Below are 57671 nucleotides of genomic sequence, written 5' to 3'. Positions count from 1 at the left end.
GCCAATCGTTTGAGGACGCAGGTGGCAAGTTAATGACGATTGTAGATGATAGTCGGGTGTTTGCCACAGCAAATATTTATGAAAAAGATTTAGGCAAGGTAAGAACAGGTCAACCCTTAAGGATGAAGGTTGCTAGCGTACCTAATCAAACCTTTACAGGCAGAATTACACGAATTGGCTCAGTAGTGGCAGGAGAAACACGAGTAGTACCAGTACAAACCGAAATCAATAATGCCAGAGGACAGCTCAAACCCGGAATGTTTGCCGAACTTGAAGTTTTAACCGACCAAAAATCTTTAGCTACTTTAGTAATTCCCGCTTCTGCTGTAGTCGATGCCAATAATAAGAAATTGGTTTATGTCCAAAACGGTAATGCCTTTCAATCTGTGGAAGTTGAGTTAGGACAAATCTCTGGAGATTTAATTGAGATTAAAAGTGGTTTATTTGAGGGAGATTCAGTAGTTACTCAACGTGCGCCACAACTTTATGCACAATCGTTGAAGGGTGGTAGTAAAGAAGAAAATCACGAAGAAGGTGATTCGCACTCAGAAGAAATTGATGCTCAAACTAACAGCTTCCCTCTACCTTTATGGTTGCTAGGTGCAGGGGGAGGATTAGGCATTGCTATCGTAGCTTTCATGGGGGGTAGCTTCTGGTCTAGCCGTCGTATCCGTTCCGGTCTAGTACCAGTAAATGATGGTTTTAATTATGAAACCGAGGTTTATATCGATAACCACAAACAACCAACTGCCTCTATGTCTGCCGAAGAATATGAAAAATCACATCGTTCAGATAGTCATTAACATTTCATGAAAACAAAACCAAAAATTAGCAATCAACAATTTAATAAATAATGATTAGTGCAGTCGCTAAATGGGTAATTGCTCGACGCTGGTTAGTAGTAATTGCAGCATTTATTTCCACAGCAATCATATTATTTAATACCATCCCGCAAATGCCGCTGGATGTTTTTCCCAACTTCGCACCTCCCCAGATCGAAATTGAAACAGAAGCTCCTGGACTCGCTCCTGAAGAAATAGAATCTTTGGTGACATTACCAATTGAAAGCTCAATCAACGGTACACCAGGGATTAACTCAGTTCGTTCTTCCTCCTCAGCAGGACTATCTGTAGTCAGAGTCGTTTTTGGCTGGGGAACAGATATCTATCAAGCCCGCCAGTTGATACAAGAACGACTGCAACAAGCAGCGAATAAGCTACCCGAAGGAATTGAAACACCTAGACTTGCTCCGATTAGTTCGCCTATCGGCACTGTATTAAAATATGCTTTCACAGTAGAAAATGAGGGAGAAAACCAAAACCTCAAATCCACAATCGATTTGATGGAAGTACGCCGCATCATTGATTGGCAAGTGACAAACCGCCTTTTAGGAGTCCCTGGCGTTAGTCAAGTGTTAGTGTATGGCGGTGATGTGCGTCAGTATCAAGTATTAGTAGATCCGAACAAACTCAGAGCTTTTAATGTATCCTTACAGCAAGTATCTGAAGCAGTACAGGGAGCAAATGTCAATGCTCCTGGTGGCTTTTTAATCACACCTGATAAGCAAACTTTGATTCGGGGAATAGGGCGAATTGAATCCCTGAACGATCTAAAACAATCTGTAATTGTTGCCCGTCAAGGAACGCCTGTGCGGTTGGGAGATGTTGCCGACATTCAAATTGGCAGTGCGATTAAAATTGGCGATGGTAGCTTAAATGGCAAAGATGCTGTAGTGGTGATGGTAAATAAACAACCCCTAGCTGATACTCCTACCGTTACCCATGCCATTGAAACTGCAATGACAGAGTTGCAAGCAGGTTTACCGAAAGGAGTAAAGGTAACACAAACCTTCCGTCAAGCAGATTATATTGATGCTTCAGTAGAAAATGTCAGATCCGCCTTGATGGAAGGTAGTATTATTGCCGCAATTATCCTCATTCCTTTTTTGATGAATTGGCGGACTCTGGGAGTTGTGCTGTTGAATTTTGCCCTAACTTTTATATTTTCATTGCAAGTATTATCTTTTTTGGGTTTAGGGCTAAATACAATGACTTTGGGAGGATTAGCCGTAGCTATTGGGACAGCGATTGATGATGCGATTGTCTATGCGGAAAATATTGTTCGTCTATTGCGACAAAATAAGTCCTCTTCCAAACCTCGTCCAGTATTAGAAATTGTTTTTGCAGGAGTACAGGAAGTCCAGGAATCTCTAATTGGGGCAACTTTAATTACGATTGTTGTTTTTTCTCCAGTATTTGCCCTCGCAGGTGTAGAAGGTCGAATTTTTGGCCCAATGGGCATAACTTATCTAGTAGTGGTCATGGTTTCCAGTTTAGAATCATTACTGATAAGTCCGGCATTGTGTGCGATTTTACTTCCACAGGAAAAAATGCCGTTAAAAGAACCATTAATACCCCGAATTTTCAAGCAGTTATATTATCCTTGTTTAGATTTTGCTATCCACAGTCCCGTGATGATTATCTCTGTGGCTGTGGCGGGAATGGTAGCGGCAATAGTGATTTTTCCAGCTTTAGGACGGGCTTTTTTACCAGAGTTTCAAGAAACAACTTTGGTCAATACTTTAGCTCTTTATCCAGGCTCATCTTTAGAAGCTACTAACAGTGCCGCCTTTGTATTGGAGACTAAACTAAAAGATGATTCCAGATTAAAATATGTGCAATTACGGGCAGGACGCGCCCCTAATGACCCAGATGCGGCACCCGTAAATCTCGCTCACCTCGATATTGGCTTGAGCGACCAAGGAATGGAGAAACGTCAAGAAACAGTAGAATGGTTGCGAGAAGAATTTAATCAAGTACCGGGTGCAGCTGCCAATATTGGTGGATTTATTTCCCACAGAATTGATGAAATATTATCCGGGGTCAGAAGTCAAATCGCTGTGAAAATATTTGGCTCAGATTTAGAAGAACTCCGCCGAATTGGTAAACAAGTTGAAGGTGTAATGTCATCTGTTTCTGGACTGGTGGATTTACAATTAGAACCGCAAGTTCCCATCGAACAGATGCAAATAAAATTTGACCGCGTTGCTGCATCACGTTATGGTTTAACTGTTGGGAAACTATCTGAAATAATTGAAACTGCGCTCAATGGCAAAGTGGTATCGCAAGTTTTGGAGCAGCAACAAAGTTTTGATTTAGTGGTGTGGTTACAACCACAATACCGGAATAATTTACAAACAATTGAAAATTTATTAGTTGATATCCCTTCTGTTGGGGGAGATGCAGAGGCAAATAAAATTCCTTTAGCTAAGGTGGCTAAAGTTACTTATGGTACTGGCCCTAATACTATTAACCGAGAAAATGTCTCTCGTCTAATTGTAGTATCTGCGAATGCTCAAGGTAGAGATTTGCGAGCGCTAGTCAATGAAATTCAAAACAAAGTCAAGGCACAAGTGCAATTGCCCTCTGGTTACTTTATTCAATATGGGGGTCAATTTGAAGCCGAAGAAAGAGCATCACAAAATATTTTGATTTTCAGTGGCATTTCCTTCGTAGTAATTACGGTATTAATGTATCTTTCTGTCAAATCTATTGCTTCTACAGCAATGATTATGATTAACTTGCCCATCGCTTTAGTCGGAGGTGTAATTGCTGTAGCATTAACAGGAGGCGTTGTCTCAGTTGCTTCCTTAGTAGGTTTTGTGACTTTATTTGGTGTAGCTACTCGCAACGGACTGCTTTTAGTAGACAATTACATAACTAAATTTGATAGCGGAATGTCGTTAAAAGAAATCCTTCTAGCCGGGTCAATGGAGCGACTCAATGCTATTTTGATGACATCATTTACTTCGGCTTTGGGATTAGTACCATTAGTCATTGCAGTAGGGCCAGGTAAAGAAGTTTTGCAACCACTTTCGATAGTAGTTTTGGGTGGTTTATTTACTTCTACAGCTTTAACCTTGATAGTTTTACCGGCTTTATATTCTAAATTTGGCAAATTTTTATTGCCTCAGAAAAATCCAGCCTTTGTGGAGGATGGAAAAGTTACTAATTCTGTTTTAGAAAATTAATTTTCTCTATTCAAGTCCTTTTAAAATTTTTACATTACCATTCTGTACTTTCTGAAAAAGCAGCAGGTGAGTATAAAGTTGCTATTCTGTCTGATATCAATGCTGAAAAGGTGAACGGTCGCTTTACCTTTAAACGATAATTAACAGCAAGTGGTAGCAATAATCTTTAGTTATTGATACTGTCCCAGTGGTCATGGATACAGTTTTTAAATATTGGATATTCCGCTACCTCAATCGCAGTTCTCCTTCATCTGTTGCCACTTACCATAACATGAATGAATAATTTTTATAAATATATCTAATTTTCTACAAATACAAAAAATACTATATTTATGTCGATTTGTAACATAATGACAACAACTTTAAATACTAATATTTTGCTTCTTCAACTGTTTGTCAATATCGTTATATTCTAAAAATGAAGTTAGAGAGAGCTTTGAATCTATAACCAGACTATAAAAAAGTATACGTTTACGAAACCGTTACGGCTCCATCAAAAATCCTTATTTATTTTTATTTTTAAAAAATTCCTTTAACTAGCTAAAATTTCACCCAAATTTCATCTCACTTTGTCAAGCTATTAAGAGGTAACATCTTTCCTCGAAGATGATTCTGATAATTGATGGATATAGTGAGGTAATCATAAGATGGTAATGAATAGAAAATTGATACACACTTCGATTTTAGCCTTAAGTATGGCAGTTTTAGTTCCAGCTACTTATGCAAATTCTACACCACAATCTAGTAACTTTCCTCACGTTATTAGCTTAGGGGAATCTCCTCAAGGTATTCGCCACTGGAGAATTCTCAGACATACTTTAAAAATAGCAGTTCCCCAAAACAGCAAGGCTATTTCTCAGCTAATAATCGAAGCTCCAGCTAACATTGTTCTTAGAGAAAGTATTGATGTGTCCGAGGAATCTGGTAAAGAAATTGCGGCAAAAGTTTCTATTCAAGGCAAAAAAGCTACGCTAGAATTTTCTGAGTCAGTCGCTCCTGGAACTATCATCATCGTAGAAATGAAGAATGTTAAAAAAACAGCAATGGCCACTGGTGATAAGTTCTACAAGATATCTACAATTCTCACTGGTATGAATGTAGAGTTACCAATTGGTGTCGCTCAATTGCGTGTAATTTAATGAACAAATTGCTAAGATACATCTCTTGATTATGAAAGTTTTGCTAGTGGAAGATGAGCCAGATTTGGGTGCATCGATTCAGCGAAAGTTGAGTAAAGAAAGATATATTGTTGACTGGGTTTTGGATGGAAATGAAGCCTGGATTTATCTAGAACATGATTGGACTCAATATACACTGGCAATTTTTGATTGGTTGCTGCCGGGAATGTCAGGTTTAGAACTGTGCAAGCGTTTAAGGGATCGGGGCAACGCTTTACCAGTGCTAATGTTAACTGCTAAAGATAGCATGGCAGATAAGGTTGCTGGACTAGACGCAGGGGCTGATGACTATCTGATCAAGCCGTTTGGCATGGCAGAACTACTGGCACGGTTGCGGGCTTTGCAAAGGCGAGCTTCCTTTGGAGGTGCAACACTTACACCCCAGTTCCAGCCTTTACAATTGCACGTTGGTGGCCTTATCCTAGATTGCGGTAATTGTACAGTTTCTCGTCAGTATCCTAATGGGGAAAATAAGGTAATTTATTTAACAAAAAAGGAATTTCAATTATTAGAGTACTTGATGAAACGTCCTAATACAGTTATTACTCGCGACCAGATTTTGAATCATCTGTATGCTTTTAGTGCAGAACGCGTTAGTAATGTAGTAGCAGCTCAAATCCGACTTTTGCGACGTAAATTATCGGAGTATGGTTGTGATGGGCTAATCGAAACAATCCCTAGTATGGGCTATCGTTTCAATCCTGGCAATGCAAATTCGACTATTTCGTAAGACTCGCTGGCAATTGGCTACCTGGTATGCGGTAGTTATGGCTTTAATTCTGTCCTTATGCGGTTTCGTGGTTTATGAGGTAATTATTGATGCTTATGTGGTTTCTATCAACCGGGAACTGGAATCGGTAGCGGGTACACTTCATGATGTAATTGAACCAAATTTGAAACAACCTGGTATTACAGAGCCAGTTTTTCGGCAGGTTTTACCGAATATTTGTTTAGCCCAGTCCAGTTGTTCTACCCAAAAGATCCTTCGGCACGGTAAAACCACCCCTGATGAACACGGTATTTTTAGTCCTGTATACAAAGATAAGCAATATTACATCCGTTTTGTCGATGGTTCAGGACGGTTAATTGCAGTGGCAGGTTTCCAAGCGGATGAATTGCCATCGGCTGTGCTTCCCCAAGTTTGGCAAACACTCAAAGACTTACAGGGTAATCGTTACAGTCAAAAGTCTTTACTGCTGCACACTCAAGATAATCAATATTGGGGCTATATTCAGGTAGGGCGCAGTTTAAATGACCTTGATAATCGTCTCGCGGCTTTGAAAGTAATTTTGGCGCTAGGATTGCCAATTACGGTATTGTTAGTTGGTGGTTCTAGTTGGTGGCTGGCAGGGTTAGCAATGCGACCAATTGACTCTTCGTATAAACAAATGCAACAGTTTACGTCTGATGCCTCTCATGAGTTGCGTACTCCTCTAGCAGCGATTAATGCAACGGTAGAAACTTTATTTGATATGGAGTATCTATCTGAGGAAGCGCGAGATATTTTGGCATCTATTCAACGTCAAAATTATCGACTAGCTGAATTAGTTCAGGATATGCTGTTACTGTCTCGATTGGAACAGCAAACGCAGGCGACACAACAAATACATTGCTGTTTGAATATTTTGATTAATGACCTCTTGGAAGAATTTTCAGCGTTAGCGGCTGCGGCTTCTTTGCAGCTAACATCTTTGGTGTTATGTCAAGAGCTTTTATACGTAATGGGAGATGAAGACCAACTGTTACGTGTACTTTCTAATCTAATTGCTAATGCTATTCAATACACCCCTGCTGGCGGTTATGTAACTGTCATCCTCAAACGCACCAACGGTCATGCTGTAATTGAAGTTCAAGATACAGGTATTGGCATTGCATCGCACGAGCAAAAGTGGATTTTTGACCGTTTTTATCGAGTGAACAGCGATCGCTCACGTCGTACTGGTGGATCTGGATTAGGATTAGCGATCGCGCAAGCAATTGTTCAGGCTCATGGAGGTAGTATACAGGTGCAAAGCCAAGTTGGTAAAGGTAGCTCCTTTATCGTTCACTTACCCTTGACAGAAAAACAGAAGCAACTGACCTGTCTATCAACAGATGAAAATTGAATACCCTCCTAAAAAAAGTTAAGTTTGACAACTTGTCTTTTGACGTAGGCTATAGCTTGTGTGAAAGTTCCAAATAAAATGCCATATCTATTAAAAATCTTTAATATTTAGATGCGTTCGCCCTGTAATGATAGCAGACACTAATTTTATCCTTAGTGATGCTAAATTTTCATCATCTTATTAATCCTTCAGACTTAAATTATTAGATTTCTCGTTACTTAAATCGCAGTTTTTTTCAGGCTTGGTTACTTAATGCTGTAATTAAAGTTCAAGATACAGGTATTGAAATTCCAGAACACGAACTTAAGCGAATTTTCGATCGTTTTTATCGGGTGAGTAGTGTCAGGAGCGATCGCCTCATACCAACCACAAGATTTTCTCTGGGCTGGGTGTTGGGGGTAGGGTGTCGGGTGTCGGGAAAAATCAAGAAAAGTAAATATGAGTGGGGATACAAATAAATTTCTGACTCATTACACCCACTCAGCCACACCCCACACCTAAAAGCCTGATATATAATGGGTTTGCCGTTATCAAGCGTGCCATTCGACTCTTATCCAGTCCGCTTTATAACTTTTTTGTCACCCCTTCAACCCATTTCCACACCTTTAAGTCTTTGTCATAGTGGCAGGTCAAGCCGTCCCTAGTAGTGATAGACTCACCTTTACTTGCCTTACTTCTAATCGTCTTAATGGAATAGAAGGTTAAGTCAGTCATTTCTTTATGAGAAAGTCCTATACTTTTAGCTTTTTGAGTCAATATTTCTGATTGATTTTGGGATTCATTGTTAGGCAAACTGTCTATAGTAATGCGAGTATTTTCAGTAGAGTTCTGGATAATTGTTTTTTGATTTTGATAATCTTGCACCGTCAAAAGTTGCCAACTGGAATCTTGTGAAAGTTCCAGAACCCAATGATGATAATTAAATAGACTTTCTCTATGCCCAACGCTAATAAACGTTGTTTTTGTTGCTTGTAATTGTTGATATAAACTTCCTTCATTTTTTAAATCCAAAGCACTTGTTGCTTCATCTAATATGGTGAACCTTGGATGAGTCACTAACAGGCGTGCGAAAGCAAGGCGTTGTTGCTCTCCCAGCGATAATATATTTTCCCAAGGAACTTCAGTATCAAAACCTTCAACTCGACTTAACAAGTTTTGCAGGTTTACTTGTTGCAAAACTTCTTTGAGTTCTGCGTCGGTCATTTGACGATTAGTTTTAGGATAGAGTAACTGTTGGCGCAAAGTTCCCAAAATGATATAAGGACGCTGGGGTAGGAATAAGACTTCTTTTAGGGAAGGACGCACTAGACGACCAGTTCCTGCGTTCCATAAACCTGCGATCGCTCTCAACAGAGAACTCTTTCCTCGACCACTCGGCCCTACAATTAATAAACCTTCTCCAGGCTGAACGTTTAATGACAAGTCTTCGACGATTACCTGCTCATAGTTTGGTGTTTGTAAGGTGACATGCTCAAAAGCGAAATGATTCTCTTCTATTGTTTTAATAGTACTGACATTCTCTGGTTCTTTAGTTACTGCTTCTAACGCATCTGAGAACTCAGATAAACGCTCAACATAACTAGAAAATCGCCCAGAAACGCCAAATTCAGCGATTAATTCTTCCACAGCACTAGCAAACATATAGCAAGCTGTAGTAGCTTGTCCAATTTCTCCAAAATCCATATCACCTCTAATAAATAAAGGTGCGAGTACTAAAAGCGTAAAAAATTCAATTCCAGCACGGTATCCTCTGTTAAAAATTGCTTGATTTCTCTCCCAATTAATTTTTTTTTAGCATTTTTTATCAGATTAATAAATCGGCGTTGAATTATATTCAGTTCCTGTTCTTCTCCTTGAAAAAAAGCTATCGACTCAGCATGATTGCGGACATGAGTTAGACAATAATTATAATTAGCTTTAGATTCGATTTCCGCTTGATTAATATTAATCAATTCTTGATTTAAGTAAACACCAATTAAATTGCCTATAACTGTATAAATAATTAAAACAACAGCTATTTGTTGAGAAATTGTCCAGACGATTATTAGAAAAGTCGTCATTTCCAGTATTTTTTCTAGAAAAATAGCTGAAAAACTGAGGGCACTACTGGTAATTGGTTCAATTTCTTGAGCTAAACGTTGATCTGGATTATCAATATCGACTTTAAAGTTAATTTTGTAATAAGCACGATTGTGCAAATATTTATTTAAAATATGCTGATTAAGCCATTGATACCAATCAATAGCAATTTGGTTTCTAATAAATTTAGAAAATCCTATTGAAAGCGTTATCAATACAAGTCCAACAGAATAGATTAATATAACATCAACAAATTTAGAATAGTCTCGTTCTTGAATAATAACATCAAGTAAATAGCGGTTAATAAAACTATTAAAAGTATTTGCACCTACAACGGCAATTATTAGTAATATGAGGAGAATGAGCATTCCCCAGGCACGAATAACATCTGAAAAAGCTCTTTCTCCTGGCTTTGTTGGATACCAGTAAGGGCCAGCGATCGCTTTTACATCTTCCCAAAATTGAATAAAATCTGAGAAAGCATTTTTTGAGGGTTTAGCTTGAATAACTTGGGGTGCCATATTTTATAAATAAGCTGCAATCTTTAAGTTAACTTTAATGCTTTTTAGTGTTGAATAATCAGTAATCACTACCGTAGAAAATCTCCTTCATAATTATTTGAGTAGTTTCCACCCTTTGGTGGGCTAGAGGGGATCGTAAGACTTTGAAAACATCCTCTAGCCTCTCGTCTTGTAGGTTAAATCAGAACTTTGTCGCTTGAAGCTTTAGTGGCGTGTGGTCGCGGCTTACCAAAAATTCTGGTCTGGGTTGCCCTTTGAAGGTTGGTATATTGTTGATACTGTTATAGGTAATAATCAACAGCCTGCGATCGTAGGGAGAAATATTAGGTGCTGATCCGTGGACTAAATTGCAGTGAAAGAAGAGGACAGAACCTGAAGGGCCTTTTGGTGCGACGATACCTTTTTCATCAGCTAGCTTGGCGATCGTTTCTTTATCGAGGGAATACTTGAGAGCCGCACTCACATTAGATTTCCAGTCTTTTTCTTGACCATTAACTCCAGATGATTTTATTTGTCCCAAGTGGAAAAGGCTCTCTTTATGAGAACCTGGAATGAAATAGATAGGGCCATTAAACTCATTACATTCATCTAAGAAAACTGCAACATTCAAGGCTTTTGGAGATGGCATTCCATCTTCTTGATCCCAAAATACAAAGTCTTGATGCCACGGCCATAAATCTCCGCCAAAAGCTGCTTTAAAGTTGATTTTAAATTGGTAAACATATACATCGTTATCGAGAATTTTACAAGCAGATGTTAAAAGGCTAGGGTGACGAGTTAAGGCATCAAAAGTCTTTGAGTCGAGGTGGCATCCATGAAGGGCGCGCACTGTTTTGTTGTCTTTTTCTAACATCCGCCCTGGCGTATCTTTTACTATCAAATTCTCAACAGCAGCGTGCATTGCCTCAACTTCTTTTTGAGAGAAAAGCTTTGGGATAAATAGTAGCCCATTCTCTCTATAATCCTTTATTTGCTCTGCTGTTAATGTTACGGTTTTTTCGATTGGATTGGTGTATAACATAACTATTGTTTTAATGGTGTAAATTAACTAAGTAAATTGAAGTAATATTGCCAAGCTTGGGCAAGCTTATACCTCATCATCTGTAGCTTTCTGTGCTTGTTCAATACAAGCTTTCAACCGTTCTGCTAATATCTGAACGTGGGGCTGATTTATCATCGTTACATGATTGCCTGGAATAAAATGGACATCTACTGGTTCGTCAGAAAAATTTCCCCAACCCCAAGTTAAATCCTGCAAAATCTCAGCAGGTACTTCACTATTAGATTCATCAACAGCAGCAGTTTCACTAGCACGCAAGAGGGTAATTCGGCTGGAATAAAACTGTTGTGGTACATAACTAACTAAGCAGTTAGTTTTGAGAAATTGCACCTTATTATTAAGCTTTGTAATTTCATCATCGGGGGGCAGAATATCAGCATCTTTTAGTCGTTCTAGAACGTATTTCAGCTGATCTTCCCAAACCAAAGATTCAAGAGTATCAATAGAAATATTCAAGTTCTTGGCGTAAACAACTTCGATCGCACGCGCAAATTCAAACAACCATTTACCGTTATCCCAATCAAAACCCATTGGCTTTTCCTGATAAAACGGTGCTTTGGTATCAAGAATGGCAACTAAAGCAACCTTATGACCTTTGTCAAGTAACTGCTGCGCTATTTCAAAAGCTAATTTACCGCCAAAAGAATGCCCTGCCAAAAAATACGGCCCCTGCGGTTGGATAGCCAAGAGTGCTTGAATATACTGGGTGGCTACATCCTCAACGGAGGTAATTGGTTCATCGCCTTTACAAAGAGCATCTGCTTGAAAACTGTAAAATGGTTGGTCTGAACCCAGACAACGGGCTAAGTTGTACAGGTAAAAGGGATCGCCAGCCGCCCCTGGAAGACAAAACAGAGGTGGTTTAGAACCGTGGGACTGAATTGCTACTAAGGGAGATTTAGTTAAGAAGTTGGAATCCGCTTGTATAACAGTTGCCAATTGTTCAACAGTGGGATTTTGGTATAAGCTAGCGATCGCAATATCCTTACCAAACTGCTGTTTAATTTGCGCCATTAAGTAAGGCGTTAAAAGCGAGTGACCACCAAGGTCAAAGAAGTTATCTTGTACTCCCACCCTGTCAACTTTCAAAATCCTTGACCAGATTTGTGTTAGTTGCAGTTCTACTTGGCTACGTGGCGCAACAAATTTGTCTGCGTCACTGCTGTCAGAAGGTTCTTGCAATGCACGCCGATCTACCTTACCGTTGGGTGTTAGGGGCAAGGAATCCAGAATAACTATTACTGGGATCATGTAAGCTGGCAGTTTTGCTTTTAAGAACTGACGCAGTTGGCTAAGTGTCGGTACACATTGTTCATGGGGTACTACATAGGCGACTAAACGTTTATCACCTGGGGTATCTTCCCGGACAATGGCGACAGTTGTTTGAATTTCTGGATGTTGATTGAGTACAGTTTCAATTTCTCCGGGTTCAACCCGAAATCCCCGAATTTTCACCTGATGGTCAATACGACCCAAAAATTCAATATTGCCATCTGGTAAATAACGGGCTAAATCCCCAGTTTTATACAAGAATTCAGAATGAGAAAATTGGCCTTCTCTATCTCCCCTGCTTCGACCAAAGGGATTGGGGATAAATTTTTGCTTCGTTAATTCAGGACGGTTAAAGTAACCGTTAGCCAATCCAACGCCGCCTATGTACAGTTCACCAGTAACGCCGATGGGGACAGGTTGGAAATTACTATCGACAATGTACATTTGTGTATTGTCAATAGGTTTTCCTATAGGAGGATAAGCAGGCCAAGTATTTGGTGTACCTGAGAAAGTAAAAGCTGTTACCACATGGGTTTCCGAAGGGCCGTAATGGTTATGAAGCGAACAATTTTCTAAGTTATTAAATAAATTAACAATTGGTCGATTTACTTGCAGTTGTTCGCCAGTAGTGATAATTTCTGTGAGATTTTTGAACAAATGTTTTTGCTGTGCGTATACCTCTGCCAATTGCTGAAGCACAACAACTGGAAGAATCACCTTCTGTATAGGTTTGCTTGCCAGGAAGTGAATTAAACTGTCCAAATCCAAACGCACAGCTTCGGTAACTATAAATAGCGTTCCACCAGAACACCAAGCGGCGAACATTTCGTGAATGCTGGCATCAAAACTTAATGATGCAAATTGAAGAACTCCAACTCCTGTTTGTAGTGTAGCTAAATGCCATTGAATCAAATTAGTGATTGCTCGATTGGGCAAAGCTACACCTTTTGGTTTACCTGTAGAACCAGAGGTAAATATTACGTAAACTAAGTTACTAGCTTCTACATGAGTAACGAGATTTTCTTGGCTCCATTGAGAAATTACTGCCCAGTCAGTATCTAAACAAACCTTGTACTGAGCGACTTGTGCCGAGCGGAGCCGAGGTAAGCCGAAGTGAAGCTTTCCTTGATGTTCAGGTAGTTTGCTAATAAGTTGCTTTTGGGTAAGCAGTACCTTTACCTGGGTATCTTCGAGCATAAAGTGCAAACGCTCAATCGGATAGTCTGGGTCAAGTGGCACATAAGCACCACCAGCCTTCAGAATCCCCAAAAGCCCCACGACCATTTCTAATGAGCGTTCAACACACAATCCAACTAGCACATCTGGTTTTACGCCCAAGGACTTCAGGTAGTGTGCTAACTGATTTGCCCGACAATTCAATTCGTGGTAAGTAAGTTGTTGATTCTCAAACTCTACCGCTACTGCATCTGGAGTACGTTCTACTTGTTCCTCAAACAACTGATGGATACATTTATCAATTGGGTCATCCGTCTGAGTATCGTTCCATTCAGCTAATAACTGATGCTGTTCCCTTGGTGTTATCAGTGGCAAATGGGCGATTTGTTGCTGTGGGTTAGCTATAATTCCCTCAAGCAATGTTTGGAAATGACATAACAAACGAGCGATCGCACCATCATCAAATCGGCTCGTATCATAGTTAATCTTCATCAACAATTGCTTACCAGGAGCAGCAATTACAGTTAGAGGATAATTGGTTTGTTCAATGCTGTGAATACTTTCAATAGAGAAACTGTGATTGTGCGATTGTACTGCCTCATCCACAGGATAATTCTCGAAGACAACAATGCTCTCAAACAAAGGCGTTCCTCTAGAAACTTCGCTCCACCCTTGAATATCTACTAATGAATTATATGAGTATTGCTCAGACTCTACTTGTTGTGTTTGTAAATCCTTCAACAAAGTCCAGACTTGGGTATCATCTCCAACTTGAACTCGCACTGGCAAGGTGTTAATAAATATTCCTACCATTGACTCAATACCAATGAGAGACGGCGGACGACCAGAAACAGTAGCACCAAAAACTACATCTTTTTCTTGGTTGTAGCGACTTAGTAGTAATGCCCAAGTCGCTTGCACTAAATTATTTATCGTTAGTTGATGCTGCCGTGCAAAAGTCTGTAGGGCAGCTGTCGCTTGCTCTGTCAGTTGGATTTGTTGTTCGCTGTAACTAGAATTTAACTGCTGTCGTTTTGACGATGGTTTATCAACTGTCAAAGAAGTAGGTGAGGTAAAACCTTGAAGTTTTTCTCTCCAGAATTGTTCAGCTTGGGTTAAATCTTGTTTCTGTAGCCAAGCAATATAGTTGCGGTAGTTTTGGGCTGGTTGAACGGCTACAGTTTCACCCTGAGAAATTGCTTGATAAAAATACAATAAGTCTTTGAAAACCAAAGGCATTGACCAGCCATCAAGCAATAAATGATGAGAACTCCAAACGAATTGATAACTATCTGCACTCAATTGAATCAGACCCAGGTACATCAATGGTGCTTGATTCAGTTGGAAACCCTGTTGTCGCTGTGACTGTAAGAAAAGCTCTAATTGCTGTTGCTGCTCTTGGCTAGATAGCTGTTGCCAATCATGCCTGTTAAGGTTAATCTCCAACTGCCGATACACTACTTGAAGTGGCTGGGCTAATTGCTGCCAAACAAAAGCAGTCCGCAAGATGGAATGCCGTGCTACCACTTGCTGCCAAGCTTGCTCAAAAGCTGCTACGTTCAACTCACTTTTTAAAGTGAAACTTAACTGCTCAAAATATACTCCTGTATTTGGAGCATACAAACTTTCAAATAGCATCCCCTGTTGCATAGGAGAAAGCGGGTAAATATCTTCAATATTTTTGGAGTTAGTCTTGCCTAAACTTGCTAACAGTTGGTCAAGTTCTAGCTGTTTGAGCTTGGTTAACGGAAAATCTGAAGGTGTATAACCTCCACTCTCACCAGATGAACAATGAGCAATTAACCCTTGCAATGTCTCGACAAATTCTTGCGCCAGACTTGCGATCGTGGTTTGCTGGTGAACATTCGTGCTATAAATCCACTCAATTTGCAACCGATCTCCAGTAATAATGCTGTTAATGTCTAATAAATGAGCGCGGTTGTTCTGCAAACTTTGGCTGTGTCCGGCAGCTTCGCTAGCTGGCTGTATCCAAGAAGATGTATTGAGAAGTTGATCGAATTGACCTAAATAATTGAAACTGATTTCTGCGTGCGGTAATGCCTGTAGTTGAGCAGCGATTTCTACATCTTGACTTAGATAGCGTAATAAGCCATAGCCAATTCCTTTGTTGGAAATAACCCGTAGTTGTTCTTTGACAGACTTTAAGGCATCGGCTAGATTTTCTGTAACTCCCAGTTCTAAAACTACAGGGAAAATGGTTGTAAACCAGCCGATAGTGCGTGATAAATCCACACCATCAATAATATCTTCCCGGCCATGACCTTCTAAGTTGAACAGCACACAGTTAGAGTTAGTCCATCTGCTCAAAACCAGCACTAAGGCAGTTAATAACACATCGTTAATCTGAGTGTTGTAAGCCTTCGGTACATCTTGTAGTAAGGCACGAGTTTGTGCCTCACTTAACGAAACCGATACTGTACTGGCTCCTTCAACAGTATTTGCTCTTTGTGTATAGTCTACTGGGATGGAAGGAACTGCGATACGAGATTCATTCAGCCAATAAGCCACTTCAGATTTGAGGACTTGTGACTGTGCATATTCGGTTAATTTATTAGACCAATCTTTGAAAGAAGTTGTTTTAGTAGGAAGTTTAATGGCTTTACCTTGAGCAAGTTGCTGGTAAGCTGTAATATATACAGTCCTGTTAGGTAGAGGACGACCAATAGGAATTTTTTTCAGATTAATGTCTTGACTCAACTGGGGAAGAATTTCAAATAGGGTTGCCGTGATAGTCGTCTCTGTAGGGCCATAAGCGTTGATTAGACGAACACCAGACATTGGGCTTTGTTGCCAAATGGCAACATATTCGGGCAACATTACATCTCCGCCAACAATCACAAGTCTGAGTTTGCTGTTGGTATCTAACACTTGTGTTTTGACCCACTCTTGAGTCAATTGTTGCCAATAGGCTGTTGGGAGATTAACGACAGTAAGTTCAAAATCCGAAACTATTTTTTGGAAGTTTGTCGGAGTCCATACATCCGAGCCTCGGAGTACTAAGGTAGCGCCAACTATTAGTGTAGGTAATATCTGTTCTAATGAGGCATCGAAGTTGATTGAGGCAAACTGGAGTACGCGATCGCTCTTTCTAAGTGCATAAGCTTGTTGAATAATACAGCAGTGGTTGGCGATCGCGCCATGTGGAATCATAACCCCTTTGGGCTTTCCAGTCGAACCGGAAGTGTAAATTACATAAGCCAAGTTAGTTGCTTGCACAGAGGCGATATCTACGGTAAGCTGCGCGATCGCATTATCTTGACTTGATTGTGAAATAAATTCCCACTCAGTATCTAAACATACCACCTGCGCTTGATGCTGGGGCAACTTTTCAACGACTTGCTGTTGCGTTAGCAGTACCTTAACTTGAGCATCTTCTAGCATAAAGCTCAAGCGTTCTTGGGGATAGTCTGGGTCAAGCGGCACATAAGCCCCACCCGCTTTGAGAATACCCAGTAGTCCCACGACCATTTCTAAAGAACGCTCTACACAAATACCCACCAGCGTATCTGCTGTTACACCCAAAGACTGCAAGTAATGTGCCAACTGGTTAGCGCGACAATTCAATTGCTGGTAAGTCAGTTGTTGATTGTCAAAGATAACTGCTACAGCATTGGGGGTACGCTCTACTTGCTCCTCAAACAACTGATGGATACACTTATCAAAAGGATAATCTACTTGAGTATCATTCCATTCAACTAATAATTGTTGTTGCTCAACTTGTGTAAGCATTGGTAATTGCGAAATTCGCTCCTTTGAATTAGCTACAATCCCTGAAAGCAAATTCACAAAATGCCCAGTTATCCGCTCGATTGTGCTGGCATCAAACAAGTCAGTGCTATACTCCCAGACACCCACTAATCCAGCACCTGAGTTGTACATTGATAAACTCAAGTCAAACTTAGTAGTTGTGCTTTGTGCTGTTAAAGGACTGATAGTTAAGCCTGCAAGCTCTAGTTCCGACATTGGCGCATTTTGGAGTGCAAACATCACTTGGAACAGTGGTGTATGACTGAGATTCCGTTCTGGCTGCAATGCCTCAACTAACATTTCAAAAGGCAAATCCTGATGATTATATGCTCCTAGAGCTATTTCCCGAACGCGTCCAAGTAATTCGCTAAAAGTGGGGTTGTCTGCCAAGCTGGTACGCATGACTAAAGTATTGACAAAAAAGCCAATCAACCCTTCAATTTCAGAGCGATCGCGGTTGGCGATCGGTGTTCCGACCAAGATATCTGATTGTCCAGTGTAGCGGTAAAGTAGGATATCAAAGGCTGTTAACAAAGTCATGAAGAGAGTACAACCTCTCTCCTGGCTCAGTTTTGTCAGTCTATTAGTCAACTCAACTGAAAGCGTAAATTCTTGAGTTGCGCCTGTGAAAGTCTGCACAGCAGGTCTTGGTCGGTCTGTAGGTAACGGCAATAAAGCTGGTGCATCTTTTAGTTGTTGTTGCCAGTAATTCAGTTGAGTTTGCAGTACATCCCCTTGCAACCAATCTTTCTGCCATAAGGCGAAATCTGCGTACTGAATCGGTAGAGGTGCTAAAGGTGACGGCTGACCTTGAGAATAAGCCTTATACAGTGTTGCTAGTTCAGAGACAAACACACCCATTGACCAGCCATCAGAAACCACATGGTGCATACACACTAACAAGATGTTTTCTGTCTGAGACAGGACTACTAATGTCGCTCTGATTAATGCTCCCTTTGCTAAATCAAACGGTTGAATAGCTTGTTGTTGCACCAATTGCTGTGTAGCAATTTCTTGTTCGCTTGGTGATAGATTTTGCCACTCAAGAACTGAGACTTTCCAATTCGTTTGTGTGTGAATGATTTGTATTGGTTGTTCATCAACAGTTACGAAGTTGGTGCGTAACGCTTCATGGCGATCGATAATTTCTTGTAAGCTTTGTTCTAAGGCAGCCCGATTGAGATTTCCGGCTAGACGCAAAGCTAAGGGGATGTTGTATGTAGAACTGTTCGGCTCTAACTGGTCTAAAAACCACAAACGCTGTTGAGCATAAGATAGGGGTAATTCTTCAGTAATCATCTCTTGCTCCTTGGTAGAATGCGTGGAACAGTTAAGTCTAAGTTTTGTTGCTGTAACTTCCCGATAGATTGCGCTAGTTCAGCTATGGTTGCAACATTGAACAATTCGCTTAAAGAGAGTTGGACTTTAAAGCGATCGCGGATGCGTGAAACCAGTTGAGTTGCAAGTAGCGAGTGTCCGCCAAGTTCAAAGAAGTTATCATAAATTCCTACTTGCTCTAATCCCAGCACTTGCGACCACATTTGTGCCAGTGTTTCTTCTATTGTTGTGCGCGGGGCAACATATTTATCTGAAATTTCGCTTTGTAAATCCGGTATGGGCAAAGCACGGCGATCTACCTTGCCGTTAGGAGTTAACGGCAATGACTCCAAGATGACAACAGCATTTGGCATCATGTAGTCTGGTAATTTTGTTTTCAAGAATTGCCGCAGTTCGCTGCCTAAAGTGGGTCTACAGTCCTGATGCGCTACCACATAGGCAACTAAGCGTTTATCACCTCTATTATCTTCACGGAGGATGACGCAAGATGCTTGCACATCACCATGTTGGTTCAGGACTGTTTCGATTTCTGACAATTCGATGCGGAAACCGCGCATTTTTACTTGGTTGTCAATACGTCCCAAGTATTCAATATTGCCATCAGGCAAATAGCGTGCTTTATCACCAGTTTTGTAGAGGCACGAATAGGAGTCAGAACTAAAAGGGTTGGGAATAAATTTCTGTTGTGTTAACTCTGGTCGATTAAGATATTCCCTTGCTTGACCATCACCTCCAATATAAATTTCTCCTGGTACACCAACGCCCACGGGATGTAGTTGGGAATTTAACAAATAGATTTGCGTGTTGGAAATTGGTTGACCGATGGGAATAGTTTTAGCGTTTTCGGGTACATCCTGCACCAAATACCAAGAAGTAAATGTTGTATTCTCTGTTGGCCCATAAACGTGGAGTAGTCGCTGCGGCGCACCATTTTTCAATACTTCTTTGACCCATTTCGGCTCGACAGCTTCACCGCCGAATAGAAGATGCCGCAGTGAATGGAAAGCACAAGGGACTTCTTGAGCAATTTGATTGAACAAGGCAGTTGTCAAAAATAACACGCTAATACCTTGTGCTTGAATAAAGGTTGCAAAGTCTTGTGGCGAAAGTGCCAAATCTTTGCTCACCCCCACCAATCGCGCTCCGTTAAGTAGTGCGCCCCAAATTTCAAAAGTAGCAGCATCGAAAGCGTAATTTGAGGCTTGTGCAATTATATCTTGAGCAGAAATGCTCACATAGTTGGTTTGTTTGATTAATCGAACTACACCTCGATGGAGAACACTAACACCTTTGGGTTGACCTGTAGAACCGCTTGTGTACATTACATAAGCTAAGTTATCAGCTTTGACGCTGGTAGTTGGGTTGTGTTGTGTTTGTTGGCTGATGATATCCCAGTGTGAGTCTAAGCAAACTACATTAGCTTGGCTGCCTAGCTTATCAACTAGCTTTTCTTGAGTCAATACGACTGATAGCTGAGTGTCTTCGATCATGAAGCTTAATCGCTCTTGGGGATATTCTGGATCGAGTGGCACATAAGCACCACCCGCCTTGAGAATTCCCAACATTGACACTACCATTTCTAATGAACGTTCAACGCACAACCCAACCAATACTTCTGGTTTGATCCCAAGGGTTTGGAGATAATGGGCAAGTTGATTTGCTCTGGTGTTTAACTCGGCATAAGTCAGCTGTTGATCCCCAAATACCACCGCCGTTGCATTGGGTGTCTGTTCTACTTGTGCTTCAAACAACTGGTGAATACATTTATCTTGGGGATACTCTACTGCTGTTTTGTTCCACTCCACTAAAAGTTGATGACGCTCCTCTGAAGACACAAGAGAGTGCAACTCATAGCGTCCTTGTGGCTCCTTCGCCATTGCCGCTAGAACTCTCAGATAATAATCACTAATCCTGTTAACTTGTTCGGTGGATAACTCACAGGAATCGTACTTTAAATTCAGTGTTATGTCAGAAGAGTTGGGACTGACGCTGAATTGAGCTAAGAAAGTAAAGTTTGTTTGTTCAAAAAACTTTCCACCTAGCAGCTGTAAATTATCGATTTCCAGTAGCTGTTCGTAGACATGGAAATGAGTGAAATTAAACGCCGTCTCAAACAAAGGTTCACCGCCCAAACTCCTCTGTATTTCCGCCAAAGGATAGCGACGGTGTGGCAACATTTCTCGTTCTGCTGCAAACACTTGTTGCACTAAGTCTGTCCAAGTGCCTCCAGTAAATTGCAGGCGGAATGGCAATGTATTCAGGAATAGTCCCAGGACTCGCTCACCATCATTTTGTTCAGGTCGTCCGTTAGCGGCTACCCCCGTTACTACATCCTGTTCACCACTGAGGAAATTTAATACTCGCAGATGGGCAGCCAAAAGCACACTCTTGAGTGTAGCTTCTGCGGAGTGAGCCAGCTGTTTTAAGCCAGCAAAAATCTCAGAAGATAGATTTACCTCTTGCACACCAAGTTCTTTAGCATTAGTATGTTTTGGTACAGAAGACCAGCGAGGTAATTTGGTGAAAGTGCTGTCATTTAACTTTTCACTCCAGTATCGCTGAGTTTCTGGTGAAGCGATCGCTTGTTGCTCTAAAGCTACAAAATCCCGGAACGCAATACTAAATGGCGATACATAATCTACTGATTCGCCTAAAAGTGACAAGTAACGTTTAAAAAACTCACTCATCATTGAAGCAACACTCCACCCATCAAGAATGGCATGGTGGAAGCTCAAAGACAAATTAAATGTTTCCGGTGTGCGACGATGCACAAAGAAACGCAATAGAGGAGGATGAGTCCAATCAAAATGACGTTTCTTTTCAGCTTCAAACCAATTAGCTAAGGCAACTTCATGCTGAGAACGATCTAAATGACACCAATCTTCTACCTGCAAGGGAATCTCAATTTGCTGATGAACCAGTTGCAACGGAATACTAAATTTACTAAGCTCAAACGAAGTCCGCAGTACAGCGTGGTGATTGACTAAATCTTGAATAGCAACTTGTAAAAGTTGAACATCAAACGGGGTTTTGAGATGGAAACTGAAAATGTCGTGATATGTACTATCTTGGCTGTACTCACTGTGGTAAACCATTCCCATTTGCAGTATAGCCAGAGGATAGGCATCCTCTACACCGTCGGGTAAATGTTCTTTGTCTGTTTCAGAAATGAGACTGAATGGTTGAGTTAATTCTAATTTTGTAGCGTCATTCTTTTGTGTTTTTAGTTCTTGAACTAGCTCGTGAATCGTCTGATATTGGAATAGCTGTGCAAGAGAGAGATTCAAACCTTGTTCTTTAGCTTGAGATAGCACTTGAATGCTACGGATAGAATCTCCACCTAAAGCAAAGAAGTTATCATGAATACCCACCTGCTCAACACCAAGAACATTAGCCCAGATAGTGGCTAATATTTTTTCTTCTCTTGTGCTAGGCGTGACAAAAACATCTTCTAGTTCTGGTCTTGCAGTGTCAGGTACAGGTAAAGCGCGACGGTCTATCTTACCATTTGCTGTCAGTGGGAGAGCTTCTAACTGTACAAAAGCACTTGGAACCATGTAGCTTGGCAGTTGCTTGCTGAGGAAGCGACGCAGTTCTTGGATTGTCAGAGATTGCCCCACCTGCGGCACTACGTAAGCCACTAAACGTTTACTTCGACTCCGGCTCCATCGAGCGAAGTCGAGATGCTCAGTACAAGTGTTACCCGGTTCATCTTCTCGCACCACCACCACACTTTCCCAAACATCTGGGTGAGCAGCTAGTAATGCTTCAATTTCTCCCAACTCAATGCGGAAACCACGAATCTTAACTTGATTGTCAATTCGCCCCAAATACTCTAACTCGCCATTGGGCAAATACCGTGCCAAGTCCCCTGTTTTATATAGTCGCGCTTTGTCGTAGTTGCTAAAAGGATGAGAAATAAAGCGTTCTGCTGTCAGTTCTGGACGATTGAGATAACCACGTGCCACCCCAGCACCACCAACGTACATCTCACCAGGAACGCCAATTGGTACTGGCTGTTTATATTCGTCCAGCACATACACCTTGAGGTCAGGTATCGGACGACCTATAATACTGGCTGTGTGATTTAAATCTTCCTTGCTCAATGGACGATAAGTGACGTGTACAGTAGTTTCCGTAATCCCGTACATATTCACTAATTGGGGTGGGATGTCGCCATGTCGCTCAAACCAAGGCTGTAAGCTCTTGATTTCTAAGGCTTCTCCACCGAAAATTACCAAGCGTAAGTTCAAATCACTAGTGGTTAAACTTGACTGTTCAGCTTGAATTAATTGGCGGAAGGCGGAAGGTGTTTGATTGAGAATCGTGACTTGCTCTTGAGCTAATAAATGATAGAAGGATTCAGGCGATCGCGTCACTAAATACGGAACTACTACCAGTCGTCCACCATACAGCAATGCGCCCCAAATTTCCCACACGGAAAAGTCAAATGCATAAGAGTGGAACATTGTCCACACATCATCTTGACTAAAGTGATACCAAGAATCCGTGGCTGCAAACAGACGCACTACATTTGAGTGGTTGACTAAAGTGCCTTTTGGTTGACCTGTTGAGCCTGATGTGTAGATGACATAAGCTAAGTTATCAGTTGTAGAGCCACTAACTGGATTGTCTTCACTTTCTGTAGATATGTCTTCCCAGTCTCGATCTAAGCAGAATACACGGGCGGTATGTTCCGGTAAGCTAGTGAGCAATTTCTTTTGAGTCAACAGTATCTGCACCTGTGAATCATTGAGCATATATGCCAAACGGTCAGTAGGGTAGTCTGGGTCAAGTGGCACATAAGCCCCGCCTGCTTTGAGAATTCCCAAGAGTCCCACAAGCATTTCTAAAGAGCGTTCTACACACAACCCAACCAGCGTATCTGCTTCCACACCCAATGAGCGCAAGTAATGAGCCAACTGGTTAGCGCGACAATTCAACTGGTGATAGGTGAGTTGTTGATTTTCAAATACAACTGCTACTGCATTTGGGGTACGCCCGACCTGTTCTTCAAACAATTCATAGATACACTTATCCTGAGAATAATCCGCCTGAGTATCGTTCCACTCTACTAATAACTGTTGTTGCTCAGGTTGTGTCAGCAGTGATAATTGAGAAATGCGCTTCTCTGGGTTAGAAACAATACTTTCCAGCAAGGTTACAAAATGCCCACTCATCCGCTCAATTGTGCTGGCATCAAATAAGTCAGTACTATACTCCCATACACCCACCATTCCAGTACTTGTACTGAGCGTAGTCGTTCGCGCAGCGTCTCGTAGAGAAGTAGGAGTGTTCTGCATTAATAAAGACAAATCAAACTTAGCTGTTGCGCTTTCTGCAATCAATGGGGTGACACTTAACCCAGCCAACTCGACTTCAGACATAGGCGCATTCTGGAGTGCAAACATCACTTGGAACAGTGGTGTATAGCTGAGGTCTCTTTGTGGCTGCAATGCCTCAACTAGCATTTCAAAAGGCAAATTCTGATGAGCATAAGCATCCATTGCCATTTCTCGAACACGAGTGAGCAATTCGCTAAAGCTGGGATTATCTGCCAAGTTACTACGCATCACTAAAGTGTTGACAAAAAAGCCAATTAACCCTTCTGTCTCACTGCGATCGCGGTTTGCAATAGGAGACCCTACTAAAATGTCTGCTACACCTGTGTAGCGATAAAGTAAAGTATCATAAGCTGCCAAGAGCGTCATGAACAAAGTTACTCCTTGCTCCTGGCTCAGTTTTGTCAGCCGATTAGTTAACTCAACTGACAGTGCAAACTCTTGATATGCGCCAGCGAAAGTCTGCACCGCAGGTCTAGGCCGGTCTGTAGGTAGGGACAATAAAGCTGGTGCATCTTTGAGTTGTTGTTGCCAGTAACTTAGTTGGCTTTGCAGGACATCTCCTTGTAACCAGTTTCTTTGCCATAAGGCAAAATCTGCATACTGAATCGGCAGTGGTGTTAAAGGTGACGGCTGACCTTGAGAATAAGCATTGTACAGTGCTGCTAATTCTTGGATAAACACACCTATTGACCAAGCATCAGACACCACATGGTGCATACACACTAACAAAATGTGTTCTGTCTCGGACAGCACTACTAAGGTCGCCCTGAGTAATGCAACACTTGCTAGTTCAAAAGGCTGAATAGCCTGTTGTTGTATTAATTGCTGTGTGGCTATTTCTTGTTCGCCTGGTGGCAGATATTGCCACTCAAGAACTGAGAGCGTCCAATTCGTTTGTGTTTGAATGATTTGAGAAGGTTTTCCATTAACAGTGACGAAATTGGTGCGTAAGGCTTCGTGACGATGAATAATTTCTTGTAAGCTTTGTTCTAAGGCTGCTTGATTGACATTTCCCACTAGACGCAAAGCTATAGGCAAGTTGTATAAGGCACTGTTCGGCTCTAATTGGTCTAAAAACCATAGACGCTGTTGAGCATAAGACAGTGGTAAGTCTGAATTATTTGCTCTTGGCAAGATAGGCGGCGCAGAGAGTTCTATCTTTTGTTGCTGTAACTGCTCAATTGCTTGTGCTAATTCGGCAACTGTTGCTTTGGCAAATAACTCACGCAATGGTAGTTCTAGTTTGAAAATGTTACGAATGCGTGAAACTAGTTGCGTTGCTAGTAGGGAGTGTCCCCCAAGTTCAAAGAAGTTATCATAAACTCCTATTTGCTCCACTTTCAGCACTTGCGCCCAAATTTGTGCCAGTAGTTCTTCAATCGGAGTGCGTGGGGCTACGAATTTGTCTGAATTACTGCTGTCTACATCAGGTGCAGGTAAAGCACGGCGATCTACTTTACCACTAGGAGTCAGTGGCAAGGAATCCAACATCACAAAAGCATTAGGTACCATGTACTCTGGCAGCTTTGCTTTCAGGAATTGCCGCAGTTCGCTGATTGCCAATGTACAGTTCTGATGTGCTACCACGTAGGCAACTAAGCGTTTACTTCGGCTTCGCTCAGTACAAGTATCACCTGGAGTATCTTCGCGGACGATCGCACAAGATGCTTGCACATCACCATATTGGCTCAGTACTGCTTCAACCTCGCCTAACTCAATGCGGAAGCCTCGGATCTTAACCTGATTATCAATGCGTCCCAGATATTCGATGTTGCCATCTGGTAAATAGCGTGCTAAGTCCCCAGTTTTATATAATCTACTCCCTACTGCCTTCTCAAAGGGATTGGAGATAAATTTTTCTTGTGTTAACTCCCTTCGATTAAGGTAGCCCCGCGCCAAAGAGACACCACCAATGTACAATTCTCCCGGTATACCAACGGGTACAGGCTGTAGACACTTATCTAAAATGTAAATTTGTGTATTCGCGATCGGTCGTCCAATCGGAGGAAGTAACGGCCAATTCTCTATTGGATTAGCCAAAGTAAAAGTGCTGATTACATGGCTCTCTGATGGCCCGTAATGATTGTGCAAAGTACAATCGGTTAGTTTGCCCAACCACCCAGAAATAGCGGGAGTAATCTGCAACTGCTCCCCAGCAGTAATAATTTCCCTTAGATGACTATTAACTAATTCACTATCAACAGCGACTTCAGCTAATTGCTGTAAAGCAACAAAGGGAACAAACAGTCTCTCAACAGATTTTTGTTGGAGAAAACCTAACAAAGCTACTGGATCTCGGCGCAACTCCTCCGTAATTAAGAACAATGTGCCTCCCGAAAACCAGGTAGTGAATATTTCTTGGAAAGAGACATCAAAGCTAATAGGAGCAAATTGCAGCGTTTTTGCTCCAGTATAAATTGTAGTATTTTGCAGTTGCCACAGAATCAAATTGCAAAGAGCAAGCTGATTCAGAGCTACACCTTTAGGTTGACCTGTAGAACCAGAGGTATAAATTACATATGCTAAATTAGTTGCTTGTACGCCAGGGATGAAATTATCCTGACCAGACTGGGAAATTTGTTGCCAGTCAGTATCTAAGCAGACAAGTTTTGCTTGATGCTGAGGTAGTCTCTCCTGGAGTGATTGCTGGGTCAACAACACTGAAACTTGAGCATCTTCTAACATGAAACTCAGGCGTTCAGTTGGATACTCTGGATCAAGTGGCACATAAGCCCCACCTGCCTTGAGAATCCCTAACAGTCCCACGACCATTTCTAAGGAACGCTCGACACACAACCCAACCAATACATCGGCTTCAACTCCTAAAGACTTCAAGTAGTGCGCCAACTGGTTCGCGCGGCAATTCAACTGCTGGTAAGTCAGTTGTTGATTGCCAAACTCCACCGCTACAGCATTGGGTGTGCGCTTAACCTGCTCCTCAAACAACTGATGGATAGATTTATCTTTGGGATATTCAGTTTGAGTATCGTTCCATTCGACAAGTAACTGTCGTTGTTGTGCTTGTGTCAGTAGAGGCAATTGGGAAATTTGCTGTTGTGGATTAGTAACAATGCTTTCGAGCAAGGTCACAAAATGACCTGCCATCCGCTCTATAGTGGGCGCATCAAACAAGTCTGTGTTGTATTGCCACACAGTTGCCAGCCCAGAGGTAGTATTTTTAATGAATAAAGTCAAATCAAACTTGGCAATTGTTCTTTCTGTCGCTAACGGACTGACAGTTAACCCAGTAAACTCTACTTTAGACATGGGAGCATTTTCGAGAACAAACATCACCTGAAACAGTGGTGTATGGCTGAGGTCTCGTTGTGGCTGTAATGCTTTTACCAACTCCTCAAAGGGCAGGTCTGGGTGAGCAGAAGTTAAGAGTGTCAGTTGCCGCACTCGGTTCAGTAACTGTTGAAAAGTGGGGTTGCCTGACAAATCGGTACGTAATACTAAAGTGTTGACAAGAAAGCCAATTAACCCTTCAAGTTCTAAGCGATCGCGTTTAGCAATGGGTGTGCCTACTAAAATGTCATCGGAGCCTGTATACCGATAAAGCAAGGTAACATAAGCTGCGAACAGCGTCATGAACAGAGTAGCTCCCTCTTGCCTGGTGAAATTAGCAACTGCTTGGCTCAGTTGATTTGAAAGTTCAACACTGTGGAGTGCGCCTCGGAAACTTTGAATGGCTGGTCTTGGTCTGTCTGTTGGTAACTCTAGTAAGGTAGGAGCGTTTTTGAGTAGTTGTTTCCAATAGTCAAGCTGTGTTTCGAGTATTTCTGCTTGTAACCACTGCCGTTGCCAAATAGCAAAGTCGGCATACTGAATTGGTAGCTCAGGTAACTCTGGAGATAAGTTATTGCTAAGGGCTGAGTAAATGGTTGCTAATTCCCGCATTATCACACCCATTGACCAACCATCAAAAACAATATGGTGTATTGTGATTAGCAAGACGTGTTCTACCTCTGTGAGTTTAAGCACAGAAGCTCGAATTAAAGGAGAATTAGCAAGGGCAAAGGGTCGAGTTGTTTCTGCTGTGGCTAATTGCTGACAAGCGATCGCTTTTTCACTTTTAGGTAAATCTGTTAAATCTATAATTGGCAGACTTAAGATTAAGCTGTCAGCAATTACTTGGACTGGCTGCTCGTTGATGGTGTCGAAGTTGGTACGTAATGCTTCGTGGCGAGAGATAATTTTGTTGAGGCTTTGCTCTAGTGCTACGACGTTCAACTGACCGTGCAGTTTTAGAGCTGCTTGTTCGTTGTAGAAGGGGTTATCTGGTTCCAACTGGTTCAATAACCAGATTTGTTCTTGACCAAAAGACAGAGGTAAGTTCTGAGGACGATCAACTTTGATCGGGGATAAATCTGTGTTGGTAGCGATACCTCCAGTGAACTTTACTAACTCATTTTTCTGGTGCAGCAACGAAACAAGTTCTGCTTTACGCTTAAGGAGTAAATCACGAGTGTCTGGTGTCAATACTCCTTTGGGGGCATTAACACGCAACTGCTCACTCTCAACCCACAACTTCACACCCTGCTTAGTCAGATCGGCTACCAATTCTTCGATATTCACAGAAACTTACCTCCACGTCACCTAATTGGTAATTATTAATTAAAATTTATTTAATCAAATTGCTATTTCTTCTCTATCAATTGCATCTAAATTAATATCTGATTCTGGTTCTTTCTCCAACTTTGGTGCTATTTCAGCTATAGTAGGAAATTCAAACAGATTTGTTACAGTTAATTGAATAGAAAAAGTATTTCGTAATCTAGATACAACTTGAACCGCTATTAAAGAATCTCCTCCTAATTGAAAAAAGTTATCATGGATTCCTATTTGTTTAATTCCCAAAAGTTCTTGCCAAACAATGGCAATTTTTTGCTCAATTTCATTACGAGGAGCTACATAAGCATTGGGTAAATCAGGTCTTGAATAAAGTGTAGATAATTCTTCTTGCTGAAAAACATTCGGATTTATTTGTAATGAAATCTCTGCTTCCAAGCCAGTTTCTTTTTGCTTATAAATTTGGCTAAATGCAGCTGATGCAGAAGCTTGAGCCATAATAATTTTATGCTCAAATGCTTCATTTTCAGGAAAAGCGGCAACTTGAACAAAATCTTGAGCGTGTAATGCGTCAAACCATTGGTCTTTAATGATAAAAGGCTGACCTGGGCTGCGTCTTGTATCATTTAAAGGTTTTAATAGCAGACCCCAACTAATATCAAAGTCTATTTTCGGTTGAGTAATTTCCCACAGTAAGAGGAAGCCGCCAGGAGCTAATAAAGACCGGACATGGTGGAGTGTTTGATCTATATTTTGAGTTGCGTGCAAAACATTAGAAGCTATAACTATATCAAAGCTATGCTTCTCAAATCCTTGCTCAGTTGGTGACTTGTCTATATCTAATAACTTATATTCAACAAATGAATATTCCTTAAACTTCTGTTGCGCTTGAGTCAGAAAGGCACTACCAATATCAGTAAAAGTATAGTTGGTTTGTTGGAATGGCAACACAGGTAATAAAGCTTGTGTAGACATACCAGTACCTGCGCCGATTTCTAGCACTCTCAGATGAATCGATGGTGGCAATAATTTGACTACCTGTTCTAAGCTTGAGCGCAAAATAGAGTTGTAGTAATTCATTAAAACAGATTCTGTATGTGAACCTTTATGTTCTTTTTGGTAAACCAGTTCATTGAAAATTTCTAATGGTTCTTGTTCACCAACAACAATAGCAGCTAAATTTTCACCACAGCGTTGCACTAAATCTAAATCTACTAAAGATGAATCAGCAAACCTCACTCTGACTTCTTCTAAATATTCATCAATATCATTTTGTGAACATGGCACTAGCCCAAAAAATAATTCCTCTTGTTGTTGTAGTTGTCCTTGTTCTACTAATATTTGTAACCATCTACAGAACAATTGTTGATAGCGGGAAGAAATATGGTATTGCGTTAAAAAATTCTCCAAAAAATACTTTTCTTCGGGATTACTAAAAGCCCGTAATTGCTGCAATGCATAATTTATGTAGGCTGTACATAAACTATCTAACCACTGTTTGTTTCCTTGATAGGTTAACTCGTTAAATTCTGCATTGTTCACACTTGCTTGTTTTTGACCTGCTTGTGTAAGCGATGTCCATAATTGCGATGTTGTGGGTATTTGCAACTTTCCCCAAGCTGCTTTTTGTGGAGGGTCAATCCAATAACGTTGGCGTTCAAAGGGATAAGTTGGTAAGGGAAGACGATAATATTCATCATGACTATAAAATCCAAACCAATCTACTTTGACACCAGTCAACCAGAGTTGACCTAATGTGGTCAATAAAACATGACTATCAAATTGCTTTTCTTGGGGATGACGTACCGAAGTTAAGACCGTTTGTGTGTCTGCTTTGTCTGGATGTCTTTTGACTAATGTAGTTAGTGTGTGTCCTGGCCCTACCTCTATTAAGACTTGCTCTGGTGTTGCTAATAATTTCTCTACGCCAGAGGCAAACAGTACTGTAGAACGCAGATGTTGAGCGTAGTAGTCGGGATTTGTGGCTTGACTGACTTTAATCCAAGTACCAGTCAGGTTAGAGATATAAGGAAGTTTTGGTGGATTTAAAGTAACTTTTTTGACTCGCTCTGCAAATGCCTCTAAGATTGGTTCCATCATTTGCGAATGGAAGGCATGGGAAGTATGCAGACGACGGCATTCAATCCCTTGAGTAGCAAGCTGACTTTGTAGTACTTCGATTTCTGGTATGGAACCGGAAACTACACATTGCAAAGGTTGATTAATTGCTGCTAGAGAAAGTTCTGTCCCTAATAGAGATTTTACCTTGTCTGCGGGCAGCGGAATTGAAAGCATTGCTCCAGTGGGTAGTTGCTGCATCATCTGTCCGCGTGCTGCTACCAAAGATAAGGCATCTTCTAGGGAAAAAACTTCTGCTAGAGTTGCTGCTACATATTCGCCAATACTATGACCGATCGCAGCTTGTGGTTCCACTCCATAAGACTGCCATAATCTAGCTAGGGCGTATTCAATTACAAAAATAGCGGGTTGAGCAATTCCTGTCTGTTGAAGTTGCTTTGATGCCTCATCAATATTTGATTCACTAGGATAAATAATATGGCGTAAATCCAGCCCTAGTAAAGGTTTAAGAATTTCTGAGCAATAATCAACTTGTTCTCTAAACACTGTCTCAGTTTCATAAATTTCCCGCGCCATGTTGACGTACTGAGAACCTTGTCCGGGAAACATAAAAGCAACAGGTCGTTCTGTAATTTCTGTGTAATTAGTAAAAACTTGTTTTGGATCTAAACTACTGAGAGCTTTAACAGCATCTTCTAAATCGTGACAAACTAACATCCGTCGATAATTAAAACCCCGGCGACCACTATTGAGGGTATAAGCAACATCACTTAAGTTAACTTCTGGATGCTCTTTTAAATACACTATCAAATTAGCTGTTGCCTTCTCAAGCGCACTCGCGGTTTTAGCCGATAAACACAACAATAAATATTTATTTTTGAATTTTGAATTTTGAATTTTGAATTGAGTTGCTTCTTCTAAAATCACATGAGCATTAGTCCCTCCCATACCAAAAGAACTAACCCCAGCACGGCGAGGAGTGTTATTTGTTTTCCATTCAGTCAGGGTTGTATTGACATAAAAAGGACTGTTGGCAAAATCAATTTTGGGATTAGGTGTCTGGTAGTGCAAACTAGGAGGCAGCATTTTATGTTGCAGTGCTAATACAGTTTTAATTAAACCTGCGACACCTGCTGTATCCAAATGTCCAAAGTTAGTTTTTACCGAACCAATAGCGCAGAAGCCTTTTTTATCTGTAGTTTGATTAAAAGCTTGAGTTAAAGCGGCAATTTCTATCGGATCTCCTAAAGGTGTAGCTGTGCCATGAGCTTCGATGTAGGAAATTGTTTCGGCATCTACATCTGCTATAGCTTGAGCTTCGCCAATGACTGCTGCTTGACCACTCGCACTAGGCGCAGTGTAGCCAACTTTTATTGCACCATCATTATTGATGGCTGAACCTTTAATGATTGCATGGATGTGGTCGCGATCGCTTATTGCATCCTTTAATCTTTTCAACACCACAATCCCAGCACCGCTACCAGCAATTGTCCCTTGTGCCTTAGCATCAAAAGCACGGCAGTGTCCATCAGGAGAAAGAATCATCTCCGGTTGATGCAAATAACCTGTTTTTTGAGGAATGCTGATAGAAACTCCACCAGCTAAAGCTATGTCACATTCACCATTTAAGAGACTTTGACAAGCAAAGTGAACTGCAACCAAAGAAGTAGAACACGCTGTTTGCACATTTACTGCGGGGCCAGTCAAGTTGAGTTTATATGCAACTCGTGTCGGTACAAAATCTTTATCGTTAGAGATTCCCAGTTGTAGAGGGTCAATTGTTTCTAATAATTGATGATGAGGAATGAGATTATTGAGCAAATACCTACTCATCCCCACACCACCATAAACCCCAATTAAACCATTGTAAGTTTCCGGGTCATAACCAGCTTTTTCTACAGCTTCCCAAGCTAATTCTAAAAATAGGCGTTGTTGTGGGTCTATTAACTCAGCTTCTTTTGCACTATAAGTAAAGAAATTTGCATCAAACAAATCAATGTCTGATATAACAGCACTAGCTTTTACATAACTTGGGTTATTTAGTAAATCTAGGAAAACGCCAGAATTTATTAATTCTTCATCAGTTAGCGACGAGATAGTTTCTACTCCATCACGTAGATTCTGCCAAAATGATTCGATATCTTTTGCCCCTGGAAATCTACCAGCAACAGCAATTATAGCTATTTCAGAACCATTAAATTCATTATTTTTATGAACTGAATTTATTGTCATTTTTACCTTTTCCTCTGAGAACGATATTGTTGCCTGGATTCCAATTGTTGTTTTCTTAAAGATTTAACTTCGTTATCAGATTGAGTCCGATAATTATTTTGCTTTGTGGATTCTTCTTTGTAAGACTTAGTATTTAAGTATTGGCTCAAACTATGTATGGTTGGGTAATTAAACATATCAACTATTGACAGTTCCAGCCCCAATTCTTCTTGCAATTCGTGATTAATTTTTACCAGTAGTAACGAATGACCTCCTAGCTCAAAGAAATTATTGTAGATTCCTACCTTTTCTACTGCTAATGCTTTTTGCCAAATGCCAGCAATGATGCTTTCTACTTCTGTATTTGGCATTACATAATCTGATAGTTCCTGTTGTAAATCTGGAGCAGGCAAAGCACGACGGTCTACTTTGCCGTTGGGTGTCAGAGGTAAAGACTCCAGCATCACAAAAACATTTGGAATCATATACCCAGGCAATTTATTAGAAAGGAATTGCCGCAGTTCGCTCGTTGTGAGTGTACTTCGACTTCGCTCAGTACAAGTTATATCTTTTTGCGGCACTACGTAAGCGACTAAACGCTTACTTCGACCTCGCTCAGTACAAGTATTACCTGGAGTTTCTTCACGAGCAATGATACAACATATCTGCACATCACTATGTTGGCTCAGAGCTGCTTCAATTTCTCCTATCTCGATGCGGAAGCCCCGAATTTTTACCTGATTGTCAATGCGTCCTATGTATTCGATATTACCATCTGGTAGATAACGCGCTAAATCCCCAGTTTTGTAGAGACGACCAGTACCAAAGGGGTTAGTAATGAATTTTTCCTGGGTTAGTTCGGGACGGTTGAGGTAGCCTCTTGCTAACCCGACACCACCAATGTGTAGTTCCCCTGGTACACCCACAGGTACGGGTTGTAAATACTCGTCTAAAATATGAATCTGTGTGTTAGCGATCGCTTTACCAATAGATATTTTCTCATCGTCATCAGTGCATTTTGCGTTCGCCTTCGGCGTAGCTTTGCCAATCGTGGCGCAGACAGTAGCTTCTGTCGGGCCGTAGGCGTTGAAGAAGTTTCTACCTACAGACCATTGCTTAATTAATTCCGCAGAACAAGCTTCACCAGCTACGATGATTGTTTGCAGTGTCGGCAGTTCCTCACTAGGCATGACTGCTAACGCCGATGGTGGTAGGGTAATGTGGGTAATGCCATTCAGTGGTACTAATGGAGAAGGCCGACCTTGAGCATAAGCATTGTACAGCGCTGCTAATTCAGAGACAAACATACTCATTGACCAGCCATCAGAGACAACGTGGTGCATACACATTAACAATATGTGTTCTGTCTCGGACAGCACTACTAATGTCGCCCTAATTAATGCTCCCTGGCTCAAGTCAAACGGTTCAATAGTGTTTTGTTGAACTAACTTTTGTGTGGCTATTGCTTGTTCTGTTGCAGATAAATGCTGACACTCAACAACTGAAACTTTCCAATTCGTTTCTGTTTGAATAATTTGAGTTGGTTGTTCGTTAACTGTAATGAAGTTGGTGCGTAAGGCTTCGTGGCGATGAATAATCTCTTGTAAGCTTTGTTCTAGACCAGCTCGATTGAGATTTCCCACTAGGCGCAAAGCTATAGGAATATTATAGAAGGGGCTGTTTGGCTCGAACTGGTCTAAAAACCACAGACGCTGTTGAGCATAAGACAGTGGTAATTCTGCATCCTTTGTCCTTGGTAAAATAGGCGGCGAAGTTAGTTCTAAGTCTTGTACTGAGCGACTTGTGCCGAGCGGAGTCGAGGTAAGTCGAAGTATTTGTTGCTGTAACTGCCCAATTGATTGGGCTAATTCAGCTACTGTCGCTCTTGCAAATAACTCACGTAATGCCAGTTCTACTTTAAAGCTGGTACGAATGCGTGAAAGCAGTTGAGTTGCTAGTAGCGAGTGTCCCCCTAGTTCAAAGAAGTTATCATGTATCCCTACCTGCTCTACTTTTAGGACTTCTGCCCAAATCTGTGCCAGCATTTCTTCCATTGGAGTGCGCGGGGCGACAAATTTTTCTAGCAGTGTGCTGTCTAATTCTGGTTTTGGCAGGGCGCGACGGTCTACTTTTCCGTTAGACGTGAGAGGTAAGGATTCTAAAAGCACAAAAGCACTGGGTACCATGTACTCTGGGAGCTTTGCCTTTAAAAACTGACGCAGTTCTGAGACTGTGGGAGATTGTTCTACCTGCGGCACTACATAAGCAACTAAACGTTTACTTCGACTCCGGCTCCATCGAGCGAAGTCGAGATGCTCAGTACAAGTGTCGCCCGGTTCATCCTCTTGCACCAACACCGCACTTTCCCAAATGGCAGGGTGAGAAGCCAGTAATGTCTCAATTTCTCCCAACTCAATGCGGAAACCGCGAATCTTGACTTGATTATCAATGCGTCCTAAATACTCTAAATCGCCATTGGGCAAATACCTTGCTAAGTCCCCGGTTTTATATAATTTTGACTGATTAAATATGTTAGAAATAAACCTTTGTTTCGTCAATTCTGGACGATTGAGATAACCACGCGTCACTCCAGCGCCACCCACATACATTTCACCCCTGACACCAATTGGCACTGGCTGAAAATATTCATCTAATATATACACCTGAAGATCGGGTATCGGACGACCAATAACACTAGCACTGTGATTTAAATCAACTTTGCTCAGTGGGCGATAAGTGACGTGTACAGTCGTCTCCGTAATCCCGTACATATTCACTAATTGCGGTAAAGTGTCGCCGTGTCTGTCAAACCAAGGCTGTAAGCTCTTGATTTCTAAAGCTTCACCACCGAAAATCACTAAGCGTAGGTTCAATTCCCCAGCAGTTATTCCTGACTGTTCAGCTTGAATTAATTGGCGGAAGGCGGAAGGCGTTTGATTGAGAACTGTAACTTTTTCAGTACACAATAACTGGTAAAAAGATTCAGGCGATCGCGTCACCAAGTAAGGCACAACTACCAGTCGTCCACCATACAGCAATGCGCCCCAAATTTCCCACACGGAAAAGTCAAATGCATAAGAGTGGAACATTGTCCACACATCATCTTGACTAAAGTGATACCAAGAATCCGTGGCTGCAAACAGACGCACTACATTTGAGTGGTTGACTAAAACGCCCTTGGGTTTGCCTGTGGAACCTGAAGTGTAAATGATGTATGCTAGGTTCTCGGCTGTTGCGGTGTTATCCAGATTTGACTTGCACTCTTGAGCAACTTTTTCCCAGTCGCTGTCTAAGCAAACAAGATGCACCTGATGTTGAGGAATAGAGTCTACTAATTGCTGTTGAGTTAATATCACCTTAACTTGAGCGTCTTCTAACATAAAGCTTAAACGCTCAGTTGGATACTCTGGGTCAAGTGGTAGGTATGCACCACCTGTCTTAAGAATACCTAGTATTCCCACAATGGTGTAGAGCGTTCGCTCCACACACAAACCAACCAAGGTATCTGATTTTACACCTAATGAGCGCAAGTAATGTGCCAACTGGTTAGCGCGACAGTTCAACTGGTGATAGGTAAGTTGTTGATTTTCAAATACAACTGCTACTGCATCAGGGGTACGCGCTACCTGTTCTTCAAACAACTGATGGATACATTTATTCTGGTGATACTCCACCTGTGTGTTGTTCCATTCGGCGAGTAACTGTTGCTGCTCAGGTTGTGTCAACAGGGGTAATTGCGAAATATTTTGCTGTGGATTTGCTACAATCCCTTCAAGCAATGTCACAAAATGCCCCGCCATTCGCTCGATAGTACTGGCATCAAAAAGGTCAGTGTTGTACTTGAAAATCCCAACTAAAGAAGAATTTCCTTCTGCGAGCGTCAGATTTAGATCGAACTGACCATCCATCTGGGCTATTTCAAAAGGTTTGAGTTTTAATACTTCTTTATCTACTTCACCTCCTAACCAAAGTTGTTGCGTATGCTCAAACTGCCGCAAGTTCTGGAGAAGGAAGTTAAATACAGCCTGAAAAATAGGAGAGCGGCTCAGATCGCGCTGTGGCTGCAATCGCTCTACCAGTAGAGCAAAAGGAAAATCTTGATGCGCTATAGCTTCTGATACTGTTCTTCCAACTTGAATCAGAAACTCTTGAAAACTGGGATTTCCTGACAAACTCGCCCTTATGACCACAGGATCGACAAAATAGCCAACTAGCGGCATAAATTCAGGTTGAGTTCTACCTGAAGTGGGAGCGCCGACCAGAATATCCTCTTGTCCCGTATAACGATACAAGAGAACCTGAAATGCAGCTAGCAAAACTATGTATTGAGATATGCCTTCTGTTTGAGCTAGCCCTTTCAGTTCTTCTGTGAGTTTTTGAGGTATTTTGAAATTATAAGAAGCGCCGTTGTAGGTTTGTATGGGTGGTCTTGGTCTATCTATTGGCAAGTTAAGTACAGGTAATTCTCCTGCCAGTTTTTGCTGCCAATAGTTCCAAAGTTTTTCTCCTTGAACACTGGTTAATAATTCTCTTTGCCAACGAACGTAATTTATATAAGAGTGATCTAAAGGAATAAGAGTTGGCTGAACACCTGACTCTAATGCAAGATAGACCGTTATCAACTCTTCTATTATTAATAGAATAGACCAAGCATCAACAGCAATATGATGTACGGTCATTAACAATATATGTTCTTGCTGTGAGCGAGTGAACAAACGCACTCGCATCATTGAGTCGTTTTCGATGTTGAAGGGTTGTTGGTGTTCTTGAAGAACTCCTTCCTCCAAATCCTGTTCTCTCCAGTCACAGGAATTTATCTGTTGAAAGTCTGTGAACTGAGTTTGATGAATCTGCTGAACAACATTATTACCTTGCTTAAAAAATTTACTACGCAACTGCGGATGGCGGTCAAAAATAACTTGGAAACTTTTTTGTAAAGTCCTAACATTTACAGGAGAACATATACGGCACGCAAAGGATACGTTATAGGCGGAACTTTCAGGTGCTAGTTGCCACAAAAACCACAGTGCTTGTTGACCGTAGGACAGAGGATAAATATTTAAAATATCTGGGCGATCGCGCAGTAAATATAAAATTTCAGTTTTATGTTGTTGGAGTTGAGCAATTACATCAGGAGTCAACAAACTTTCAGAACCATCTATTAGTAATTTTTCTCCATCATGGATCAACTCAAGTCCTTGAAAAGAAAGGTTTTGTAAAAATTCTAATAAATTCATAACTCTATCCTAATCTTCTTGCTATTTTTGATATTGACTAGTTGAGGTAGCTCATTCTTCTGCTGAATTTCTTGAGCAGATTCGTTATCAGAATCTAAACCTAGTTCTTGTATTAAATAATCAGTTAGCAACTCTACATTAGGATACTCAAAAACTAAATTTATTGGCAAAGAACATTTTAAAGTCTTTTGTAAATGATTTTTCAAGTCTAAAGAAGTTAGCGAATCCATACCTAGCTCGAAAAACTTTTTGTGTAAATCTATTGGTTCTGATTGCCAACCGAGGACTTTGGCTACTGCTGAACAAATACGATCCTGCAAAAGGTTTCGACGTTTGGTAATATTTGTTTTCTTTAATTCTTCAACCAAATCATGTTGCACAACCACATTTTTTACTGAAGTTTCGAGAAAGTTAGCAAACAACGGCGAAACTGAAGTTGATTTTTCCAAAAACTGCACCCAATTAATGGGCATAACTGCAACTTGGGTTGAGGATTGATACAGTAATTTATCGAGAGCAGCTAATCCCTGTTCTGGGGTAAATGTTCCAATACCCCGCGTTTTTGTTTGCTCATCTAGCTGACGCTGTGCAAAGGCTCCTATTTGCGACCAAGCTCCCCAATTGATACTCAAACCTGGTAGTCCCTGAGCCTGGCGATGATACGCTAAAGCATCAAGAAAAGCATTAGCTGCTGCATGATTGGATTGACCTGGATTACCAATTAAAGAAGCTATAGAAGAAAACATCACAAAGAAGTCTAAATCCTGCTTCTGAGTTAAAGTATGCAGATGCCAAGCTCCTTGTACCTTTGGAGCCAAAACTTTTGCAAAGCGTTGCCAGTTCTGTTGTTGTATAACGCCATCATCCAAAACACCAACAGAATGAATAATTCCTCGCAGTAGTGGTAAAGTTTGCTCAATTTCTCTTAGTAATTTTGCGATTTGTTCGATATCAGACACATCTGCCTGAACAACTTTTACTTGAGCGCCAGCTTGTTCTAATTCTTGAAATTGTTCATTAACAGCAAGACTTGCAGGACTACGCCCAACTAGCACCAAATGTCTTGCTCCCTGCTGTACCATCCAATGAGCTACCAATAAACCCAAACCACCCATACCGCCAGTTATCAGGTAGGTACTATCCTCACGGAACCTTAGCGGCTTGTGTGCTGCTGTTTCTATGTCGTCTTTAGACTGGTAACGAACTAATCTGGCGACATAACGTAGCCGATCTCTGAAGGCAACGTGGTCTTCTTTTATGGGAAACCACATTTCTTCAAATAAGGCTTGCATCACTTCAGCATCTGCTTTTGGAGACAAATCTACTTGCACACAGTTGAGTTCTGGATGTTCTGTAGCAATTACCCTTGCCATTCCCCACAAGCTTGATTGAGCTACTCCTTCTAGGTTGGTAATTGCCACTGCTTCTTGAGTTACTAACCAGAGACGAGGATGAGTCAAGAAATTAACCCCTGTTAATGCCTGAACTAAATGCAGAGTGCTTCCACACCCTAGCAAAGATGCCGTAGTTAAATCGGCTGTGGTGAGTTCTGCGGCTTTAACTGTATCTAAACTCCAGCAATGAACGACACCATACAAAGGCAAGGTGCTATTAATTGCCTGCAATAGCTTTTGATAATGTTGTGGATCGCTTGGGTTAATTTTGAACTGTTGTGGCGCTAATTGTTCATATTCCTCGCCGGCGAACACCAATGTACAAACTTGTGAGTGAGCATCTAGCTTTTGTGCTAACTGTTGCGCTATACCTAACCGATCTGCAAATAACAGCCAATGTTTTGGCTCAATTTGTACTGGCTCATTCGGCGGTACTACTTGTGCCAGCATCACCATTGCTGAAGACTGTTGAGATGGTGATAGATTAACTGTGCTTGTAAACCCAGTTTCTTGCAATATTTCTTGCCATTGAGCAGCACTAATCAAGGGATAGTCTGGACGTAATTGCAAATCGTTAAATCGCCACCATCCTGGAGTTAAACCAAAGATTAAGTCTAGCCAACGCTGACGTTGAGTTGTTTCCAATAAAATTAATATGCCCTGTGGTGCTAATAATTGCTTGGTGTGCTTGAGGGTTTGTTGCAAATATTGGGTAGCGTGTAAGACATTGGCAGCCACAATTACATCATATTGCTGCTTTTCAAATCCTTGATTTAAGGGGTCTTTTTCAATGTCTAATACTTGATATTTTACAAATGGAAAATCCTGGAATCTTTCTTGGGCTTTTTGGGTAAAAGAGATACTAATATCACTGAAATGATATTGGGTTTGTTCTCCGGGTAAATGTGGTAGTAGGTAAGCAGTTGTTCCACCAGTTCCGGCACCAATTTCTAATATTCTTAATCCGCGTCCAGTTGGTAAATGCTCGACAATTGAGACTAGGGTTTGTTGGGCTAAGATATTCGTCACCTTTGTCAATGGCGAATTTTCATATAACTGGGCTGTAGTTGAGTCGTTTTCAGGGAAAAGCAATTGCAATGGGTCACATTCGCCCCGTAGAACTTGGGCTAATGATGCGCCGCAACGTCCTAGTAGGATGAATTCGGCATTTGCTATTGGATATTGAGTTAATAGGGTATTTAATTTAGCTTGCAAATCGCTAACTTCTGGCTGGCGAATAACTTGCCACTCCAAAGCTTTTGCCTCTAACACCCCTACTTCGGCTAACATCTCTAACAGTCGCTTGAATAGCCTTTGGTGTTGGCTGATTATACCTAATTGGTTAGCGATCGCATCTGTAGTGAAGCATTGCCCTAGTTGCGGTTTCCACCCCATTGCTATCAAGGCTTGCAGCACATAGTCAATACTGAGTGCTTCTAGCTCTTTGACTGCTGCTTCATAAAATTTTAGCTGTGGTTCAGCCATCAATTGAGAATGTTGTGGCTGAAGTTTACGACTAATTTCTGCAATTGCTGGCAGATAATCTGGAGACAGCTGCTCATTGCTAAAGCGCACTTGAGGTTGCCACTCTACTTTATATAGCCAATTCTCTAAAGAATTTTCTTTAAAGTCTCGCTGGAGACTTTGTAATAAAGTGTTAGGAGTTGCTTTTTTAGCCTCAAAACCTTTGATGTCTGCAATCAACTGTCCGTTAGCATCAAAAAGTTTGATATCTGCTAATAGCTTGTCGCTATTAGAATTATCTAACTGCCGTTGCATTGCATGACACCATAATTGCTGATTTTGAGGACGTTGGTAAAATCGGAAACTCTCAATTGCAGAGGGTACAAAAGTGTCTTCGCTAGGAAAGAAAGTGCCGATTAGTTGCAAGCAAGAGTCCAAAAGCCCCGGATATAATTGATACTTTTCTAAACCGTCTACTACTGAAAGCCATTTGAGCTTGCCTAAAGCTTCTCCTTCTTTGCACCAGACCGAATCAAGCCACTGGAAGCTGACACCATATTCAATCTGTCGCTTTTGCCAACTTTGGTAAATTTCCCCAGCAGTGATTTGTTGAGTACAGCGTGTCTGTATCTCTTGGAGTAAGACGGTTTCTGGTGTAGTATTAACGCCTTTCGTGATTTTTCCTGTGGCATGGACTAACCACTCACTTACTTGATTACTTGCGTTGGAGACTGTATCAAAGCTGATGAGTTTGAAAGATGCGTCACTCGCCTCTGGAGAAAGTACCAGTTGTACTGTGCGGACTTCGCCTTCAGGGACGACCAATGCCTGGGGGAAAACTATATTTTCTAACAGACAGGACTCACTGGCGAAAGTCAGATTTGCTGCACCCAATAGCAAGGAGAGATGACAGGCTCCAGGTACAACAATTTGGTTATAAACTTGATGATCTAATAAAAACGGTAGGGTTTGAGTACTAAATTCAGACTCAAACACGATTTTTTTGCTTAAGGGTAACTGGAGTTTTTTGTCTAATAATGGGTGCAGTTTTGTCGAGTTTCGTTGCTGTTGATGGCGACGCGGAGTATTCTCAATCCAATAGCGCTGCCGTTGAAATGGGTAGGTCGGTAATGTAACTTTCTTGGGGGAATAGTCACGGTCAAACCCTGACCAATCTACCGCCATTCCGCCTACGTATAACTCACCCAAACTAGAAAGCAGTTGTTGCCATTCTGGTACTCCCGGACGCAGAGAAGGCAACCATGAACCCACGCCTTCAGGCAAGCACTCACGCCCCATACCCAACAAAATGGGTTTAGGCCCAACTTCCAAAAAGACTTCATACCCAAGCTGATGTAATGTCTGCATACTATCGGCAAACCGCACTGTTTGCCGGATGTGAGTCACCCAGTATTGAGCATTGGCGATATTCTCGTCAGCAAGTTTCCCGGTGACATTAGAGACTAATGGTATCTGGGGTTGCTTGTAGGTTATTTGACTAGCTACTTGCTCAAACTCCTTCAACATGGGTGTCATCAACGGAGAATGGAAAGCGTGGGATACTTGTAACCGCTTCGTTTTTATTCCCTGTATTGAAAGTTGCTGACAAATAGCAGCAATGTCTTCACTGCCTCCAGATATAGTTACACTTTCGGGGCCGTTGATAGCAGCGAGGCCTACGGCGGGCTTCTCTACGAGACGCTGCGCGAACGCCAACGCCACTGTATCGTTAAATGGTGCTATAATTTTCCGCACTCTCTCCTCACAAGCCATCAGTGAAACCATCTCGCCACCAGAAGGCAACTGCTGCATCAACTGTCCGCGATAGGCAATGAGTTTGAGTCCATCTTCTAAGCTAAAAACGCCAGCCACACAAGCAGCAACATATTCACCTACACTATGACCTAGTACTACATTTGGCTCAATGCCCCAAGATTTCCATAGTTGATACAGAGCATATTCAATAGCAAACAACGCTGGTTGGGTATAGGCGGTTCGATCCAGTAAATGCTCAAAAGCTTCTTGGCTAGGATACAGTACCTCTAACAGAGAATGCTCCAGATAAGGACGGAGAATTTCATCGCACTGCTCTATAGTTTGGCGGAATATGGGTTGGCGATCGTAGAGTTGGCGACCCATGTTGATATACTGGGAGCCTTGACCAGTAAACAAGAAAGCTACCTTTGCTGGCTGTTTGCCTAGTTGACGACTAATTAAGCCAGCGGTGTCTTTCCCAGATGCGAAAGCAGTGAGTCGATCGATTAACTGCTCTCTAGAGTCCGCGACAATAGCAAGACGGTGGTTAAAATGCGATCGCCCAGTGTTGGCAGTGTAACAAATATCTGTTAGCGGTATCTTTAAATCGGAGCTTCTTAAATAAATTTGATATTCTTTTGCCAGTTCTTTTAGAGCGCGATCGGTTTTTGCCGAAAGTGTCATCAAGTGGCTTGGACGCTCAATTTTCGTAGCCAGCGTTTCTTCTAACACTGGTGACTCTTCTAGGATTACATGGGCATTAACACCCCCAAAACCAAAGGAACTTACACCTGCTCGTCTAGGAATAATTTTTCCTTCTTTTGTCTTTAAATGTTGCCAGTCTTCTGTTTCTTTAACTATATAAAATGGACTACCATCTAACTTAATTCGGGGGTTTAATTCCTGAAAATTATTTATTCCTGGCAATTTTTTATATTTCATTGCCAATAAGATTTTTATGACTCCAGCAATACCTGCTGCTGATTCTAAATGTCCAATATTTGTTTTTACCGAACCTAATCCACAATAGTTTTCTGTAGTGGGTTCAATAGCATAGTGCTGATACAGTTGTGTATATGCCCGTTTTAAACCATTAATTTCAATTGGGTCGCCTAATGGCGTACCTGTTCCATGAGCTTCTATATAAGATACAGTATCAGGTTGAATATTTGCTTTTATATATGCGGCTCTCACAACTTTTGATTGGGAATAAGCATTAGGAGAAGTTAAAGTTCGGGCATGACCACCATGATTTATGGCGCTTCCTTTAACTATTCCATAAATATAATTTTTATCTTCAACTGCTTTTTTTAAAGGTTTTAATAAAATGACACCTGCGCCTTCACCTCGCACATAACCATCTGCTTTGGCATCAAAGGCTTTGCATTTGCCTTCAGGTGATAACATCCCCAATTTGCTGAAAGATATATAGCTAGTTGGTGTACACAATACACTGACACCACCAACTAATGCCATTTCACATTCATTTTGATTAAGCGCATTTACAGCTTGATGAATTGCCACAAGTGAGCTAGAACAAGCAGTGTCTACAGGAATACTAGGGCCATGAAAGTTGAAAAAATAGGAAATTCGATTAGGGATAATACAAGTATATGTACCTGTAGAATTATATCCTTCAATGACTTCGCCCTTATCTTGTAATTCTTTATAATCGAAATTACAAACGCCAATAAAAACACCAACATTATTTCCTGATAATTCTAATGGTGAATAGCCAGCATCTTCAATGCATGACCAACTCAGTTCTAGCATCAACCTTTGTTGGGGGTCTATTCGATTAGCTTCACGAGCTGATGTCTGAAAAAAATTTGCGTCAAATTTATCTATATCTTCGATAAATCCTCCCCATTTGCTATTACTTGTATTAGGAATTTCAATATTTGAAGAATAAAAATTATCAAGATTCCAACGCTTTTGAGGTATCTCTGTTATACTATCCGTTCCTTGTTCTAGATTTTTCCAAAACTCGTTATAATTGTTTGCTCCTGGAAACCTACACGCCATACCAACGATGGCGATCGCCTCTGTTTGAATGTTAAACGATGACAAATCACGATCAAAATTATCTATTATTTCAGTCTCATTGTTCATCTTTAAATTTTAAAAAATATTGGTTTAATTATTTAATTACTTATACTTCAAAATATCAGTTTTATAAAGGAAATGCAATGGACAATTAAGACACCTAAGTGGACAATTAAGACACTTAAGCGGAAAGTTAAGACAGTTAAAAATTTAATAAATAATAATTATTAGCGGGCGTCGTATAATATTAAGTATGAATTGAGGCTCTCTACTTTCAGTAGTCCGATAAAAAATATCCTACATATGTGTAAGCACGGGAGACAGTGCAATCGCCACTCCTGCGCAGTGACGCTCCTGCATGGCTAACGCTCAGGAGAAAGGAGAAACCCTTCCACATGGCTGGCTCGACTTGACGATCCACCAGTTACTTTCAGAGCTTCTCCGACTTTCCCTTTTTAATTCGTTCATAAAACCCAATACTGCTTAATAAATTTTATACTAACTTCTAGATTAAAATTAATTATGAATTTAATTAATACAGCGTATTAATATTTTGTTATAGATATTTTTTGAAGTAATCCTCAAACTACGCGCCCATAAACCCTTTGAAGTATCTCATCAGGGTTAACTGTCATGTTTTATCAGTACTGATAATGTTAATAAAATAACTTTAGGCTGAGATATGTGTTTTAGCGATCGCTTGTTTTTTAGCTGACCTCACAAAATCGCGTTGCTCCCGGAAGTGAGGTCAGTCACGACAACTTGCTCAAGGCAGTGAAAGTCTGTAGATGCATTCTCCGTATTTACTTATCTTTACATAGTTTAGTTTTTTCGCGCCGACTTACTAAATCCAAATCAAGAGATTGAAATGGGAAACCTAAGCGTATTGGCTCGAAAATTATATAGTGATGAATCAAACGCTCGGCGATCGCCCCATTTTATTTGAATCCAATTCTCAACATAGTGATGACTTTATTTTGTTACAGATGGTCGATCTGATTGCTGATACATTCGGCATTCACATCAAACCACAGTATCAAGATAGATTAAAGAAAAATCTTTTAACTCGCATCCGGGCGCTAGGATTATGCTCACTCAATGATTACTATCAGTTCTTGGTAGCAAATCAATTAGTTCCTGGTGCGAAAGAGTGGCAAGAACTAATCTCTTTACTCACTGTCACTGAAACTTATTTTTTTCGGGATCAGGGGCAGATGTCGCTGCTCAAAAATCAGCTGCTCCCAGAGTTAATCGAGCGTAAACGGGAGCTTAGTTTAACTCAGTACAACGCTGCTAATGGAGAATTTTCTCGGCCGACATTACGGCTTTGGAGTGCCGGGTGTTCGACTGGTGAAGAAGCTTACTCACTTGCCATTCTAGTGAAAGAACTAATCCCTGACAATCAGACATGGGACATTCTGATTTTAGGCACAGATATTAATCAACCCGCGATCGCTCAGGCTCAACAAGGAATTTACAGCGATTGGTCTTTTCGGACAACCACTGAAGAAATCAAAAATCGCTACTTTCGCTCCCACAAAAAAGGTTGGAAAATCGATCCTGCTATTCAAGCAATGGTTACATTTCAACCTGGAAACCTGATGCAGGATAACTTTCTTGCTTACGCGTCTAGCATTCACAATTTCGATTTGATTATTTGCCGCAATGTGTTTATTTATTTTGACTTCGACGCGATCGCACAAATTATAAGCAAGTTTTACTGCTCTCTGACACCGGGAGGTTTTCTGCTCACAGGCCACACGGAATTATACGGACAAAAAACTGAACCGTTTCAAATCAAAAATTTTCCCCAATCTGCGGTTTATCAAAGACATACCTCACTCGACGAGCAGAGCAAAGTCTTGAATACCATAACACCTGCTGCCATTGAGAGCAGGGAAACCGAAATTTCTTCCCCCTCTCTCACGGTTTGGTTAACAAAGTTATCTGTTGAGGCGAGCAGGGGGAGAACAGAAGCAGAGGAAGAGAAATTGCTTAATATTAATAACTCTCTTCCCTCCCCTGCCTCCCCTGCACCCCCTGCCTCCCCTGCTTATCCGAACCATCCCTCTCTCCCAAGCTTGGAGACAGGCTTCGACGTGAGCGCAAATACTCAAAGTCTTTTAGATGCAGCCAAGGAATCGCTAATTCAAGAAGCTTATGTCGATGTCATTCAAATAGCCCAACAAGTGATTGCTCTTGCCCCCCAAGACTTTCAGGCATATTGTTTGATGGCAGAAGCTTACGCGAATTTTGGCGATTACTCCCAGGCGAATCAGGCGTGTCAGCAGGCACTCCAGATCAGCCCATTGGCGATCGAACCCTATCATTTATTGGCTCAAATCGCCGAAGAGCAAGGAGATCGCGACAGTGCCAAATTATTTTTAAAACGTATTATTTATCTCGCTCCTAATTCTGTTACTGCTCACCTGGAATTGGGTTCTATATACGAACGAGAGGGAAATGAAAAACAGGCTCAAAAAACCTGGCGATCGCTTCTAGACATTTTGGAAAATCTACCCCAAGAAGCGATCGATTCCCATAATTCCCATAACCAGCAAACCACTGCTGAACTAAAAGCACACGTTCTTAAGCACTTAAATTCAACTAGTTATGAGCCATGAATCTTATTTAATGTTTAAACTCAATCATTCACGCTATGGCATTCCGGCTACAGCCGTACAAGAACTCTTCTTTCTGCCAGAAGTGACTGCGATCGCACAAACTCCCAGCACAATTTTAGGCGTGATTAACCTGCGAGGGAAGTTTCTCCCCGTGATGGATTTATATCACCGTTTAGAACAAGCGCGTCCCCCTTTTCAATTGACTGACAGCATGATTGTCGTGGAGTGGCAAACTCAACGAATCGGAATCATCGTCAATCAAGTGGATAGCGTACAAGCGATCGCACCCGATCGGATCGCTGCCAATGTTTGCGATCGAGCGAAAGAGAGTTTGCCGGATAGATTGGTGGCTGGCATTGCCAATGTTGAGGAGGGCATCGTTACATTGCTCAATCCCGAACTGTTGGTGGAACACGCCTTTATAGAGACTGTTTTCAATCTAAATTCTGATTTTAACAACGGCTCAGTCAATGATGCACTAAAACCTTCCTCTGATTCAGCCCTAAATCAGGGCTTATACGCTCATTTTGATTCGCAAGAGCGACAGATTTTGCAAGAGCGAACTGAAACTCTGCGGTGTTCGGTTGATGACGAAGATTCGGCGTCGCTCTTGCCTCTAGCGGTTGTGGGGTTGGCGGGTGAGTACTTTGGGTTTGGCTTGGAAACGGTGCATGAGTTTACCGATATTCACAAGATTACCCCGATTCCCTGCTGTCCGCCGCACATTGTTGGCAACATCAACTTGCGGGGCGAAATTGTCACCTTAATTAACATCAATAATGTGGTCGATCTGCCCATAAATGAGGTGCGATCGCCTACGGCGGGGCGTAGCCCATCGCATCAGCAAGCGGTTGTCGTGCGTCTGGAGCAACGAGTGGCGGGCATTGCCGTAGATGACATTTTTGATGTGACGTATATCCATCCCTCCCAAATGATCGCGGCTCCAATTGCCCTGCATTCTGCCAAAGACGACTATCTCCAGGGTGTCGCACCTTATCGCGATCGGATGATGAGCATCATCAATTTATCTAAATTGCTTACTTCAGAGGTGTTGGTTGTCAATGAAGAAGTCTAAGAGGATGTTTGAAAAGTCCTCTTGTTGGTATCGAAAAGTTATAGATCCCCCTAAATCCCCCGATAAATTGGGGGACTTTGATTCCAGTTCCCCCCTTTTTAAGGCTACCGTGTACACACAAGTTATCGAATTACTACCAGTTCTCGAATTACCCCACCCTAACCCTCCCCTTGTAAAGGGGAGGGAACCGGATTTTTCTTGTTTCCCCCCAATACATCGGGGGGACTAAGGGGGGTAATTCGACTTGTGTGTACACCGTAGCCTTTTTAAGGGGGGTTAGGGGGGATCTAAACGTGCTTAAAATCACAGCAAAACATTTTTCAAACAACCTCTAACGCTTATAAATCTAGGGTTAGGTTTTGTTCCACAGATTATCAATGAGATTCGCAGCAAACTCGCAGAGATAACGCAGTCGATATACAGAATGTTGTGCAATCTTCCGTTGATTCAAAAGTCCGATCGCAAAGATTACAAATGATAGAAATATTGGGAAATCCTTGAACTCATTCATTCACAACAGATAACAAGATGCAAAGTAAGCGAAATTGGAAACTGAGATACTGGATTATGGGCAGCTATGGAGTTCCCATTCTGGCGTTGATAATTTCTGCGGGGCTGATATTTATTAATATCAACCTGGTGAGTCAGCGATCGCAAGATTTAGTTTCTTCCTATAACGTTAATTCAGCGATTAATGCCCTTGCCACGAATGTGCAGAGCGGTTCTAAGTCAGTTCGGGGCTATTTGTTAGAAAAAAATCAGACATCCTTTGACGAATACCAAAAATCTCAAAGAAGCTTCAACGAGCTTTTGTCAAAGCTAATGTCGCTTGCCAGAACAGAGCAAGAGCAACAGTCATTAACCAGGCTAGAGGGACTGCTGAATAATTTAATGCTTGTCGAGGATGATTTGATTGGCAAAGTGAATCAAGGTAAGGTTCAGGAAGCTGTTGAAACCTGGAGTCACGAAAATGCCCGCAGTATGGTCGATCGCCTGACAAGTGCGATCGATGAAGTTCAGCGCCGAGAAGACCAGAATGTAATTTTGGCTGCCAAGGAACAGCAAGCAGCGCTCGATACGCTCAAGCTCACAATTCTGTCTGCGACTGGACTTTCCTTGCTGTTGTCGGTTTTGACTGGCATCTGGGTAATTAGCCGCACTGCTCGACGAATAAATGAATCAGCCAGTGCGATCGCTACCTCAACGGCTGAAATTGCCGCCACAATCGAGCAACAAGAGCGCACTGCTAACCAACAGGCAGCCTCGGTCAGCGAAACTACCACTACAATGGACGAACTCAGCGCCTCTGCTCAACAGTCTGCCCAGCAAGCATCCACTGCCTCAACCAGCGCTCAACAGGTCTTAAATTTGGCAGATCAAGGCAATCAATCACTGAACCGCACCCTGGAAGGAATGGCAGCCTTGAGCCACAGAGTCAGTGCGGTAGCAGACCAAATGCTGCGCCTGAACGAACAAACCAAGCAAATTGGCAATATTTCCGGGTTGGTGAGCGACTTGGCAAATCAAACCAATATGCTAGCGCTAAATGCGGCAGTAGAGGCAGTCCGGGCGGGGGAACAAGGCAAAGGCTTTGCAATCGTCGCCGCCGAAATTCGCAAACTGGCAGATCGAAGTAAGCGATCGGCTGAAAAAATTAATGTGCTGGTGAATGATATTCAATCCGCCATTAACTCAACCGTTGTGATGACAGATGAAAGTACAAAAACTGCTCAACAGGGGGCGGCAATAACTAAGCAGACAGTGGAAGTCTTTATCAGTGTCACCGATGCCGTCAACCGGATGGTGTTGAATATTCAGCAAATCTCGCTAAACGCTAGCCAGCAATCCATTGCGGTTCAGCAAATTTTACAAGCAATGAATGCACTTAATAACTCTGCTAGAGAGACAGCGATCGGCATCAGTCAGACTCGCGTTAGCACTCACCAACTCAATGATGCAGCTTATAAACTACAGAGTGTTGTGTAATCGGGGGAAGGGGAAGGGGGAAAGGGGAAGGGGCGCAATGTAACAAAGGTGCAGGTCGATGTAACAAAGGTGCAGGTCAATGTAACAAAGGTGCAGGTCGATGTAACAAAGATGCAGGTCAATGCAACAAAGATGCAGGTCGATGCAACAAAGGTGTAGGTCGATGTAACAAAGATGCAGGTCAATGCAACAAAGATGCAGGTCGATGCAACAAAGGTGCAGATTAAGAGATTTGTGTGTATACCGCAATACTGTTCAGTTAAGCATTTTTAACTTGAAATTGGGCTTTGGGAAAAGTTACTAGGTTTGGGTTAAAAGCTTTTCTTTCCCCTTTCCCCTTTACCCTTTCCCCTTTACCCTTTCCCCCTGCCCCCTGCCCCCTGCCTCCTTCCCCTTAGCAATATCTGGAAATTCTCGAATTTATTCACTTACAGGAGATCGCAAGATGGAAAGCAAACGAAACTGGAGACTAAGATACTGGATTATTGGCGGGTATGCAGTTCCCGTGCTGGCATTGTTAATTTCTGCCGGAGCAACGATCGTCAATATCAACACGGTAAATCAACGGTCAGAAAATTTATTGTCTTCTTATGACATTAACTCAATACTCGACGATCTTTCTGTTAGTGTGCAAAGTAGTTCTAAGGCAAATCGAAGCTATTTGTTAGAAAAAAATCAGCAATCGCTTGAGAGCTACCAAAAGGCTCAAAAGGATTCCAAGGAATTTCTAGCAAAACTGATGACACTTGCCCGATCGCAAGAAGAACGACAGTCTTTAACCAAACTAGAGGAACTGCTGAATAAACAGATTGCTTTTGACGATAACCTGATGGCAAGAGTGGATCGGGGCAAAGTCAAAGAAGCCGTTGCAAGCTGGAGTCAAGGAAATTCCCGCAATCAAGGGCAGGATGTCGTAGACATGATTGGAGAAATGCAGCAGCGAGAAGATCAGACTTTTGCAATTGCCGCAAAAGAGCAGCAAGAGGCGCTCAATGCCCTTAGGTTCACAGTGATGTTAGCAAGTGGACTCTCTTTGGTGCTATCTATTTTAATTGGCATCTGGGTCATTAGCCGCACTTCCCGCCAGATGAACGCCTCTGCTGGCGCGATCGCAACTTCTACAACCGAAATTGCTACGACGATCGAGCAGCAAGAACGTGCCACCATCCAACAAGCCACTTCTGTCAACCAAACTACCACGACAATGGATGAATTGGCGGCTTCCTCGCGCCAGTCTGCCGAACAAGCAGAAGCCTCAGCCGCAGGGGCGCGGCAGGTGTTGTTGTTGGTAGATGGTCGCACTCAAGAGGGTCAGTTCAGCCAATCGAGTCTACGCGAGAAAGTAGGCGACATTGCCACCCAAATTCTTCATCTAAGCGAACAAACCAATCAAATCGGCACGATCTCCACCCTGGTTAGTGATTTAGCAAGTCAAACTAATATGCTGGCGCTCAACGCGGCAGTAGAAGCCGTGCGAGCCGGGGAACATGGCAAAGGCTTTGCGGTTGTTGCTGCCGAAATTCGCAAACTGGCAGACCAGAGTAAGCGATCGGCTGAAAAAATTAATCTACTGGTTTTAGACATTCAAAAATCGACCAATTCCACCGTGATGGTGACAGATGAAGGCACGAAAACCGTAGAAAAGATTGTGGATGCCATCAAAACGATCGCGCTAAATGGTCAACAAATTTCCCTTACTTCCAATCAACAGGCGATCGCGGTGCAACAGGTGGTAGAAGCCATGAACTCGCTGAATATTTCCGCTAGGGAAACCGCCTCTGGTATTAGTCAAATTAAAGTCGGTACCCAACGACTGAATGATGCCGCCCAAGAACTAAAAGCCGTTGTCTAAAAATGTATTTGAGTTACAGCTATGTTAAAAAATATGTCTTTGCATGGACGATTGATGGGTTCGTTTTTGCTGATGGGCGGTGTCGTTTTGGTCGTAGGGTTTTTCGGCTGGCGGGGTACTCATCAATTAAGTAGCCATATCGATACCCTCAGTAATAACAGCCTCCCCAGCATCGACGGATTGTGGAGAGTTAATGAAGGGCAGACCCAGATCCAGTCGGCAGAGCGAGCGATTATCAACCCCGAACTCCCCGCAGCAGCCAAACAGTCTGAGTTAAATCGAATGCAGGCAGCCTGGAAGCAGATTGACGCAGGTCTTGAGGAATATGAAACCACGCCCCGCGGCCCCGACGAGGACAAACTCTATCAAACATTTAAGCAACAGTGGCAGGTGTGGAAGCAAGATCATGCTGCCTACCTTCAGGCTTACCAGGATTTTGCCCAATTAGGTGTTGTAAACCCCACTGCCAGACAGCTGGAATTGACCAGCCAGAAGCGAGAAAATTCTCCAGAAATGAAGGTGGCGATCGCTGCTGCCGAACGACTGACAAAACTCAGACAAAACGCTGTTGTCAAAAATGATGTTTCCTTTGCGGCTGCAACTAACTCATTGTTGCAACTGATCAAAATTAATCAGGATACTGCTGAAGATGCAAATAAAGCCGCCAGTGACGATACCCGCTTGACCACAGGTTGGGTACTTACTGGGATTATTGCTGGGCCTCTAGGGGCAATCTTACTAGGATTTTTTCTGAGCAACAAAATTGCTAAACCGTTGACAGGCAAAATTGCTCAAATTGTTCAAACAATGGCTGCTTCCACCAATGAAATCGCCGCTACGGTTGAGCAACAAGAACGGACTGCGACTCGGCAGGCAAGTTCTGTCAATCAAACCACTATCACCATCGATGAATTGGGAGCCTCATCGCAGCAGTCAGCCGAACAAGCAGAATCGGCGGTAGCAGGCGCACGGCAGGCGTTGATCCTTGCAGGTAACGGTGCTGATGCTGTCAAACGCACCCTCAAGGGCATGGAAACCCTACAGCAGAAAGTCGCAGCGATCGCCGACCATATCGCACGCTTAAATGAACAAACCAAGCAGATTGGCAGTATCTCTGGTCTGGTGGGCGAGTTGGCAAGTCAGACTAATATGCTGGCGTTAAATGCGGCTGTAGAAGCAGTCCGGGCAGGGGAGCATGGGAAAGGCTTTGCTGTTGTCGCTGCTGAAATTCGCAAACTAGCAGACCAGAGCAAAAAATCAACCGAAAAGATTAACACGTTGGTAGGCGACATTCAATCTGCTATCAGCATCACTGTCATTGTCACCCATGAAGGCACTAAAACTGTGGAAGAAGGGACGCGAATTGCCCAGGAAACGTCAGAATCCTTTGCTGGTGTAGAAGTTGCAGTGAATAATATTGTCATCAACAGTCAACAGATTTCACTCAATATCAACCAGCAAGCGATCGCCATTCAGCAAATTGTCTCTGCCATGAATGACCTAAATATTGCTGCGCGTGAAACTGCCAGTGGCATTAGCCAGATCCGCTCTGGTACTCAACAACTAAACGAGTCAGCGCAAGCACTTAAGGCAACCATTTAGTCGCTCAATTTTGGATTTTAGATTTTAGATTGAAACCAGCAATCAAGTCAGGCGCTTGTCACTTAATTTGAGATTTTGGACTTAAACAAGCTCAGTCGAACCGCTTTTAAATCTTCAATCCAAAATCCAAAATCCAAAATCTAAAATTCCCTCGCTTAACCCTTAACTACTTAAAACTATGATGATCGATGATGAAGAACTGAGAGACGTTTTCAAAGTAGCCAGCGAAGAACATCTGCAAAACCTGGATGATGGATTACTGCATCTGGAAAACCATCCCAACGATCTGGCTGTCCTGGAAGCCTTGATGCGAGAGGCGCATTCCCTCAAAGGCGATGCCAATATGCTGGGAGTCAAAGATGTAGGCACTCTAGCACATCAAATTGAGCATATTTTGACTCAACTCAAGCAACAAGAAAACCCTGCGTCCTCGTTGGGCAATGCTACAACAGAATCACCCTATGAACGCCTCGCTCATGCGATCGCCGCTATCCGCAAACTCGTTCATGAAGCCGTCACCGGAGAACCTGCCAAGGTTGATACCTTTTCTGTTCTAGCCGAATTGATGGGAGCGCAGCCGGTAAAAAGGGAAGACAATCCGAGTCAAGAGCTAGAAGTCAACAGTAGTGAAGTAATAAATACAGTAAAAAACAATACTTTTGATAAAGAGCGAGAGTCAAAGGAAAACGGAGCGATCCAAAATCCAAAACTTGTACTGAGCGAAGTCGAAGTATCCAAAATCGTTCGACTGAGCGAAGCCGAAGTCCAAAATCCAAAATCCCCCACCAATAGCTACCGCATCGAAACCATCCGCGTTGGTACTCGCCACCTGGATACGTTGATGACGCAAGCAGGGGAGTTAACTGTCACCAAAATTCGGATTGCTCATCGGCTGGGAGAAATTGAGGCGATCGCCAATTTGTGGGAAGAATGGAATCGAGATTTATTCACTAATCGGTTTGCCTTCAGCCGAGAGCAACAAGGTGATGTCGCCCTGCAACGTCTAGAAACTTTTCATCATCACTCGGAAAAACGATTAGAGCAATTGGGTCATTTGGTGAAAACCTTGCAGAGTTCCCTTTCGGAAGACACAACCCGACTGGAACAACTCAGTAGCGATTTAGAAGAAGGTATTCGTACCCTGCGATTGCTGCCCTTTGCAACGATTTTCAACCTCTTTCCCCGGATGGTGCGCGATCTGGCACAGCAGCAGGGAAAATTGGTGGAGTTGATCGCAGAAGGCAAAGACACCCTTGCCGACAAACGCCTGTTGGAAGAAATGAAAGATCCGCTAATGCACATCCTGCGAAATGCGATCGATCACGGGATTGAGCCACCACAGGAACGGGAACGGCTAGGAAAACCAACAACGGCAACGATTCGGCTCAAAGCTTACCAGACTCCCACTAACATTGTGCTGGAAATCAGTGATGATGGGCGGGGGCTTGACCTGGATAGAATCAAACAAATAGCGGTGAAACGGGGCATTTGCGGGGAGGAAGAATCAGCAGCAATGACTCCCAGCCAGATCCAGGCGTTGATCTTCGCACCGGGATTTTCAACAGCCCCCCTAGTGACAGAAGTATCAGGGCGGGGTGTGGGGTTGGATGTGGTGCAAACCAATGTCGAGAAATTGAAAGGTACGATTCAGGTAGAATCGGTTCCCGGACTGGGATGTACGCTGCGCGTCAATCTCGGTATCACCTTAGCAACCGCCCATGTCTTGATTGTGCAAGTGAACCAAATGCCCTATGCCATCCCAGTGGAGTTTGTCCAAACCGCTTGCTTAATCAAGTCAGAAGAGATTTTTCCCTTGGAGGGACGGGACACAATAATTCGGGATAGTCAACCCATTTCGATTGTGCAGTTGGCCGATCTATTAGAACTGCCCCCGATGCCATCTGGGTTAACTCAAGAAACAGCACTTTCCTGTATTATTCTTCAGGTTGGGCAAGCACAACTAGGTGTAGTGGTGGATGCCTTAGTGGATGAGCAAGATGTATTGATTAAACCCCAAAGTCATTTACTTAAACGAGTCCGCAATGTTTCTGGGGCAACAATTTTAGGCACTGGAGATGTGTGTATGGTGCTGAATCCCCAGGATTTGGTGAAGTCAGCCCGATCGCGATCGCAGTCCATTTCTTCTACCCAAACTCGTCAACTTGCGCCCACAAAACCAACCGTCCTATTAGTCGAAGATTCTATTGCCACACGCACGCAAGAAAAGCGGATTTTAGAAACCGCAGGCTATCAAGTGATTACTGCTGTGGATGGTTTGGATGGATTGAACAAGCTGCGATCGCACACCGTTGATGCCGTTGTTAGCGATGTGCAAATGCCAAATCTCGATGGCTTGGGGTTAACTGCCAAAATCCGCCAATATCAAGAATATAGCGAACTTCCAATTATCCTGGTTACTTCCCTTGCCAGCGATGAAGATAAACATCGGGGTGCGGAAGCCGGAGCCAATGCCTACATTATCAAAGGCAGCTTTAATCAAGAAGCCTTGCTGTCAGCCCTCAAACGGTTAGTGTAGAGGTTTTCGGATGCATGAAGAATAATTTTCTCGTAAAATCTCAACTTACTGTCAATTGATGAAAAACTCTGCTCCGATTCGCGTCTTTCTGGTGGAGGATTCGCTCGTCGCCTTAACCATCCTCAAGCGGATTCTGGCGAGTTCCCCGGAAGTGAATGTGGTGGGAACTGCTCCCAATGGTGTGGAAGCATTGGAGCGAATTCCAGCCGCACAGCCCCAGGTAATCTGCACCGATTTACACATGCCCAAAATGGATGGACTGGAACTAACCCGCCGGATTATGGCAGACTATCCCCGTCCCATTCTGGTAATCAGCACCTCCGTCAACACCCAAGAAGATTCCCGCAATGTTTTTAAACTGTTGCAAGCAGGTGCTTTGGATGTTTTTCCCAAACCCAGCATTGACTCACTTTCAGACTATGAACAAGTCAAGCACGAATTAATCAACCGGATCAAAGTTCTGGCAGGGGTTACAGTCTTTACTCGCCACACTTCCCGTGCGACGGTAGAACCCAGAAAGTATCCTGTTAGCCCTAAAAGTAAGCCAGAACCATTCAACTCAAAACCTGCCAGTAACTCGCAATTCCCGATTCGTAATTCCCCGTCCCTGCCGAAAGTCGTGGCGATCGGAGCCTCCACAGGCGGCCCCCAGGCATTGTACGCGATCCTAAAACAACTGCCTGCAAACTTTCCCGTACCCATTCTGTGCGTCCAACATATCAGCGAAGGATTTCTGCAAGGACTGGTAGATTGGCTAGCAGCAGAATGTTTCCTGCGGGTGACGATCGCCCAACCGGGAGAATTTCCCAAACCGGGTACTGTCTACTTCGCTCCCGAACGACAACACTTACAACTCGACACTCAAGGGCGATTTATCACCATCAGCACCCCTGCCGTTTCCGGGCATCGTCCCTCTGTCACAGCTTTGTTTCAAGCCGTTGCCACCTGCTACCCGCGATCGGCGGTTGGTATTTTGCTGACTGGCATGGGACGGGATGGTGCAGATGGATTACAAGCGATCGCTCAAGCCGGAGGCACTACCATTGCCCAGGATGAACAAACCTGCGTTGTCTTCGGGATGCCCAAAGAAGCGATCGCTCTGGGAGCCGCCCAACATATTTTAGCGATCGGCGAAATTGCTCCCATGCTATTGAATCGAATTTTCAGTTATAGGCTAGGTTAGGTATACCTATAACGTGCAACGCATCTTATCCAAGGGGCTAATTTTGTCCGAATGCTAGAATTTGAGCAGCACTCAGCTTAAAACTAGGAATAACTGTCGATGCCAGAGGAGTGTCGCCCATATAAATCGTGTCTTCATATTGCCCGTTCACCCATAAGCACAGCGTCACTTGCTGTATTTCCG

General features: G+C 42.4%; 19 protein-coding genes and 3 pseudogenes (2 of these 22 running past the window's edge). 14 read left to right on the top strand and 8 right to left on the bottom strand.

Annotated elements, in window-relative coordinates; all coding sequences use genetic code 11:
* The 7 genes and pseudogenes from RMY64_RS06095 to RMY64_RS36770 form a co-directional block, all read left to right on the top strand.
* Window positions 1-803, top strand: the end of a protein-coding gene (locus tag RMY64_RS06095; protein WP_322699595.1) for an efflux RND transporter periplasmic adaptor subunit. The gene continues 871 nt to the left of window position 1, outside the view; 803 of the gene's 1674 nt are visible here — the last part of the coding sequence; the start codon falls outside the window, past its left edge; the stop codon is at window positions 801-803.
* A 50-nt stretch (window positions 804-853) separates the two neighbouring features.
* Window positions 854-4030, top strand: coding sequence for an efflux RND transporter permease subunit (locus RMY64_RS06090; RefSeq protein ID WP_322699594.1), 3177 nt, complete (start codon window positions 854-856; stop codon window positions 4028-4030).
* 166 nt (window positions 4031-4196) lie between these two features.
* Window positions 4197-4313 (top strand): annotated as a pseudogene (locus RMY64_RS06085) (CemA family protein); the annotation flags it as partial.
* Between the two features lie 370 nt (window positions 4314-4683).
* The gene (locus RMY64_RS06080) at window positions 4684-5169 is read left to right on the top strand and encodes a hypothetical protein (RefSeq protein WP_322699593.1); all 486 of its coding nucleotides are present in this window, start codon (window positions 4684-4686) and stop codon (window positions 5167-5169) included.
* Between the two features lie 31 nt (window positions 5170-5200).
* Entirely contained in the window at window positions 5201-5938 is a 738-nt protein-coding gene (gene rppA / locus RMY64_RS06075; RefSeq protein ID WP_322699592.1) for a two-component system response regulator RppA, read from the top strand.
* Window positions 5916-7313, top strand: coding sequence for a two-component system sensor histidine kinase RppB (gene rppB, locus RMY64_RS06070; RefSeq protein ID WP_322670059.1), 1398 nt, complete (start codon window positions 5916-5918; stop codon window positions 7311-7313). Before rppA ends, rppB begins: the two co-directional genes overlap by 23 nt.
* A 254-nt stretch (window positions 7314-7567) precedes the next feature.
* Window positions 7568-7663 (top strand): annotated as a pseudogene (locus RMY64_RS36770) (ATP-binding protein); the annotation flags it as partial.
* Window positions 7664-7877: 214 nt separating this feature from the next.
* Here RMY64_RS36770 and RMY64_RS06065 read toward each other — a convergent pair.
* The 7 genes and pseudogenes from RMY64_RS06065 to RMY64_RS06035 form a co-directional block, all read right to left on the bottom strand.
* Window positions 7878-9913, bottom strand: a pseudogene (locus RMY64_RS06065) (ABC transporter ATP-binding protein/permease).
* Window positions 9914-10094: 181 nt separating this feature from the next.
* Complete coding sequence (locus RMY64_RS06060) at window positions 10095-10934, bottom strand: phytanoyl-CoA dioxygenase family protein (protein WP_322699591.1); 840 nt, start codon at window positions 10932-10934, stop codon at window positions 10095-10097.
* 66 nt (window positions 10935-11000) lie between these two features.
* Window positions 11001-18488, bottom strand: coding sequence for a non-ribosomal peptide synthetase (locus RMY64_RS06055; RefSeq protein ID WP_322699590.1), 7488 nt, complete (start codon window positions 18486-18488; stop codon window positions 11001-11003).
* Entirely contained in the window at window positions 18485-28450 is a 9966-nt protein-coding gene (locus tag RMY64_RS06050) for a non-ribosomal peptide synthetase (RefSeq protein WP_322699589.1), read from the bottom strand. The genes RMY64_RS06055 and RMY64_RS06050 overlap by 4 nt, the downstream gene beginning before the upstream one ends.
* Before the next feature lie 54 nt (window positions 28451-28504).
* Complete coding sequence (locus tag RMY64_RS06045; RefSeq protein WP_322699588.1) at window positions 28505-32755, bottom strand: beta-ketoacyl synthase N-terminal-like domain-containing protein; 4251 nt, start codon at window positions 32753-32755, stop codon at window positions 28505-28507.
* 2 nt (window positions 32756-32757) lie between these two features.
* Window positions 32758-37971 carry a non-ribosomal peptide synthetase gene (locus RMY64_RS06040; protein ID WP_322699587.1) on the bottom strand — a complete coding sequence of 1738 codons (5214 nt, stop codon included), beginning with the start codon at window positions 37969-37971 and terminating at the stop codon, window positions 32758-32760.
* Complete coding sequence (locus tag RMY64_RS06035; RefSeq protein WP_322699586.1) at window positions 37968-44696, bottom strand: type I polyketide synthase; 6729 nt, start codon at window positions 44694-44696, stop codon at window positions 37968-37970. The genes RMY64_RS06040 and RMY64_RS06035 overlap by 4 nt, the downstream gene beginning before the upstream one ends.
* 842 nt (window positions 44697-45538) lie before the next feature.
* On the opposite strand from RMY64_RS06035, the gene RMY64_RS06030 reads away from it, so the two are divergent.
* The 7 genes from RMY64_RS06030 (at window position 45539) to cheB (ending at window position 57488) form a co-directional block, all read left to right on the top strand.
* Window positions 45539-47254: a CheR family methyltransferase gene (locus tag RMY64_RS06030; protein ID WP_322699585.1), complete on the top strand. Its 1716-nt coding sequence runs from the start codon at window positions 45539-45541 to the stop codon at window positions 47252-47254.
* Window positions 47244-48329: a chemotaxis protein CheW gene (locus RMY64_RS06025; RefSeq protein ID WP_322699584.1), complete on the top strand. Its 1086-nt coding sequence runs from the start codon at window positions 47244-47246 to the stop codon at window positions 48327-48329. The genes RMY64_RS06030 and RMY64_RS06025 overlap by 11 nt, the downstream gene beginning before the upstream one ends.
* Window positions 48330-48857: 528 nt before the next feature.
* The gene (locus RMY64_RS06020) at window positions 48858-50315 is read left to right on the top strand and encodes a methyl-accepting chemotaxis protein (RefSeq protein ID WP_322699583.1); all 1458 of its coding nucleotides are present in this window, start codon (window positions 48858-48860) and stop codon (window positions 50313-50315) included.
* 445 nt (window positions 50316-50760) lie between these two features.
* Window positions 50761-52167 carry a HAMP domain-containing methyl-accepting chemotaxis protein gene (locus tag RMY64_RS06015; protein ID WP_322699582.1) on the top strand — a complete coding sequence of 469 codons (1407 nt, stop codon included), beginning with the start codon at window positions 50761-50763 and terminating at the stop codon, window positions 52165-52167.
* A gap of 21 nt (window positions 52168-52188) precedes the next feature.
* The gene (locus RMY64_RS06010) at window positions 52189-53769 is read left to right on the top strand and encodes a methyl-accepting chemotaxis protein (RefSeq protein ID WP_322699581.1); all 1581 of its coding nucleotides are present in this window, start codon (window positions 52189-52191) and stop codon (window positions 53767-53769) included.
* Between the two features lie 178 nt (window positions 53770-53947).
* Complete coding sequence (locus tag RMY64_RS06005; protein ID WP_322699580.1) at window positions 53948-56305, top strand: hybrid sensor histidine kinase/response regulator; 2358 nt, start codon at window positions 53948-53950, stop codon at window positions 56303-56305.
* Between the two features lie 58 nt (window positions 56306-56363).
* Window positions 56364-57488 (top strand): chemotaxis-specific protein-glutamate methyltransferase CheB, encoded by a 1125-nt coding sequence (gene cheB, locus RMY64_RS06000; RefSeq protein WP_322699579.1) that lies wholly within the window; start codon window positions 56364-56366, stop codon window positions 57486-57488.
* A 37-nt stretch (window positions 57489-57525) separates the two neighbouring features.
* On the opposite strand, the gene RMY64_RS05995 is transcribed toward cheB, so the two are convergent.
* A protein-coding gene (locus RMY64_RS05995; RefSeq protein ID WP_322670075.1) for a Uma2 family endonuclease crosses the window boundary here: on the bottom strand, window positions 57526-57671 show its final stretch. 445 nt of this gene lie beyond the right edge of the window; 146 of the gene's 591 nt are visible here — the last part of the coding sequence; its start codon lies off the right edge, out of view; the stop codon is at window positions 57526-57528.

It is taken from the genome of Nostoc sp. DedQUE08 (assembly GCF_034530895.1).
GTDB lineage: Bacteria > Cyanobacteriota > Cyanobacteriia > Cyanobacteriales > Nostocaceae > Nostoc.
The sequence above is the reverse complement of the archived record's forward strand: the minus strand, read 5'-3'. Positions and strand labels throughout refer to the sequence as shown.

What these genes read in the sequence shown, in the direction of transcription:
- rppB (WP_322670059.1), top strand. Translation starts at nt 5,916, where the DNA reads ATGCAAATTCGACTATTTCGTAAGACTCGCTGGCAATTGGCTACCTGG.
- RMY64_RS06030 (WP_322699585.1), top strand. Translation starts at nt 45,539, where the DNA reads ATGAATCAAACGCTCGGCGATCGCCCCATTTTATTTGAATCCAATTCT.
- RMY64_RS06015 (WP_322699582.1), top strand. Translation starts at nt 50,761, where the DNA reads ATGGAAAGCAAACGAAACTGGAGACTAAGATACTGGATTATTGGCGGG.
- RMY64_RS06090 (WP_322699594.1), top strand. Translation starts at nt 854, where the DNA reads ATGATTAGTGCAGTCGCTAAATGGGTAATTGCTCGACGCTGGTTAGTA.
- RMY64_RS06060 (WP_322699591.1), bottom strand. Translation starts at nt 10,934, where the DNA reads ATGTTATACACCAATCCAATCGAAAAAACCGTAACATTAACAGCAGAG.
- RMY64_RS06040 (WP_322699587.1), bottom strand. Translation starts at nt 37,971, where the DNA reads ATGAATTTATTAGAATTTTTACAAAACCTTTCTTTTCAAGGACTTGAG.
- RMY64_RS06045 (WP_322699588.1), bottom strand. Translation starts at nt 32,755, where the DNA reads ATGACAATAAATTCAGTTCATAAAAATAATGAATTTAATGGTTCTGAA.
- RMY64_RS06080 (WP_322699593.1), top strand. Translation starts at nt 4,684, where the DNA reads ATGAATAGAAAATTGATACACACTTCGATTTTAGCCTTAAGTATGGCA.
- cheB (WP_322699579.1), top strand. Translation starts at nt 56,364, where the DNA reads ATGAAAAACTCTGCTCCGATTCGCGTCTTTCTGGTGGAGGATTCGCTC.
- RMY64_RS06035 (WP_322699586.1), bottom strand. Translation starts at nt 44,696, where the DNA reads ATGAACAATGAGACTGAAATAATAGATAATTTTGATCGTGATTTGTCA.
- RMY64_RS06025 (WP_322699584.1), top strand. Translation starts at nt 47,244, where the DNA reads ATGAGCCATGAATCTTATTTAATGTTTAAACTCAATCATTCACGCTAT.
- RMY64_RS06055 (WP_322699590.1), bottom strand. Translation starts at nt 18,488, where the DNA reads ATGATTACTGAAGAATTACCCCTATCTTATGCTCAACAGCGTTTGTGG.
- rppA (WP_322699592.1), top strand. Translation starts at nt 5,201, where the DNA reads ATGAAAGTTTTGCTAGTGGAAGATGAGCCAGATTTGGGTGCATCGATT.
- RMY64_RS06005 (WP_322699580.1), top strand. Translation starts at nt 53,948, where the DNA reads ATGATGATCGATGATGAAGAACTGAGAGACGTTTTCAAAGTAGCCAGC.
- RMY64_RS06010 (WP_322699581.1), top strand. Translation starts at nt 52,189, where the DNA reads ATGTTAAAAAATATGTCTTTGCATGGACGATTGATGGGTTCGTTTTTG.
- RMY64_RS06020 (WP_322699583.1), top strand. Translation starts at nt 48,858, where the DNA reads ATGCAAAGTAAGCGAAATTGGAAACTGAGATACTGGATTATGGGCAGC.